Annotated in this window: 63 protein-coding genes and 1 pseudogene (2 of these 64 running past the window's edge); 42 read left to right on the plus strand and 22 right to left on the minus strand. The window is 66.8% G+C overall.

Features of this window, described 5'->3' with window-relative positions; genetic code table 11:
- From ABD104_RS03445 to ABD104_RS03570, 26 genes are all read left to right on the plus strand, one after another.
- Nucleotides 1-195, plus strand: the 3' portion of a protein-coding gene (locus ABD104_RS03445) for a hypothetical protein (protein ID WP_343927151.1). Its footprint begins 159 nt before the window's first position; 195 of the gene's 354 nt are visible here — the last part of the coding sequence; its start codon lies beyond the left edge, outside the window; its stop codon occupies nt 193-195.
- A 2-nt stretch (nt 196-197) separates the two neighbouring features.
- Nucleotides 198-578, plus strand: coding sequence for an HNH endonuclease (locus tag ABD104_RS03450; protein WP_343927152.1), 381 nt, complete (start codon nt 198-200; stop codon nt 576-578).
- Nucleotides 579-745: 167 nt separating this feature from the next.
- Nucleotides 746-1,228, plus strand: coding sequence for a phage terminase small subunit P27 family (locus ABD104_RS03455; protein ID WP_343927153.1), 483 nt, complete (start codon nt 746-748; stop codon nt 1,226-1,228).
- A gap of 6 nt (nt 1,229-1,234) precedes the next feature.
- Complete coding sequence (locus tag ABD104_RS03460) at nt 1,235-2,950, plus strand: terminase large subunit (RefSeq protein WP_343927154.1); 1,716 nt, start codon at nt 1,235-1,237, stop codon at nt 2,948-2,950.
- A 31-nt stretch (nt 2,951-2,981) separates the two neighbouring features.
- Nucleotides 2,982-4,235, plus strand: a complete 1,254-nt coding sequence (locus ABD104_RS03465; protein ID WP_343927155.1) for a phage portal protein — start codon at nt 2,982-2,984, stop codon at nt 4,233-4,235.
- Nucleotides 4,219-4,956 (plus strand): head maturation protease, ClpP-related, encoded by a 738-nt coding sequence (locus ABD104_RS03470; RefSeq protein ID WP_343927156.1) that lies wholly within the window; start codon nt 4,219-4,221, stop codon nt 4,954-4,956. Before ABD104_RS03465 ends, ABD104_RS03470 begins: the two co-directional genes overlap by 17 nt.
- Before the next feature lie 66 nt (nt 4,957-5,022).
- The gene (locus tag ABD104_RS03475) at nt 5,023-6,255 is read left to right on the plus strand and encodes a phage major capsid protein (protein ID WP_343927157.1); all 1,233 of its coding nucleotides are present in this window, start codon (nt 5,023-5,025) and stop codon (nt 6,253-6,255) included.
- A 51-nt stretch (nt 6,256-6,306) separates the two neighbouring features.
- Nucleotides 6,307-6,681, plus strand: a complete 375-nt coding sequence (locus ABD104_RS03480) for a hypothetical protein (protein WP_343927158.1) — start codon at nt 6,307-6,309, stop codon at nt 6,679-6,681.
- 2 nt (nt 6,682-6,683) lie between these two features.
- Entirely contained in the window at nt 6,684-7,238 is a 555-nt protein-coding gene (locus ABD104_RS03485; RefSeq protein ID WP_343927159.1) for a head-tail connector protein, read from the plus strand.
- Nucleotides 7,235-7,576, plus strand: coding sequence for a phage head closure protein (locus ABD104_RS03490; RefSeq protein ID WP_343927160.1), 342 nt, complete (start codon nt 7,235-7,237; stop codon nt 7,574-7,576). Before ABD104_RS03485 ends, ABD104_RS03490 begins: the two co-directional genes overlap by 4 nt.
- A 3-nt stretch (nt 7,577-7,579) precedes the next feature.
- A complete protein-coding gene (locus ABD104_RS03495; protein WP_343927161.1) occupies nt 7,580-8,050 on the plus strand; it encodes an HK97 gp10 family phage protein in 471 nt (156 codons plus the stop codon).
- A complete protein-coding gene (locus tag ABD104_RS03500) occupies nt 8,040-8,396 on the plus strand; it encodes a DUF3168 domain-containing protein (protein ID WP_343927162.1) in 357 nt (118 codons plus the stop codon). Before ABD104_RS03495 ends, ABD104_RS03500 begins: the two co-directional genes overlap by 11 nt.
- 58 nt (nt 8,397-8,454) lie before the next feature.
- Nucleotides 8,455-9,114: a phage tail protein gene (locus tag ABD104_RS03505; RefSeq protein WP_343927163.1), complete on the plus strand. Its 660-nt coding sequence runs from the start codon at nt 8,455-8,457 to the stop codon at nt 9,112-9,114.
- 15 nt (nt 9,115-9,129) lie between these two features.
- Nucleotides 9,130-9,444, plus strand: a complete 315-nt coding sequence (locus ABD104_RS03510) for a phage tail assembly chaperone (RefSeq protein WP_343927164.1) — start codon at nt 9,130-9,132, stop codon at nt 9,442-9,444.
- 29 nt (nt 9,445-9,473) lie between these two features.
- The gene (locus ABD104_RS03515; protein WP_343927165.1) at nt 9,474-9,764 is read left to right on the plus strand and encodes a DUF1799 domain-containing protein; all 291 of its coding nucleotides are present in this window, start codon (nt 9,474-9,476) and stop codon (nt 9,762-9,764) included.
- Nucleotides 9,757-12,675, plus strand: coding sequence for a phage tail tape measure protein (locus tag ABD104_RS03520; protein ID WP_343927166.1), 2,919 nt, complete (start codon nt 9,757-9,759; stop codon nt 12,673-12,675). Before ABD104_RS03515 ends, ABD104_RS03520 begins: the two co-directional genes overlap by 8 nt.
- A 7-nt stretch (nt 12,676-12,682) precedes the next feature.
- Nucleotides 12,683-13,300, plus strand: coding sequence for a hypothetical protein (locus ABD104_RS03525; RefSeq protein WP_343927167.1), 618 nt, complete (start codon nt 12,683-12,685; stop codon nt 13,298-13,300).
- Complete coding sequence (locus ABD104_RS03530) at nt 13,297-13,866, plus strand: hypothetical protein (protein ID WP_343927168.1); 570 nt, start codon at nt 13,297-13,299, stop codon at nt 13,864-13,866. The genes ABD104_RS03525 and ABD104_RS03530 overlap by 4 nt, the downstream gene beginning before the upstream one ends.
- A complete protein-coding gene (locus ABD104_RS03535) occupies nt 13,863-14,261 on the plus strand; it encodes a DUF6950 family protein (protein ID WP_343927169.1) in 399 nt (132 codons plus the stop codon). The genes ABD104_RS03530 and ABD104_RS03535 overlap by 4 nt, the downstream gene beginning before the upstream one ends.
- Nucleotides 14,262-17,867 (plus strand): phage tail tip fiber protein, encoded by a 3,606-nt coding sequence (locus ABD104_RS03540; RefSeq protein WP_343927170.1) that lies wholly within the window; start codon nt 14,262-14,264, stop codon nt 17,865-17,867.
- Nucleotides 17,864-18,472, plus strand: a complete 609-nt coding sequence (locus ABD104_RS03545) for a hypothetical protein (RefSeq protein ID WP_343927171.1) — start codon at nt 17,864-17,866, stop codon at nt 18,470-18,472. The genes ABD104_RS03540 and ABD104_RS03545 overlap by 4 nt, the downstream gene beginning before the upstream one ends.
- 51 nt (nt 18,473-18,523) lie before the next feature.
- Complete coding sequence (locus ABD104_RS03550; protein WP_343927172.1) at nt 18,524-18,763, plus strand: hypothetical protein; 240 nt, start codon at nt 18,524-18,526, stop codon at nt 18,761-18,763.
- On the plus strand, nt 18,764-20,032 hold the full coding sequence (locus ABD104_RS03555) for an SGNH/GDSL hydrolase family protein (RefSeq protein WP_343927173.1): 1,269 nt from the start codon (nt 18,764-18,766) through the stop codon (nt 20,030-20,032).
- Between the two features lie 87 nt (nt 20,033-20,119).
- Nucleotides 20,120-20,353: a holin gene (locus ABD104_RS03560; RefSeq protein WP_341434765.1), complete on the plus strand. Its 234-nt coding sequence runs from the start codon at nt 20,120-20,122 to the stop codon at nt 20,351-20,353.
- Nucleotides 20,350-20,889: a lysozyme gene (locus tag ABD104_RS03565; protein WP_343927208.1), complete on the plus strand. Its 540-nt coding sequence runs from the start codon at nt 20,350-20,352 to the stop codon at nt 20,887-20,889. Before ABD104_RS03560 ends, ABD104_RS03565 begins: the two co-directional genes overlap by 4 nt.
- Nucleotides 20,877-21,407, plus strand: coding sequence for a hypothetical protein (locus ABD104_RS03570; RefSeq protein WP_343927174.1), 531 nt, complete (start codon nt 20,877-20,879; stop codon nt 21,405-21,407). The genes ABD104_RS03565 and ABD104_RS03570 overlap by 13 nt, the downstream gene beginning before the upstream one ends.
- A gap of 157 nt (nt 21,408-21,564) precedes the next feature.
- Here the strand turns inward: ABD104_RS03570 and ABD104_RS03575 are convergent, their stop codons facing one another.
- Complete coding sequence (locus ABD104_RS03575) at nt 21,565-21,786, minus strand: hypothetical protein (protein ID WP_343927175.1); 222 nt, start codon at nt 21,784-21,786, stop codon at nt 21,565-21,567.
- A gap of 989 nt (nt 21,787-22,775) precedes the next feature.
- Between ABD104_RS03575 and ABD104_RS03580 the strand changes: the two genes are divergently transcribed.
- The 6 genes and pseudogenes from ABD104_RS03580 to ABD104_RS30300 all read left to right on the plus strand — a co-directional run bounded on the left by ABD104_RS03580 (nt 22,776) and on the right by ABD104_RS30300 (nt 27,960).
- Nucleotides 22,776-23,624: a universal stress protein gene (locus ABD104_RS03580; RefSeq protein ID WP_132979309.1), complete on the plus strand. Its 849-nt coding sequence runs from the start codon at nt 22,776-22,778 to the stop codon at nt 23,622-23,624.
- A 130-nt stretch (nt 23,625-23,754) separates the two neighbouring features.
- Nucleotides 23,755-24,504 carry an energy transducer TonB gene (locus ABD104_RS03585; RefSeq protein WP_087839566.1) on the plus strand — a complete coding sequence of 250 codons (750 nt, stop codon included), beginning with the start codon at nt 23,755-23,757 and terminating at the stop codon, nt 24,502-24,504.
- A gap of 10 nt (nt 24,505-24,514) precedes the next feature.
- Nucleotides 24,515-25,237, plus strand: a pseudogene (locus ABD104_RS03590) (MotA/TolQ/ExbB proton channel family protein); the annotation flags it as partial.
- A gap of 15 nt (nt 25,238-25,252) precedes the next feature.
- Nucleotides 25,253-25,687, plus strand: a complete 435-nt coding sequence (locus ABD104_RS03595) for an ExbD/TolR family protein (RefSeq protein ID WP_087839564.1) — start codon at nt 25,253-25,255, stop codon at nt 25,685-25,687.
- Nucleotides 25,688-25,784: 97 nt separating this feature from the next.
- Complete coding sequence (locus ABD104_RS03600) at nt 25,785-26,462, plus strand: response regulator (RefSeq protein ID WP_087839563.1); 678 nt, start codon at nt 25,785-25,787, stop codon at nt 26,460-26,462.
- Nucleotides 26,446-27,960 (plus strand): sensor histidine kinase, encoded by a 1,515-nt coding sequence (locus ABD104_RS30300; protein WP_425543307.1) that lies wholly within the window; start codon nt 26,446-26,448, stop codon nt 27,958-27,960. The genes ABD104_RS03600 and ABD104_RS30300 overlap by 17 nt, the downstream gene beginning before the upstream one ends.
- 20 nt (nt 27,961-27,980) lie before the next feature.
- On the opposite strand, the gene fliR is transcribed toward ABD104_RS30300, so the two are convergent.
- The 13 genes from fliR to fliF form a co-directional block, all read right to left on the minus strand.
- Nucleotides 27,981-28,754: a flagellar biosynthetic protein FliR gene (gene fliR, locus ABD104_RS03615; RefSeq protein WP_165963073.1), complete on the minus strand. Its 774-nt coding sequence runs from the start codon at nt 28,752-28,754 to the stop codon at nt 27,981-27,983.
- Between the two features lie 4 nt (nt 28,755-28,758).
- Nucleotides 28,759-29,031: a flagellar biosynthesis protein FliQ gene (fliQ, locus tag ABD104_RS03620; RefSeq protein WP_087839561.1), complete on the minus strand. Its 273-nt coding sequence runs from the start codon at nt 29,029-29,031 to the stop codon at nt 28,759-28,761.
- A gap of 43 nt (nt 29,032-29,074) precedes the next feature.
- Nucleotides 29,075-29,818 carry a flagellar type III secretion system pore protein FliP gene (fliP, locus tag ABD104_RS03625; protein WP_343927209.1) on the minus strand — a complete coding sequence of 248 codons (744 nt, stop codon included), beginning with the start codon at nt 29,816-29,818 and terminating at the stop codon, nt 29,075-29,077.
- Nucleotides 29,818-30,153, minus strand: coding sequence for a flagellar biosynthetic protein FliO (gene fliO, locus ABD104_RS03630; RefSeq protein ID WP_087839559.1), 336 nt, complete (start codon nt 30,151-30,153; stop codon nt 29,818-29,820). The genes fliP and fliO overlap by 1 nt, the downstream gene beginning before the upstream one ends.
- Before the next feature lie 6 nt (nt 30,154-30,159).
- Nucleotides 30,160-30,582: a flagellar motor switch protein FliN gene (gene fliN / locus ABD104_RS03635; protein WP_207958601.1), complete on the minus strand. Its 423-nt coding sequence runs from the start codon at nt 30,580-30,582 to the stop codon at nt 30,160-30,162.
- Nucleotides 30,566-31,579, minus strand: coding sequence for a flagellar motor switch protein FliM (gene fliM / locus ABD104_RS03640; RefSeq protein ID WP_087839557.1), 1,014 nt, complete (start codon nt 31,577-31,579; stop codon nt 30,566-30,568). The genes fliN and fliM overlap by 17 nt, the downstream gene beginning before the upstream one ends.
- Before the next feature lie 59 nt (nt 31,580-31,638).
- Nucleotides 31,639-32,172 carry a flagellar basal body-associated FliL family protein gene (locus ABD104_RS03645; RefSeq protein WP_176400771.1) on the minus strand — a complete coding sequence of 178 codons (534 nt, stop codon included), beginning with the start codon at nt 32,170-32,172 and terminating at the stop codon, nt 31,639-31,641.
- 135 nt (nt 32,173-32,307) lie between these two features.
- Nucleotides 32,308-33,444 (minus strand): flagellar hook-length control protein FliK, encoded by a 1,137-nt coding sequence (locus ABD104_RS03650; protein WP_343927176.1) that lies wholly within the window; start codon nt 33,442-33,444, stop codon nt 32,308-32,310.
- Nucleotides 33,441-33,896 (minus strand): flagellar export protein FliJ, encoded by a 456-nt coding sequence (gene fliJ / locus ABD104_RS03655; RefSeq protein ID WP_087841505.1) that lies wholly within the window; start codon nt 33,894-33,896, stop codon nt 33,441-33,443. Before fliJ ends, ABD104_RS03650 begins: the two co-directional genes overlap by 4 nt.
- A 20-nt stretch (nt 33,897-33,916) precedes the next feature.
- A complete protein-coding gene (gene fliI, locus ABD104_RS03660) occupies nt 33,917-35,410 on the minus strand; it encodes a flagellar protein export ATPase FliI (RefSeq protein WP_087841504.1) in 1,494 nt (497 codons plus the stop codon).
- Nucleotides 35,331-36,143 carry a flagellar assembly protein FliH gene (locus tag ABD104_RS03665; protein WP_087841503.1) on the minus strand — a complete coding sequence of 271 codons (813 nt, stop codon included), beginning with the start codon at nt 36,141-36,143 and terminating at the stop codon, nt 35,331-35,333. Before ABD104_RS03665 ends, fliI begins: the two co-directional genes overlap by 80 nt.
- The gene (fliG, locus tag ABD104_RS03670; RefSeq protein WP_425543308.1) at nt 36,136-37,158 is read right to left on the minus strand and encodes a flagellar motor switch protein FliG; all 1,023 of its coding nucleotides are present in this window, start codon (nt 37,156-37,158) and stop codon (nt 36,136-36,138) included. Before fliG ends, ABD104_RS03665 begins: the two co-directional genes overlap by 8 nt.
- Before the next feature lie 147 nt (nt 37,159-37,305).
- The gene (gene fliF / locus ABD104_RS03675) at nt 37,306-38,961 is read right to left on the minus strand and encodes a flagellar basal-body MS-ring/collar protein FliF (RefSeq protein WP_087841502.1); all 1,656 of its coding nucleotides are present in this window, start codon (nt 38,959-38,961) and stop codon (nt 37,306-37,308) included.
- A 202-nt stretch (nt 38,962-39,163) separates the two neighbouring features.
- Here fliF and fliE point away from each other — a divergent pair, with 202 nt between their 5' ends.
- On the plus strand, nt 39,164-39,517 hold the full coding sequence (gene fliE / locus ABD104_RS03680; RefSeq protein WP_087841501.1) for a flagellar hook-basal body complex protein FliE: 354 nt from the start codon (nt 39,164-39,166) through the stop codon (nt 39,515-39,517).
- Between the two features lie 22 nt (nt 39,518-39,539).
- Here fliE and ABD104_RS03685 read toward each other — a convergent pair whose 3' ends face one another.
- From ABD104_RS03685 to ABD104_RS03720, 8 genes are all read right to left on the minus strand, one after another.
- Entirely contained in the window at nt 39,540-39,881 is a 342-nt protein-coding gene (locus ABD104_RS03685; RefSeq protein WP_087841500.1) for an EscU/YscU/HrcU family type III secretion system export apparatus switch protein, read from the minus strand.
- A complete protein-coding gene (fliK, locus tag ABD104_RS03690) occupies nt 39,878-41,155 on the minus strand; it encodes a flagellar hook-length control protein FliK (protein ID WP_343927177.1) in 1,278 nt (425 codons plus the stop codon). The genes ABD104_RS03685 and fliK overlap by 4 nt, the downstream gene beginning before the upstream one ends.
- A 97-nt stretch (nt 41,156-41,252) precedes the next feature.
- Nucleotides 41,253-41,597 (minus strand): flagellar protein FliT, encoded by a 345-nt coding sequence (locus ABD104_RS03695; protein WP_343927178.1) that lies wholly within the window; start codon nt 41,595-41,597, stop codon nt 41,253-41,255.
- Entirely contained in the window at nt 41,597-42,004 is a 408-nt protein-coding gene (gene fliS, locus ABD104_RS03700; protein ID WP_243724574.1) for a flagellar export chaperone FliS, read from the minus strand. The genes ABD104_RS03695 and fliS overlap by 1 nt, the downstream gene beginning before the upstream one ends.
- 136 nt (nt 42,005-42,140) lie before the next feature.
- On the minus strand, nt 42,141-43,601 hold the full coding sequence (gene fliD / locus ABD104_RS03705) for a flagellar filament capping protein FliD (RefSeq protein WP_087841496.1): 1,461 nt from the start codon (nt 43,599-43,601) through the stop codon (nt 42,141-42,143).
- A gap of 32 nt (nt 43,602-43,633) precedes the next feature.
- Nucleotides 43,634-43,996 (minus strand): flagellar protein FlaG, encoded by a 363-nt coding sequence (locus ABD104_RS03710; RefSeq protein ID WP_087841495.1) that lies wholly within the window; start codon nt 43,994-43,996, stop codon nt 43,634-43,636.
- A gap of 273 nt (nt 43,997-44,269) precedes the next feature.
- Entirely contained in the window at nt 44,270-45,685 is a 1,416-nt protein-coding gene (locus ABD104_RS03715; protein WP_343927179.1) for a flagellin N-terminal helical domain-containing protein, read from the minus strand.
- Between the two features lie 258 nt (nt 45,686-45,943).
- Complete coding sequence (locus tag ABD104_RS03720) at nt 45,944-47,065, minus strand: sensor histidine kinase (protein WP_165963216.1); 1,122 nt, start codon at nt 47,063-47,065, stop codon at nt 45,944-45,946.
- A gap of 324 nt (nt 47,066-47,389) precedes the next feature.
- On the opposite strand from ABD104_RS03720, the gene flhD reads away from it, so the two are divergent.
- The 9 genes from flhD to flhB form a co-directional block, all read left to right on the plus strand.
- Nucleotides 47,390-47,704, plus strand: coding sequence for a flagellar transcriptional regulator FlhD (gene flhD / locus ABD104_RS03725; RefSeq protein ID WP_087841533.1), 315 nt, complete (start codon nt 47,390-47,392; stop codon nt 47,702-47,704).
- A gap of 36 nt (nt 47,705-47,740) precedes the next feature.
- Nucleotides 47,741-48,298, plus strand: coding sequence for a flagellar transcriptional regulator FlhC (gene flhC / locus ABD104_RS03730; RefSeq protein WP_087841492.1), 558 nt, complete (start codon nt 47,741-47,743; stop codon nt 48,296-48,298).
- Between the two features lie 252 nt (nt 48,299-48,550).
- On the plus strand, nt 48,551-49,411 hold the full coding sequence (gene motA, locus ABD104_RS03735) for a flagellar motor stator protein MotA (protein ID WP_087841491.1): 861 nt from the start codon (nt 48,551-48,553) through the stop codon (nt 49,409-49,411).
- Nucleotides 49,412-49,434: 23 nt separating this feature from the next.
- Nucleotides 49,435-50,343, plus strand: a complete 909-nt coding sequence (motB, locus tag ABD104_RS03740; protein ID WP_087841490.1) for a flagellar motor protein MotB — start codon at nt 49,435-49,437, stop codon at nt 50,341-50,343.
- A gap of 39 nt (nt 50,344-50,382) precedes the next feature.
- Nucleotides 50,383-51,345: a chemotaxis protein gene (locus tag ABD104_RS03745; RefSeq protein WP_087841489.1), complete on the plus strand. Its 963-nt coding sequence runs from the start codon at nt 50,383-50,385 to the stop codon at nt 51,343-51,345.
- Nucleotides 51,335-51,730, plus strand: a complete 396-nt coding sequence (gene cheY, locus ABD104_RS03750) for a chemotaxis response regulator CheY (RefSeq protein ID WP_087841488.1) — start codon at nt 51,335-51,337, stop codon at nt 51,728-51,730. Before ABD104_RS03745 ends, cheY begins: the two co-directional genes overlap by 11 nt.
- Entirely contained in the window at nt 51,730-52,482 is a 753-nt protein-coding gene (locus ABD104_RS03755) for a protein phosphatase CheZ (RefSeq protein WP_087841487.1), read from the plus strand. The genes cheY and ABD104_RS03755 overlap by 1 nt, the downstream gene beginning before the upstream one ends.
- 12 nt (nt 52,483-52,494) lie before the next feature.
- Nucleotides 52,495-54,321 (plus strand): chemotaxis protein CheA, encoded by a 1,827-nt coding sequence (locus ABD104_RS03760; protein ID WP_087841486.1) that lies wholly within the window; start codon nt 52,495-52,497, stop codon nt 54,319-54,321.
- A gap of 194 nt (nt 54,322-54,515) precedes the next feature.
- Nucleotides 54,516-55,304 carry the 5' portion of a flagellar biosynthesis protein FlhB gene (flhB, locus tag ABD104_RS03765; protein ID WP_165963217.1) on the plus strand. The gene runs 381 nt beyond the window's last position, so the window shows 789 of its 1,170 coding nt (coding positions 1-789); the start codon lies at nt 54,516-54,518; its stop codon lies beyond the right edge, outside the window.

Genomic DNA, 55,304 nt, shown 5'->3' on the forward strand with positions numbered 1-55,304 from the left:
GGCGTAGTGCCGGTGTCCCTGGGCACCATCGTGCTGACGCAGGACCAGGCGCGTGCCATCGCCCAGTCTCTGCTAGCCGCGGCAGACAGCGCCGGCAGCCCACCCGCGCCGGCGCCGGAGCCGACGGCACCTGTGCCGAGTGCGCCTACCGCGCCGCGTGCGCATGGCAAGGCGCGAGCTCGGGCCAAGGCGTAGGAATGGCCCGCCGGCCTAAGTACCCATGCCGGCATCGCGGTTGCCCGGCGCTGGTTGATGGTCCAGGCTATTGCCCCGCGCACGCCTCCGACGCAGGGTGGCGATCCGATCAGCTGCGCGGCAATCGCCACCAGCGTGGGTATGGCACCGATTGGGACAGGACGCGCAAGCGCATCCTGGCGCGCGACGGCTACCTGTGCCAATGCGAGGAATGCCAGGCCGAGGGACGGCCGCTGCTGGCTACCGAGGTCGATCACCGCATCCCGAAGGCTCGAGGCGGCACGGACGACGAGAGCAACCTGCGAGCGATCAACCGGGACTGCCACAAGCGCAAGACGCAGCGCGAGAGCCGGGATGCACGTCGACGGTCGCTCCATCGTTGATCGTGCCTCCACGGGCCTGTATCGCGGCCGGAGAGGCCGTCTCGGCGGCCCGGTCGGTCCCCGCGCAGGGGTGGGGGGTGGTCGAGACCTCGGCGGGCGCGAGCCCCGGACCACCCGTCCAGTCGAATTTTTACGCCCGCGAAAAATGAAATTTAGGAGTTGAGCCGATGCCTGGGGTTACCGGGCGCTCCGGCCGGAAGCCGAAGCCCACGGCAGCAAAGGACCTGGCCGGCAACCCCGGCAAGCGAGCGCTGAACAAATACGAGCCGAATTTCGGCGCCGTCGTCAACATTGACCCGCCGGAATGGTTGGAAGGCCCGGGCCGGGAGCTGTGGGAGCACCTGGCGCCCTTGCTTTGCGCTCAGAAGATCTTGCAAGCGACGGATATCCAGAATCTGGAGGCCTACTGCGCCGCATACGGCCGCTTTCGGGCTGGCCAGGCCGACATCGCTCGGCACGGCATTACCGTCGCCGGCGCCCAGGGCGGCGTGGTGAAGAACCCGGCCGCGACCATCATCAACGAGGCGTTGAAACAGATGGCGACCTACGGCGCCATGCTCGGGCTGGATCCGTCCAGCCGGCAGCGCCTGCAGGGTCCGAAGAAGCGCGGCGATGGCAATCCCTTTGCGGCTCTGCTAGGACCGAGGTAATCGAGCATGGCGAAAGCTGAGTATCCGCGCTGGGCCGCGGGGCTTCAGTTCGCCCGCGACGTGGTGCGGGGCAAGATCCCCGCCGGCCGGTATGTGGTGCTGGCGTGCCAGCGGCACCTGGACGACCTGGAGCGCTCGAAGACGCGCGACTTTGCGTACAAGTTCGACCCGGCCGCCGCCGAGAAGAAAATCGGCTTGATTGAGCTGCTGCCGCACACGAAAGGAGAATGGGCCTTCAAGCGGCAGCTGGTGACGCTGGAGCCCTGGCAGTTGTTCGGCATCGGCTGTACGTTCGGCTGGGTGCACAAGAAGACTGGCCTGCGCCGGTTCCGCGAATCGTACTGGGAGGTTCCGCGCAAGAACGGTAAGAGCGTGATCGCCGCCGGCGTCGGCCTGGGCATGTTCGTGGCCGATGACGAGTTCGGCGCCGAGGTGTACTCCGGCGCCACTACGGAAAAGCAGGCCTGGGAGGTGTTCCGTCCGGCGCGGCTGATGGTGAAGCGGTCGCCCATGCTGATGGAGCATTGCGGGATCGAGGTCAATGCCCAGAATCTGAACATCCCAGCGGATAACAGCCGGTTCGAGCCCATCATCGGCGACCCTGGCGACGGGGCGTCGCCGTCTTGCGCGATCGTCGACGAGTATCACGAGCACGCGTCTGCCAGCCTGTACGAGACCATGCTGACCGGCATGGGCGCCCGTCGCCAGCCGCTGATGTTCATCATCACGACGGCCGGCGCGGACATCGAGGGCCCGTGCTACGACAAGCGTCGCGAAGTTATCGAAATGCTCGACGGCACGGTGCCGGACGAAGAGCTGTTCGGCTGGATCTGGACGATCGACGAGGGCGACGACTGGACCGATCCCAAGGTGTTGGCCAAGGCCAACCCGAACATGGGCGTGTCGGTCTACCAGCCGTACCTGGAGAGCCTGCAGCAGCGTGCAATCCGCCGGGCGCGTTTCACGAACACGTTTAAGACCAAGCATCTGAACGTGTGGGTCACCGCGAAAAGCGGTTACTTCAACATGGAGCGCTGGCGCGAGCTGGCCGATCCATCGCTGACGCTGGAGCGGTTCGCCGGCCAGTCGTGCAACCTCGGGTTCGACCTGGCACGGAAGCTGGACATGAACAGCATGGCGCGGCTTTTCTGGCGCGACATTGAGGGCGTGCGGCACTACTACAGCGTGGCCCCACGGTTTTGGGTACCTGAAGAAACGGTGCGCGACACCGACAACAAGCGCATGGCCGAACGGTATCAGGCTTGGTTGAACCAGGGGTTGTTGTACGACACGCCGGGCGCCGAGGTCGATTATCGCGAGATCCTGGCCGAAGCGGTGGAGGCCAACCGCGAGACACCTGTCGAGACATCGTCGATCGACCCGCATGGCGCGACTGCGCTGGCCCACGACCTGGACGACGAGGGGCTGACGCCTATCGTCATCACCCAGAACTACAAGAACATGAGCGACCCGATGAAGGAACTCGAGGCCGCCATCATGGCCGGGCGTTTCCATCACGACGGCAACCCGATCATGACCTGGTGCGTAGGAAACGTGGTCGGCAAGTACCTTCCGGGCAATGACGATGTAGTGCGCCCCATCAAGCAGGGCGACGACAACAAGATCGACGGCGCGGTAGCGCTGATCATGGCTATCGGCCGCGCCATGCTGGGCGACGGCTCGACGACGGTTCAACAAGGGTTTGTGGTGATCGATGCTTAATATCTTCTCTCGCAAGGCTCCGCCGGAGCGCGTGGAACCGCGCTTTGCCGCGCTGACCGAGGGCGAAGTCGTCGAATCGTCTGACCGCGTCCGCATGGCCGAGATATTCGACATTCCCCTGACGGCTTCCGGCGCGCCGGTCACCGAGTCATCGTCCATGCGCGTCGCGGCGGTCTATGCGTGCGTGACGCGCATCGCCGGCGCGATCGCGCAGCTTCCCATCCACGTGTACGAGCGCGTGGATGGCGAAAGCGTGCGGGTGGAGCATCCCTACTGGTGGCTGCTGAACGAGCAGCCTTGCCCGGTGTGGAGCCGTGCAGCCTTCTGGGAATTCATCGTGGCGCAGATGCTGCTGCGTGGCGATGGCATCGCCTACATTGTGCGCAACCGTGCCGGCCAGGTCACAGGCCTTATTCCCTGGCCACGCGGCCGCGTGCAGATCGAGGTGGTCCACGGCGCTACGCCGCGCGATCCGAAGCGCCTGAAATACTTTTTTCAGGACGACGAAGGCAATTTCGGCGCCGACCAGGACGATGTGCTGCACTTCCCCGGGTTTGGCTTCAACGGCAAACAAGGCATGTCCGTCATACAGTGGGGCGCCCGCAACGGCATCGGTATCGCGATCCGCGGCGACGAGTTCGCAGGGAAGTTCTACAGCCAGGGTGCGCAGCCTCAGTTTGCGGTCAAGACGCCCGGCAAGATGGGGCCCGACCTGCAGGACCAGTTCCGTGATGCCTGGGTGAAAAAGTACAGCGGCAACGGTCCGAACGGCATCCCGCTGATCCTGACCGAAGGCCTGGATGTGAAGGAGCTGACCATGTCGGCTGTGGACGCCCAGTTGCTGGAGTCCCGGCAATGGCAGGTCCTCGACATCGCTCGCGCCTTCGGCGTGCCTGGGCCGCTGGTGGGCGAAATGGACAAGAGTTCGTCTTGGGGCAGCAGCATCGAGCAGCTGGTGCTGGGGTTCTCCAAGTTCACCATCGGCCCCCATCTGACCCGCATCAAAGACGAGCTGAACCGCAAGATGTTCCGCACCTACCGCTACTACAGCGTGCACAACCGGGACGCCATGCTGGAGCCCGACGCCAAGACGCAAAGCGAGTTCCTCGCCAAGGCCTTGGGAGGCCCAGGCACGCAGGGCTACATGGCCGTCAACGAGGCGCGCCGCAACAAAGGTTTGCCGCCCATTCCCGATCCACGATTCGATCGACCGGCCATTGCCGGTACGAAGTCGCCGCCCGGCGGCGCAGATTCCAAGGAAACCACAGATGAAACAGATTCCTAAGCTGCTGCAACTGGCGCGTGACAACGCGGCGCAGTCCCGGCCGCTCAATATCGTGACCGCGGCGGATGCCGACGAAGCGACGATCTACCTATATGGCGTGATCGGGGGCTGGTGGGGCGACATCGACGCCGAGGCGTTCTCCAAGGAAATCGCGGCCATCAAGGCGAGCATTATCCACGTGCGGATCAATTCTCCCGGCGGCGACGTGTTCGATGCCCGCGCAATGATGACCGCGGCACGCGCGCACAGCGCCAAGATCATTGCCCATATCGATGGTCTGGCCGCTTCGGCCGCCACGGCGTTTGCCATGGCGGCCGATGAGGTCGAGATATCGCAGGGCTCGCGGTTCATGATTCACCGAGCCTGGACGGTGTCCATCGGCAACCAGAACGATATGCGCGAGGCGGCCGAGCTGCTGGACGGCATCGACAACGACCTGGCGACCGACTACGCCATCCGAAGCGGCCAGGAGCGTGATCAGATCATGTCGTGGATGGATGCGGAAACCTGGATGAACGCTGATGAGGCGGTCGAACGCGGTTTCGCTGACCGCGTCGTCCAGGTGGTGAAGGAAAAGGAAGGCGCGTCCTCCGCGTCCAACGTCTGGAACCTCTCCGCCTACAAGAACGCGCCGAAGGACCTGCTGCAGCAGCGCCCCGAGGCAAACGCACACCGGGCAACCTTGGAGCGTCGCTTGGCGTTCCTTGAGCGCGCCGCGTAAGGGGTAGCTCCCCCTCCCACCAACCAGCCGCCTATGGGCGGTTTTTTCATTTCTACGGAGTCATCAATGGCTGAAACCATCCAGGCCATGCGGGAGCGCCGCAACGCGCTGGTCAAGGAAACCCGCAATCTGCTGGACAACAATCCGGGCGCGACCTGGAACGACGATCACCAGAAGCAGTACGACGAGAAGATGGCCGAGGTCGAGCGGATCGACGCGGCAATCGCACGCCACCAGAAGCAACTGGACGCCGAAGCGGACGAAGCGTTTAAGGCCATGGGCGGTCGAGAGACCGATGCCGAACCCGGCAAGCCGAAGGACAAGCTGAATGCTCTCTATGCACGCTGGCTTGCCCGCGGCGATAAAGGCCTGTCGGCCGAGGACTGGCAGACGGTTCAGGCCGCTATGAGCGCCGACCCGGATACCAGCCCCGAGAACGGCGGCTATACCGTGCCGAAGGAAACGGCCCGCACGATTCTGGAGACCCTGAAGGCCTACGGCGGTATGCGCGAGGTGGCAACCATCATCACCACCAGTGGCGGGAATCCGCTGTCGTTCCCGACTACAGACGGCACCGCCGAGGAAGGCGAACTCGTGCCCGAGAACACCGCTGCCACCGACGAAGACATCGAGTTTGGCATTACTACCCTCAAGGGCTTCAAGTTCAGCTCCAAGGTAGTGACGGTGCCGTTCGAGCTGTTGCAAGACTCGGCGATCGATGTCGAGGCGCTGGTCAATGGTCGTCTGTCTCAGCGCTTGGGTCGTATCACCAACCGCCTGTATACCACCGGGACCGGCAGCGGCCAACCCATGGGCATCGTCACGGCATCGGCCACCGGCAAAACCGGTGCCGTCAGCGCAACGCCGGTGATCACCTACGAAGATCTTGTGGACCTCGAGCACAGCGTGGACCCGGCCTACCGTACCAACGCGGGATACATGTTTCACGACCAGGTGCTCGCCATGGTGCGCAAGATCAAGGACAACGATGGTCGCCCGATCTTCGTCCCCTCGCTCGCCGACGGTTCGGTGGGGGGGGCGCCGGCCCGGCTGATGAATCGCAACATCACCATCAACCAGCACATGGCTACGCCCGCAGCCGGTGCAAAGACCGTACTGTTCGGGGATTTCAAGAAGTACACCATCCGCGACATCATGAACGTGACGCTGTTCCGCTTTACCGATTCTGCGTACACGAAGAAGGGCCAGGTCGGCTTCCTGGCGTGGATGCGTTCCGACGGAAACCTGCTGGACGTTGGCGGCGCGGTCAAGCACTTCCGCCACGGCGCTGCGGCGTAATGGGTGCCGGGCGGGCGCAACGCCCGCCCGTTCCGTACTGGAGACAATCACATGGCAAAGAAAGGATCCGCCGATGCAAACGCGGCGGAAAAGGCGCCGCCCGCGCCTGCCCCGGCCGCGCCGGCGTCCAACCAGCCCTCCGTAGATGCCTCACCGCCGGCGACGGCGGCGCAACCCAATCCCGATCCGCCGCCTCCGCCTGACCCACGATTCGAGAGCCCTCCGGAGCTGGTTGAAGTCGCGGTGCTGCGCGACTGCTGGCTGGGCAAGGTCGACGACATTCTGTCGCTACCGCGTGCGATTGCCAAAGCGGCGGCAGCCGACGGCGCCGTCGATATGCACCCGAAGGCTGTCGAGGCGATTAAGGTTGCGCGCGCAGCCGCCCGCCGGGCCGCCTCGGTCGCGGATATCGCGCTGGAGGATTAAGCATGGCCCGCACTGTGACGACGCCGCCGGTAGCCGAACCCGTGACCCTGGAGCGAGCCCGCCGGCACCTGAAGGTGGACCATACCGTCGAGGACGACGACATCAAGGATTGGATCGTCACGGCTCGCCAGCATATCGAGCGCATTACCGAGCACGCCGTGATGGCGCAGGTATGGACCGAGACGGTCGCGCAGATGCCTGCGCGTCTCGAGCTGCGTGGCGGAAATGTGCGATCGGTTCTCGCCGTCCGGTACCGTGACGAGAATGGGGAAAGTCAAACGATCCCAGCGTCCTCGTACGAAATCGATCGCAGCACGAAGCCTCCCCGCCTGGTGACAGCCGACGGCAGGCCGTGGCCGGCCGCCCGGCGCTACGAGATCGATTATGAGGTTGGCTACCCGTCGGCGGAGGAAGTGCCGCGGCCGCTGGTGTCGGCGATTCTGCTGGTGCTCGCCGACCTCTACGAGAACCGCGGCACGAAGATCGTCGGCGTATCGGTGGTCGAGAACCCCGCCGTAGACGATCTGATCTTCGACTTTCGGAGGGTGCGGCCTTGAACATTGGTGCGCTCAATCAACTGGTCACTGTTCAGAAGAGAACCCAGGTGAAAGATGCCTGGGGCCAGCTGGTGGACGACTGGGTGGACCATGCCACCGTGTGGGCCAGCTTCCGGGCGCCGACCGGGATGGGCTCGATTGCAGCGGAAATGCAGGCGGGTGGAACGACCGTATCGCGTACGCAATACTCGATACGGGTGCGGTACCGGACGGACATCACGGCCGATATGCGCGTTGCGCATGCGGGTTTGATCTACGAGATACGGCAGGTCGTTCACGATGTCGCCCGCCGCGCCTACACCGACCTGGTTTGCGCGACTGGCGCAAACGAAGGGTGAGGAATGGCAGACGCGGTTTCGATCCGCCTGGAGGGCGATATCGCGGGCCAGCTGCGCGAGTTCGCCGCCGGGGTGCGCGACCAAGTCATGCGACCGACCGTCTACGCGGCTACCAGGGTGGTCTACCTCGAGCTCAGAGCACGTGCGCCGGTGGCGGACGGCACGCTGTATGGCGCCGTCTACCACTGGCACAGCGAACGAGAATCGCAGAACGGTCAACAGGTGTACTACGTCGGCGTCAACAAGGCGAAGGCGCCGCATTGGCACCTGCTCGAGTACGGCCACTGGAGGGTGAACAAGGTGATCCAGATCGATGGAAGGTGGGTATCCACGGCGGAGCGGCTGCCAACGCCTGTATGGGTGCCCGCCCAGCCCTACATTCGGCCGGCCTATGACGCGAGCATAGACGCAGCCATGAAAGCCGCGCTCGTGCGCGCCAGCGAGCGAATCCAGGAACTACTCAATGGCCGTTGAAAAAGACATTGTCCGGATCGCCGGCGCGATCGTCGGCGATCGGATGTATGCGGACACCGCGCCCGCCAATACACCGCGGCCGTTCGGCACCTACCAGCAGGTAGGCGGCCGGCCGCTCGCGTTTCTCGAGTCGATACAGCCGGATCTGCAAAACGGCCGCTTCCAGATTTCGGTCTGGGCGGACACGCGGCAGGAGGCCTCGACGCTGATGCGGGCCATCGCCAAAGCGATGGTCGAGGCGCCCGAGCTGCGCGCCGAGGCCCTGGGCAACACCATTGCCCAGTATGACCCGGTGACCGAGCTGCGGGGCGCCATCCAGGACTTTTCCATCTGGTTCCGGGACTGACCGGGCCATCAACCTAGGCCGCCTTCGGGCGGTTTTTTCTTTCCATGAGGAATCAGACATGGGCGTGAAACTCCCCAATGGCGCGGTCGTCAGCATCGCGACTGCCTACGGCACTCCGGTGCCGATCACCGCACTCTCGAACGCCAATCCCGCCGTGGCCACTGCCGCGGCGCATGGCTTTGCCAACGGCGACATCCTGGAGCTGACCAGCGCCTGGACCAAGATCAGCGGCCGCGCCGTGCGCGTCGCCGCGTCGGCCTCCGGCAATTTCGCCTTGGAGGGCATCAACACCTCGGACACCCAGGCCTATCCGACGGGCGGCGGCGTGGGGTCCGCGCGCAAGGTCTCGACCTGGGTGCCCATCGCCCAGGTGCTCGAGGTCTCGATGAGCGGCGGCGATCAGCAGTTCTGGAACTTCGGGTTCCTCGAGGATGCTGGTGACGACAAGCAGATCCCGACCTCGCGTAATCCGATGTCGGCAACGTTCACACTCGCCGATGATCCCGACTTGCCCCACCACGATGCGCTGCTGGCCGCCGACGAGGCCCGCACGCCGCGCATCGTTCGTATCGCTCTGCCCGGAGGCAGCGCGCTGTACTGGAATGCATACGTGGGCTACAGCGGCATGCCAACGCTCACCCGCAACCAGGGCATGGCGTGCACGCTGTCGCTGTCGCTGGCGGCCCGCCCGATGCGCTACAAAGCGGCCGCGGTCTAAGGGTAAGGGGGACACATGGCACGCAAGTTTTCGCTGAACGCGTCCCCCACCTTCAAGTTGAAGGTGGACATTCCTATCCCCGGCGCGCGGCCTGAGAAGGTGGAATTCACGTTCCGGCACAAGAAGCGCGACGACTTCGTGGAGTTCCTGGCCCATCTTGCGGGGCGGCAGGATGTCGAGGTTATCCAGGAAATCGCTTGCGGCTGGGACTTGGATGAGCCTTTCGACGCCGACAACATCGAGCGGTTGACGCAGAGCTACCTGGGCGCGGCCGCGGCGATCATCGAGGCATACGTCACCGAGTTGCCGGCGCTGCGCCGGGGAAACTGAGGGCGCTGGCGCGCGCGCTGTACGAGCGAGTGGATAGCAAGACGCTCGCCATGTTCGGCTTCGAGGCCGCCGACCTCGACGAAGGCGAGCCGGTGGAGATCTGGCCCGACAACGAGCAGGCCTTCAACCTGTTCTCCAGACTGACCACCCAGTGGCGCGCCGGCGCGGGAGGCCTCTATGGCCTGGATTACGGCGTCGCATTCTCAATGATGGATCGGATGGCGCTGACGCCCGAGCAGTACGACGCCCTCGAGGCGGACATGCGCATCATGGAAGACGAGGCGCTGGCAACAATGATCGAAGGACGCGACGATGAGTGAAGGCGGCGATACGATTGCCCGCGGCGTAATCCGCATCGATGGCGACTCGAGCGGCCTGGACGCGACCGTCGAGCGCAGCGCCCGTACCATCGACAGCCTGGGACAGAAGGGCGCTGCAGCCGGCCAGACGGCTGCGGACGGCATTCGCAAGATCGGCGACGGAGCGGGCGAGTCTGCCAACAAGATCGACGCGGCGGGCAAGCGGACTATCAGCGCGCTGGAGCGCGAGGCCGCTCAGATCGGCAAGACAAGGTCCGAGTACCTGGAATGGCTGGCGGCGCGCCGGGGCGTGTCGACCGAGGCGGCGCCCTTCATCGCCAAGATCCGCGAGGCCGAGAAGGCGCTCGAGGCGCAATCCGCGAAGTTCCGCGAGGGAGGGATCTCGGCCGCGCAGTACCAGGCGGCGTTGCGCGGCACGCCGGCGCAGCTGACCGACATCATTGTGTCGCTGCAGGGCGGGCAGCGGCCGCTTACGGTCCTCCTGCAGCAAGGCGGGCAGCTCAAAGACATGTTCGGTGGTATCGTGCCCGCCGCGCGTGCCTTGGGCTCGACCGTCATGGGCATGATCAACCCGTTGACCATAGCGGCCGCCGTGCTCGGTAGCGTGGCGGTGGCGTACAACGCCGGCGCGAACGAGCAGCAGCGCTTTGCCGACGGTCTGGCGACGACACGCAACTACGCCGGCGTGACCACGGACCAGCTGCAAGACATGGCCAAGGCGATCAGCAGCACCGTCGGCACGCAAGGTCAGGCCGCGGCGGCATTGAACGAGCTGGTGCGCACAGGCACGCTCGCGAGCGATCAGTTCAAGCTGATGGGCGAAGCCGCCGTGGTGGCCCAGCGCGCGACAGGGAAGGCGGTCGAGGAAACGGCCGCCGAGTTCGCCAAGCTGCGGAAGGACCCGGTCAAGGCGATCGAGGAACTCAACGAGAAGCAGAACTTCTTGACCGCGGCCATCTACGAGCAGATCGTCGCCCTGGACCAGCAAGGCAAGCGGCAGGAAGCCGCAGCCCTGGCCATTCGCACTTATGCGCAAGCCACGATCTCAGCCGGCGAACAGGTGCGCGAGAACATGGGCACGCTGGAAAAGGCGTGGTCCAACGTCGGCAAGGCCGCCAAATGGGCATGGGACCAGATGCTCAACATCGGCCGCGAGGACACGCTGTCCGAGCGCATTGCCGACGCGGAAAAGCGGCTGATCCAGTTGCAAGATGGCGCGTACGAGCGTGGTTCCGCCCGCCGCGTGGCACAGGTCAGCGCCCTGCAGGCAGAGCTGGCCGGGCTCTATTCCCAGCGCGAAGCCGAGGAAAAGGGGGCGGCCGCTGCCGGGGAGGAGCGCAAGCGCGAAGAGGCGCGGATCGCCTGGGCAAAGCAAGGGCTGGAGTACAGGACCAAAGAGCAGAAGCTTGAGGCGGAGATCGCCGCGGCGCGGCAGGCCGGCCTCGCCGCCGGCAAGAGCGAGGCTGAGATCGCGGCACGCATCGCGCAGATCCGTGCGCAGGACAAGTACCAGGACAGGGGCGCGGCCTCGGCTGCGAGTCGGCTATCGAAGGCTGACCTGGCGCTCGACGTGTCCGCGATCCAGGCACGCTACGCGGCCGTTATCACCGCCGCCGGCAATGCCGAGAGAATGCTGGACGCCCAGCGCGCCGCCGGTCTCGTGTCCGAGCGGGACTACTACGCGCAGAAGCGACAATTCCTGCAGGACAACGCCGACATGCAGGTGCGCGCCCTCGAGGAGGAAAACGCCCGCATTCAGCGCGAGAAGGCCACCGGGGCCGACAAAATCGCCAACGATCGCAAGGTTGCTGAGAACGTGGCCAAGATGGCCCAGATCCGCGCGAAAGCCTCGACCGACCTGGCCATATCGGCCATTCAGGAGGCGGCGGCGAATAGCCGGCTCGAGCAGTCATACCTACAGCTGCAGCAGGCCGCGGACGAGTACCTGCAGGCGCAGCAGCGCCGCTACGATCGCGAGCTCGAGGGCCTGGGACGCGGCAGCGAATGGCGCGATCGCAATGCCGCGCAGAACCAGATCAACGACCGCTACCAGCAGCAGCGTGACGAGCTGCGCAACAACCGGGCGTTGCTGGAAATGGCGGGCCAGTGGACCCAGCAGGCCCAGCAGCAGTACGACCGGCGCCTGGAGATCATCAATGACGCCAACCGGCGAGCGCTGGAGCTCGATACCGATTACTGGCGTCAGAAGTTGGACCTGCAGACCGATTGGCAGGTGGGCGCCTCCGAGGCCTTGGCCAACTACATGTCGCTCAACGCGAATGTGGCCAAGCAGACCGAATCGCTGTTCTCCAACGCCTTCCGCGGCATGGAGGACGCGTTGATCAACTTCGTGGTCAACGGCAAGGGCAGCTTCAAGGATCTCGCCAACAGCATCATCGCCGATCTGTTGCGCATCCAACTCCGCGCGCAGCTCTCCGGGCTATTCCAGATGGGCCTGAGCGCCTTGGCCGGCGCGTTCGGGCCGTCGGCGCCGACGGCAACGGACCTGGCAAACGCCACGCAGGGGGTCAACGCAGGTCTGCCGCTCGCGTTCGACAGCGGCGGCTATACGGGGCCGGGCGGGAAGTATGAACCGGCGGGGATCGTGCACAAGGGTGAAGTCGTTTGGAGCCAAGAGGACGTTGCCAGGGCTGGCGGGGTGGCGAAGGTGGAAGCCATGCGCCGCGGGGTCGTGGTCCCGCTGAATCGCGGCGTGGAGGCCGTGCGCAGCAACGCCCAGCCCAGTGCTGGCAACGTCAACGTGTCGATGCATCAGAACGTCCAGATCGACGCGTCTGCCGACCGGCAGGCGATCCTAGCGGGCATGGCGCGGCTGAACCAGCAGACCGAGCAAAAGATCCTCGCAACTTTGCAGGACCGCGTGAACCGCGGCCGCATGCAATTCGCATAAGGCTGGTATGGCAATACTCGACTATCCGACCGCTGGCGTTTTCTCCGGCGCCGAACTGGACTGGGGCTTGATCTACAACACCTGGTCCTTCACCTCGCCGATCTCGAAGGCCGTGCAGACAGTGGGCATGCCCGGCGCGCGCTGGCGCGCCCGCTTGTCCTGGTCGCCCAACGGCATCCCCGCCGACATGGCGGCAGAGATCGAAGCGTTTCTGGTAACGCTCGAAGGCCGCGGCAACCGGCTGCGGTTCTGGAACCTGGCCAAGCGCGTACCGCGCGGACAGCCGCAAGGGGCGCCTGCGGTCTTCGGCGCCGCCCAGGTAGGATCGACCGTGTCGACCCAGGGCTGGACGGCGAATCGCGCTGGCCTGCTGCTGCCTGGCGACATGGTGGGCATCGGTGGCGAGTTGAAAATGGTCACGGCGCCGGTAGCCAGCGACGCTCAGGGGCGAGCGGTGATCGCTTTCAAACCGGAGCTGCGCGCCAGCCCGGTGAACGGATCTGCGATTGTCACAGACCGGCCCACGGCGCTTTTCATTGCCGATCAGGACGAGGTGTCGTGGACTTCGCTGCGGGGCCGGATCGACCGAGGCCTTGAGCTCAATCTCACCGAGGTGTTCGCATGAGCAGGCAGACCACCGCTGCGGTCGACGCCGCAATCAATGCGGGTCATGTCCAGCTGTTCTATCTGCTGGAAATGGAGTTTCGCTCGGGCACGATCTACCTCACCAATCTGGGGTTCAACGTCACGTGGAACGGCCAGGAGTACACCGGCGCTGGCGCGGTGGGGGCGGTCGAGGAAATACGCGAGAGCGCTGCGGCCGAGGCCACGGGCCTGAAATTCACACTCTCGGGCGTTCCGTCGGAAATGGTGGCCATCGCCCTGGGCGAGCACGTGCAGGGCCGGTGGGCGCGCCTCTACACGGCATTCTGGGCGAATGGTGCGATCGTTGCGGACCCGGTACTGGAATGGGCGGGGTTGGTCGACACCCTGGCAATCAGCGATGGCGCGGAGTCGGCGACCATCCAGGTCAGCGTCGAGTCACGTGTGGTTTCGTTCAAGCGCCCCAATGTCCGCCGGTACAACAACGCCGACCAGCAATCGCAGTATCCGGGCGATCGGTTTTTTGAGTACGTGGAAGAGATGGCGGAGAAGCCGCTCGTTTGGCCAAGCCGAGAATTCTGGAAATGAAGCGATACGACGACTGGGTAACCCGGTTCAACGCATTTATCAAGGGACGCTACGGCGTCCCTTTTTCATGGGGTTCGCAGGACTGCTGCGTCTTTGCCGCGGACGGGGTTCTGGCCATAACCGGCCACGACTTCGCGCAGGCATATCGCGGCTATAGCACGGCCGAGGAAGCTGCTGAGCTGCTGGTAGACGTAGGCGGCTGCCAGGCGCTGGCTACCCGCTGTCTGGGGGAGCCAATTCGGTGGTCGCTCGCGCGCCGTGGCGACGTTGTTTTGCATGTCGTGGATGGGCGCGAATCTCTCGGCCTGTGCGCTGGCGGTGTATTCGTCGCCCCGGGGCCGGAAGGGCTCGTTCAGTTCCCGATGGATCGCGCCCTAATGGCTTGGAGCGTCTAAATGCCGGCGGCAATACCACTTATTCCGGTCTTGCTCGGCCCTGCCGGGATCGCCGCGATTGGCGCCTACACGGCCGCAGCGTTGTCGATCGGGTCGGCCCTGATCGTCGGTGCGATTCAGCAGAATAGGGCGAAGAAGGCTGCGCGTAGCGCGTATGAGGCCAGTTTGCGGGATCGGACGCTTGTCGTGCGTTCGCCCATGGCGACACGGTCTCTGGTCTACGGCCGAACCCAGGTGGTCAATTGCCCGCTGGTGTGGGCGAACTCGCGCGGGAGCAAGAAGGAGTACCTGGACCTGGTCATCGCCCTGGCCGGCCACGAGATCGACGCCATCGAGCAGATCCGCTTTGACGACGAGGATATCGGCGCATTGGATGCCGCCGGCTACGTCACGGGCGGCAAATACTTCAAGACCGGCATTGACCGAACCACGCGCATTGTGCCGTTCACGGTCACCGACGTGCCTGAGCAGGTAGTCACGTTGCCCGAAGTGCCGGCGGACGGCACGGTGTGGGCCGGGTATCCCGGCGGCGGGGGTAGCGAGGACGGACCCGAGTCGCTTCGTATCCTTTCGATCGAAGGCAAGACCGTCACGGTCGAGACCAGCGAATTGTGGCTGGGCCGGCAGGTGCAGGTGTCCTATAACCGGCCGACGGCTGACGCCATCGTGCGTGTCGTGTCGCGCCTGGGTAGCCCTGACCAGCAGGCCATCCCCGAGCTGGTAGATGTCTCGGACGGAAAATGGACGGCCGAACACCGGGGCCGCGGGGTGCCGTACCTGTGGGTACAGCTTCGCTACGATGAAGATCTATTTCCCTCGGGCATTCCGAATGTCGCAGTGGTTGTACGCGGCAAGCGCTGCTACGACCCTCGGACCGGGCAGTACATCTTTACGCGTAATCCCGCCCTGCACGCGCTCGACTACCTGATGGACCCGCTCGGGTTCAACTCCCAGCTGTGGGAAATCGATATGGCGACCGTCATCGCCGCGGCCAACGTGTGCGACGAGCAGGTCGCGATCGAGGGCGGAACTCAGCCGCGATATCAAGCCGACGGTGTGTTGTCGACCGAGGCGGATCGCCTTGAAAATCTCGGCATGATCATGTCCGCGATGGCGGGCATGGCCGTGTACAGCCAGGGGACGTGGAAGCTGCACCCGGGGGCATACCGGGTCCCTGTGATCGACCTCGATGAAGATGCGCTCACCGATATCGAGCCGCTGAGCGTGCGCGCACGCGCTGAGCGCAAGGATCTATTCAACGCCGTCAAGGGCGCGTACATCGATCCGGAAAAATCCTGGCAGGCCACGGATTTCCCGATGGTCACCAATGCTGTCTACGAGGCCCAGGACAACGGCGAGCGGATCACCACCGAACTGCAACTGCCGATGACCACCGACGTAGTCATGGCGCAGCGCCTGGCGAAGATCGAGCTTGAGGACCATCGTCAGGCTGTACTGTGCGCGATGCCGTTCAACATGCGCGCCTATAGGCTCCAGCCTGGGGACACGTTCCGGCTGACGATCGGTCGCTATGGCTGGGACCGAAAGGAGTTTCGTGTCATCGATCGCACGTTCTCGATCGAGAAGGGCGTGCGGCTGACCTTCAAAGAGACGAGCGCGTCGATTTGGGACTGGAATATGGGCGAAGCTACCGTGCTCGACCCTGCCCCAGACACCAACCTGCCGGACCCGTTCTTCGTGCCCGAGATCGGCGGCCTGGTGCTCGCCTCGGGCGACGAGACCGTCCTGGTGCAGGCTGACGGCACGGCGGTGCCGCGCCTTCGCGTGACGTGGAACCCGGTGACCTACGCGCCGTTGGCCGACGGTGGCAGGATCCAGTTGCAAGCGTTCGTGCAGGACCTGGACGACCCGGTCATCGATGTCACGGTCGACGGCAGCGACACGCAGGCATACCTGGCGCCCGTGCGCACTGGCATGCCGTACCGTGTCCGCGCCCGCGGCCTGATGCGAATTGGCGTGCGCGGCCGTTGGGCATACTCCGACTGGCACCTCGTCGACGGCAAGCGGCAGCCGCCGCCGGCGATTACCGCATTGGCCACGGCTCCCCTCACGCAAGGGATCGCGCTCGCCTGGACGTTTCCCAGCGGACTGATGGACATCGGGCGCACCGAAATCTGGTATGGCCCGACTTCGAGCCGGACGGATGCGATCAAGCTGTCGGATTTCGCGTGGCCGCAGGCCAGTCATCGGCTCATGGGACTCGCGTTCGGTGTAGAGCTGTTCTTCTGGGCGCGGCTGGTCGACCGCTCGGGCAACATCGGCCCCTGGTATCCAACCGGCGAAGGTGTGCGCGGCGTCAGCCAAGCGGAGCCCACCGAGATCCTGGAGGGCATTGCCGGCAAGATCGGCCGCACCGAACTGGGCGAAGAGATCACCAAGCAGATCGATGACACGCGAGCGATTGCGGATCAGGGAACTTGGGACGCCGCCGCGGCGCGCGTGGCGATCGAAGCCGAAAAAGTGGCTCGTATCGAGGGCGACCGCGCCATCGCGCGCCAGGTGTTCGGCGTGACGGCCGGCAGTGACGACTGGAACGCCGGCAGCCGGTCGGTATTCGCTGGCGCGCGTACCGTCATGACGACGATTGCCGAGGGCGACCAGGCGGTTGCGCAACTGGTGCAGCAGGTACAGGCCCAGGTGGCCGACCAGATAGCGGGCGTCACCCGCGAGCTGTCCGCCACGGCCAACGAGCTGGGCGCGGTCGCCCGGGACGTGGGCACGCTGGCCGTGAAGGTGGGGAACACCACCGCGGCAGTTGAGGAGGTCGCGCAGGCCCAGGTGGACACCGACGGCAAGCTGGCGGCCATGTATGCGGTCAAGGTCGGCGTGACGGTTGACGGTCGGTACTACCAGGCCGGCATCGGCGTCGGAGTGGAGAACACCCCCGACGGCATGCAGACCCAGGTATATGCGCTCGCGGACCGGTGGGCGCTGCTGAACCTCACAAACGGCGTGGTTACCACGCCCTTCGTGGTGGAGAACGGCCAGACGGTCATTGCCCAGGCCCTGATCGGGGACGCGCGCATCACCAACGGCATGATTGCCAACGCCGCAATCACGCGGGCTAAGATCGAGGACGCGGCGATCGACTCGGCGAAGATCGAGGACCTGGCCGTGACCACTGCGAAGATTGCCAACCTCGCGGTGGACGAAGGCAAGATCAAGAATCTGTCCGTCAGCACCCTCAAGATCCAGGACCGCGCCGTAACGATTCCGGTCGCCTACACCTCGCCCAGCGGCACCATTGCCTCGGACCCATGGCTGGTGATCGCCAGCGCCACGCTGAACGATGTTATTGGCGTTTCCATGTGGGTCGATTTCGACGTGACCCTGCTGGTACGGGACACCATGTGGATTGAAGTGTGGTTCAACGGGACACGGGTGGACTTTTTCACCTTCAACCCTATCCCCTGGAGCGATCCGGAGTCCATCCCCAGCGACGAACAGGTTACCCGGCTGTTTTCCTACAAGCGCATTCTCACGTCCGGCTCGAACAGCGGATACATCGAGATCAAGGCGAGGACTCAGGATTTCTACTGTAACTACAAGGACCTGGCGCTGCTGGTGCTGGGGTGCAAAAAATGAGCATGCACTACTACGCGAAGATCGATGGGACCGGCGCCATCGTGGGCATCCAGAGCAGCGGCGCTCCGATTCAGGGGCTCGATGAAACCTGGGTGCCCGTCGATGCGACGGTTACGGCGCATACCCATTACGTGCGCAACGGGCGGGTGCGACGGTACAAGCCCGGCCAGGCGGAGCGCCGGCGGGCTCCGCCTCGGGCGGGCTTCGATTGGGACGCAACGACGTTTGCGTGGCGCGATCTTCGTCCACTCGCCCAAGCCCGCGCCGACAAGCTGCGCGAGATCAACGCCGCATTCGAGCAGGCCGCGGCGGCACTGACCGCCGGTTATCCCCGCACGGAAACATTGACGTGGGGCATCCAGCAGTCAGAGGCCCTGGCGTGGCTCGCAGATAGCGCGGCGCCCACCCCTTACCTGGACGGCCTAGCCGCCGCGCGTGGCCTGCCTGCTGCCGAGATGCGCACGCGGACCGCGGCGAAGGTCCGCGCCTTCATGGCCGCGTCCCAGGAACTGGTGGGCCGGCGCCAGGCGCTGGAGGCCGCAGTGCGCGCCGCAGAAACGGCCGCCGCCGTCGAGCGCGTCGCTTGGTCTTCCCCTCCCGCCTGATCGAGTTTCCACGGCCCGCACTGCGGGCCTTTTCTTTTTGCAGGGACACACATGGCGATTCAAGAAATCGACCTGAGCACGCCCCAGGTGGGCGGCGGGGTCGGCGACCCGGCGCGCGTAGCGTTCGAGAAAGTCAACGCGAATTTCTCGTTGCTCGCGGCTCAGTACGAGGCGCTGAAAGCGTTGGTGGAAGCCGGAGGCGGCGGCGCCGGTGGCGCCCTCTACTGGCAAGACGACGAAACCGGCGAACTCATTGTGGACGACGACAACACCCAAATCGAAGGACTATAGATGACCATCCAAACGAACCAGTTTCAGGTCCTGAGCGATGTACCGGCGGACTTCCAGTTCCTCGGCCGCATTCCGGCCGGCAACCGGCGGCTGCCGCTGGCGCTCGGCAAGCAGCTCATGCTGGGCGCCGTCGGCACGGCTCAGGCCTACGTCGGCTTGGCTGCGGTGGGCGACTCGATCACCCAGGAAAACCGCACGGACAAAGCCGGCTGGCTGCATCTGCTGTGCGCGCTGTCCGGCCAGCGTTACCGCTGGCGTGGCGAGTTCGCCGTGGGCGGCAAGCGTGCCGAGGAAGTGGAGGTGGAACAGATCCCGCAGATACTCGCGATGGATCCGTTGCCCAAGGCCGTGGTGCTCGCGTGCGGGAGCAACAACTACTATTCGCCGGCCGCGGTCGATACCGGCATCAACGCGATCGTCCGCATGTGCGCCACGCTGCGCGCCGTGGGCATCCTGCCGATCCTGTGGACGATCCCGCCGCGGAACGACCTGCCGGATAGCGTGCTGAACATCCACCGCTGGAACGCCCGCATCCAGGCCCTGCGCGGCCTCTATGGCTACCCGCTGCTGGATGCCTATGGTGCGCTGACCGATCCGGCCACCGGCCTGATCCGGGCCGCGTACACCTACGACGGCACCCACCCGACGAAACTCGGATGCGCGCAGATCGCCCAGCATGCGCTGGACAGCGATATGTTCGTGGGCGTGCCGGCGGACGGCGTGCCCTGGCTGGCCCAGTCCAACACCGACAGCCAGAACCTGGTGCGCAACGGCTTGTTCATGACGGACACGAACAACGACGGGCTGGGGGAATACATGGAGCGCGTCGGCGGCATGCCGGCATCGGCCGTCACCTCCCTTGTCGCCGCCGATGTCGGCCGCTGGCAGCAAGTGGCTTGGGGAACGGGAGCCGCCGCGAACGGCCAGCTTTCCACGAACCTCCTGAACATCTCGCCGGGGCGCGTGTTCGAGTTCACGGCTCGCATACGGTGGGACCTGCCCGCCGCCCAGGTGGCCGGCATGTTCACGTCGATGATGTCCATCAACTGGGTCAACGCCTCGTGGGCTCAGACCGGGTTCGAGTTCCTGGCCGCGCCGCCGGCGACCGCCACGGGGGAAATGACTGTGTGTGTTCGCGCGACGACCCCGCCCAACACGGCAAACGGGAACCTGATGTTCCTGTCCGCCAACGGGTCGAAGACCCCGACCGCGCCGGCCATCGCAGCCATCTCGCAACTGACCGTTCGAGACATCACTGCGTTGGTGTGACCTCCACCCCGTCATCGAAGCGCCCGCCGCCTGGCGGGCGTTTTTTCGTCCCAGAGGGAGGCAGCCATGCCCCAAAGGAATTCACGAATGAAACTCATAGATGACCTGGCCATCATCCTGTCGAACCGCACGACGGAGGCCGGCGCCATTACCGGCGTTGTCGGCTGGTTGGCCAGCATCAACTGGATCGGCTGGACCGGCGTGCTGATCGCGCTCGTTGGCCTGGCCTCCAACATTCATTTCCAACGCCGGCGCGACCGGCGCGAGCGGGAGCACCACCGCGCCCGCATGGCAGCCCTTCACGATCGGTGCGACGTATGAGCCGGGCCGGAAAAATCGGCGCGGCCGCGCTGATCGCATCCGGCGCCCTGTCCCTATTCAGCCCCCAGCTCCAGGACTTCCTGGGGCGCTGGGAGGGCGAGGGCCAGAATGTCGTCTACGCGGACCGCCTGGCGCGCGGGCTGCCCACCGTCTGCAAGGGCATCACGAAGCACACCAGCCCATACCCTGTCGTCGTCGGCGATTACTGGTCGCCGGAGAAATGCGCCGAGGTCGAGCGCCTGGTTGTCGAGCGTGGCCAGCTCAGCCTGGCGGACTGCATCACTGCGGAGGTGTCGCAGGGCACGTTCGACGCCTTGTCGTCGCATGCCCATAACTTCGGCGTGCCGGCGACGTGCGCCAGCCGGGCGCTGGGTCTGATCAACGCCGGCCGGCTGGCCGACGGCTGCCGCGCGCTCGCCAACGGCCCGAGCGGCCGCCCGGTCTGGTCCTATATCACCCTGGCCGACGGGTCGCAGCAGTTCGTGCCGGGCCTGTACGCGCGCCGACTGGACGAGGTGAGGCTATGTCTATCGTGATGCCTGCCTGGGTCCGCTATGGGGCCGTGGCGGCGTTTTCCGCTGCTGTCGCTGGTGCTGGCGCTTGGTTGGTCCAGGAATGGCGCCTGGGTGCCAGGAACAGTGACCAGGCTGCCGAGATCGCGCAGGAGCGCGAGGGCCACGCCAACGCGGCCCGGACGGCCGAGGCTGACCAGCGAGCAATCGAATTCAACCGGATGGAGGTCAACGCCCATGTCACCTACCAAACCCAGCAGCGTCTGGCGGCTGCGGCCGCTGCTGTGCGCGACCGCGACGCTGCTATTGTCGGCCTGCGCAACGCCCTCGCCGCCGCCGAGTCCCGTAGCGGTCAGGCCGGCGGCGATCCCGGCGCCCGCACCGGCGCTGATGACCCCACAACCCTACGAACAGTGGTCCGAGAGTGCACGGCGGAATATTCAACGATGGTCGGAAATGCTGTCGGCGCCGGTGTCGCCGCGACCGGCCTCCAAGGCTACGCCCAGGCTATCGGCGCATTTTCCGCAGCAGAACGACAATGAAGAGGGAGTGCGGGAGCAGCGCCCCGAGCGCGGTCACAGTGGTTTTCAGGGCGTCCGGGTCGATCTGGAGGAATAGAGTCATGGCGAGGAGTCCGCGGTAGTTGATCCTATTGTGCAACTCCGATGCCGACCATTCCTCTTGTGGATTTTCAGCCCTTCATGGGATCTTCCGGCCGTAGAACTCCGCCTGTTCATGTACCGCCGGCTCGGCTGCCAGCTCGATCCCGACCGCCTGATACGCGCTGGCAGCGCCACCAGCCAGGGGGGCATTCGCCAGCATCTGGTGCATGTGGTTGAATCGCAGCACGAGCCGGCGGAGGCGGGCGATCTCCCATAGGGCCTCGCGCAAGAGCGCGTCATCAGGGGCGCAGGCTTCCATCTCTTTCAGCCTGGTGCGGGAGAGGGCTGGGCGGTACTCCATGGCATCGGAATGGTTACTGTATGGATGTACAGTATAGGGCCGGAGTGTTGCCGGGTTCAGCCGCTTTTGAGCCCCAAATTACCGCAGATTGCACCAAGCAATTTTCAGGGTAAGGGAAAGGGTAGGGTAAGGGTTTTTTGTCGGGCGGATATAGTATCTACGCCACTATATTGTCGTCTTCTTGTTCCTATTGCCGGCACCATCAAAAAAAGGGGCAGCCCATCGGGCTGCCCCTTTTTCTTTGCCGTCCGGGTGGCGTTCATGGGGCGGGTTCCTCGTCGTCGTGATCGTTCATGGTCCGCAGGTCGCGGGCCAGTTGGCCCCACCTTGTCCGCGATGGCGCGCAGCTCCGCCGGCGACAGGACCATGTGGGCAGCCAGTCGAAACAGATAGAGGTGCGCGAACAGGGCGGGAATCGTCTCGTCCGTCCAACCTGGCCAGACATCCTGGAGCCTGTCGTCCTCGGTCGGATCGCCGGAGGCGGGCACCGTCCGCGCCGGGTGGGGTCTTTTTTTCATTGTCGCGCCGTGGCCATTTGTACCGGGGTCAGGCAGTGCCGGCAGGCCTGGGCGCCGGGAGATACGTAGCGCCCGCAACGCGGGCAAAGCGAGCCGCCGCGCCGCGCGATTTCCGCCAGGCGCCGCGCCCGGCGGCGATTCCTGATGACGAAAGTGACGCAAATAGCACATATCAGGACAATCAAAGCCACAAAAAGCATATCCATTTGCCCCTCAAATTCCGAATTTCCCGTGAGCGTGGATGATACCCACATTTTGTTACGATGGGTTTCATTTCGGGGTCGGATCAACTTCTTGATAGGGGAATACCCTTGTTTCGAGCCGTGCCCGTGACGCGAGGTTGATCCAGGTCAAGCCCGGCCAAACTCGGGTGGTTCGTGCGGGCCGGCTTCATGGCACGATGGGTTTCCCCAACATTGGAATGCCAGCATGGGTACCGATACTTGCAGCATCTTGCTTGCCACCGACTTGAGCGCGCGCGGCGACCGCGCACTGGACCGCGCGATCGACATCGCCCGCCAGCGGCGCTGCAAGCTGGTCGTGCTCCACGTCATCGAAGAGTCGCCGCTGGTCGAGCGGCTGATGGCGCGCGGCAACCGCGAAGCGGACATGGAAGCGGCCGAGCGCGCCCTGCGCGACATCGTGGGCGAAGTGGACGTGCCGATGGAATTGGTGCTGGAGACCGGCAATCCGGTCGAGGTGATCCAGCGTACCGCCCGCAGCCGGCAATGCGATCTGATCGTGACCGGGGTGGCGCGCGACGAGACGCTGGGCCGGCTGCTGCTGGGCTCCACGGTCGAGAAGCTGGCGCGCGAGTCGACCTTGCCCATCCTGATCGTGAAGAAGCGTCCCCATCGCCCCTACCGGCAGGTCGTCGCGGCCACGGATTTCTCCGAGGGCGCCCGGCAGGCGATGAACGCGGCGCGGGCATTCTTTCCCGACGCCCAGATGACCTTGTTCCACGCCTATCCCACGCTGAAGGCCGACCCGGACCAGGACGAGATCGAGGCGGCGAAGCGGGCGGCCGAGCGCCTGGCCGACGGCTTCATCGCGAACAATCTGCCGCAGGCGGGGCAGCCCGGCACGCGGCTGGTGCTGCAGCACGGGATGCCTGAGGGCGCGGTGCCGGATTATGTGCGCCATCATCCGGCCGACCTGCTGGTGGTGGGGACGCACGGCCTGACGGGACTGCTGCGGACCGCGATAGGCAGCGTGGCGGAAAGGCTGATCTATCTGACGCCTTGCGACGCCCTGATCGTGCGGACGATGGAGCATTGAAGACGGGGCGGTGCGTGCGGCTGGCGAGCCGGCGCACCGCTGTTGTTACTCGTTGTTGTTACCTAACTGCGAATAAGTCGCATTTGTGATATCGTAGCGACCTTCACGGTCTGCTACGCGATTCATTCGAATGAGTGCCACCTTGCATTGGAATACGCCAGCCCCCGTCGGGCTGCGCGTCGGCGCTGGCATCGCGGTGGTGCTTCTGCATGTGGCAGTGGTCGGCGCGATGCTGGTGGCCAAGGCCGAGCCGCAGGTGGCCAAGCCGGTCGAGACGGTCGAGGTGCGGTTCGTCGAGATCGCGCCCCAGGTCCAGGTGGCGGCCGCGCCGCCGGCCCCCACGCCTCCCGCTCCGAAGCCCGAGCCCAAGCCCGTTCCTCCCAAGCCCACTCCCAAGCCCGTTCCCAAACCGCCGCCCCCCAAGCCGGCGCCACCGCCGCCCGAACCGGCTCCTCCTTCCGAAACCGCCTTGTCGCAGCCTGCCCCGGAACCGGCGCCCGCACCCGCGCCGGCGCCCGCCGTGTCGCAGCCTCCCAGCGGCAAGCCCGAGCCTGCCGACCGGACGGCCGCGCCGCAGGCGCCTGTGTCCACCGAGCCCAAGCTGGTCGGCCGCATCGAATACCTCGGGGCGCCGCCCATGCCCGAGTATCCGCGCACGTCCAAACGACTGGGCGAGGAAGGCAAGGTACTGGTGCGCCTGCTGATCAATACCCGCGGACTGGTGGACAAGGCCACGCTGGAGAAATCCTCGGGATTCAACCGGCTGGACGAGGCGGCGCTGGACGCCGCCCGGCGCGGCCGCTTCAAACCGTATACCGAAAACGGCATGGCGATCGCCGCGATCGCCATCGTGCCGTTCGATTTCACTCTCAGGAACTGACATGACCGAGACCCCGAGCCTGGGCTTTGCGCACTTCGTCTCTCAGACCGACGGTCTGGGCAAGGCGCTGTTCTTCATCCTGGTACTGATGTCGCTCGCGACCTGGTACCTGATCGTCGTCAAGGCCATCGCGAACATGCGTTCGCGGCGGCAGGGCGAGACCTTCCTGCAGCATTTCTGGAATGCGACCTCGCTCGAGGCCGTGGACCGCGAAATCACCACGCACGGCGCCAACGATCCGTTCTCGCACCTGACCAGCCACGCCTTGTACGCCCGCCTGCACCACGCGAAGTTCGGCGCGGCCAAGCTGGAAGAGGCGGGCTCGCAGTCCGATTTCGTCACGCGCACCATGCGCAAGGTCATCGACGAGGAAACCGCCAAGCTCGAGAACGGCCTGACGCTGCTGGCCTCGGTGGGGTCGACGGCTCCCTTCGTCGGGCTGTTCGGCACGGTGTGGGGCGTCTACCATGCGCTGGTGTCCATCGGCCAGGGCGGCGCGGCCACCATCGACCGCATCGCCGGCCCGGTGGGCGAGGCGCTGATCATGACGGGCCTGGGCCTGGCGGTCGCCATTCCGGCGGTGCTGGCCTACAACTTCTTCACGCGCAGCAATCGCGTGCTGCTGGCGCGCCTGGACGCCTTCGCCCACGACCTGTTCGCGTTCCTGACCACCGGCCAGCAGATCGTCACGGACAACAACGTGCGCGCCCTGAAGGCCAAGGCGGGCGAATAAGACTAGGAGTCTTCGATGGCTTTCGGCAGTTTCAATGGCGGTGCGGGATCGGGCGCGCCGCAATCCGAGATCAACATGGTGCCGCTCATCGACGTGATGCTGGTGCTGCTGGTCATCTTCATCATCACGGCGCCGCTGCTGTCCCACGCGGTGCGCATCGACGTGCCGCAGGCGACTTCGGCGCCGGTCGATTCCGACCCGGCCAAGATAGACCTGGCGATCGACGCCAGCGGCAAGGTGTTCTGGAACGACGCCGAAGTGTCGCTGGAGGACCTTCCCGCCCGTTTCGCCAGCGTGTCCAAGGACACGCCGCAGCCCGAGCTGCACCTGCGCGCCGACAAGAACACCCGCTACGAGGTCCTGGCGCAGGTCATGGCCGATGCCTCCCGCTCGGGGATGAAGCGCATCGGCTTCGTCAGTACGCCCGAGCCGCCGCCGGCGGCCAAATAGGGGGCGCCGCGAACAGGCCCTAGCTTTCGGCGGCGCCTGGGTTTACCCTAGCGGCTTTCCCCTTTCTCGCTGCGCCGGTTCGCCGGCGCTTTGTCATATGCGTGTATTGGTCATCGAAGACGACGCCACCCTGGGGGGCGCCCTGGCGGAGTTCCTGGGCGACCAGGGCTACGCCGTCGATCTCGTCTCCAGCGGCGAGCGCGCCTCGGCCGCGCTTGCCAGCCAGGGCTACGACCTGGTGCTGCTGGACCTGAACCTGCCGGGTGAAGACGGCCTGACCGTGCTGCGGCGACTGCGGGCCAACGAAAATCCGGTGCCGGTCGTGATCCTGACCGCGCGGGATGCGCTGGAAGACCGGGTCGCCGGCCTGGATGCCGGCGCCGATGACTACGTCACCAAGCCTTTCGAGCTGCCCGAGCTGGCGGCGCGCGTGCGGGCCCAGATACGGCGCCGCGCCGGCCAGGTCAATCCGATCATGGAGGTCGGCGCCCTGAGCTTCGATACGATCGGGCGCGAACTGCGGGTCGGCGGCGAGCGCGTCGCGCTGTCGGTGCGCGAGTTGTCGGTGCTCGAGATGCTGATGGCGCGCGCCGGCCGCGTCGTCACCAAGCGGCAGATCGTCAATTCGCTGTCGGCCTGGGATGCCGATTTCAGCGAAAACGCCGTCGAGGTCTACGTCTATCGCCTGCGCAAGCGGCTCGAGAAAGCGGGGGTCAGCATCCAGACGGTACGCGGGTTCGGCTATCTGCTGGAGTCCGATGCCGTCGCGCAGTGACGTCCGGCCCGCTCCCGAGAACCGGGTCCTGCACCGGCGCTCGCTGGCCTGGCATCTGCTGGTGCGGCTGCTGCCCGCCGTGCTGCTGCTGGCCACGATGGACAGCGTCATCACCTATGTCCTGACGCGCAAGCTCAATACCCAGTCCCACGACCGAGCGCTGGTCGACACCACCCGCGCGCTGGCGCGCCAGGTCGTCATGACTCCCCAGGGGCCGCAGCTCGATCCGGCCTGGAACACCACGCGTTTCCTGACCACGGACCCCGACGAGCGGACCTATTTCCGCATCAGCGTCGACGGCGAGATCATCGCCGGCACGGCCGTCCTGCCTTCGCCGCCGGTGGTGGACGACCCGGACGGTGCCGACGAGGACGGCGCCGAGCCGCCCACGCTGCTCGACCGCATCAACAAGGCCGTGCCGACGATCTACGACTCGCTGGTGGAAGGCTTGCCGGTGCGCGCGGTGGCGCTGGATTTCAGCTTCGACGACTATCTGGTCGAAGTGGCGATGGCCGAGACCCTCAACACCCGCAGCCGCTTCATCGAAGAGATCCTGTCGGTACTCGTAGCGGGCCAGTTGCTGTTGATCGCGCTGCTGGGCTTCGTCATCGTCACCGCCGTGCGCTCGGGGCTGGAGTCGGTCAGCAAGCTGTCGGACGAGATCGAGAGCCGCAGCATCGACGATCTGCAGCCCATAGGCGGCGACGACGTGCCGAGCGAACTGACGCTGTTGATCGCCAAGACCAATTCCCTGCTGGGCCGGCTGGACGAGGCGGTGGCCGCGCAGCGCCGCTTCATCGGCCACGCGGCGCATCAATTGCGCACGCCGCTCAGCGGGCTCAAGCTGGAATCCGAGCTGATGCTGGCGCGTCCGGTGCCGGACGACGTGCGCCAGCGGGCCGAGCGGATCAAGGCCGCCGCCGACCGCATGATCCGGGTCGGCGAGCAATTGCTGGTGCTGGCACGCATCGATGCCAACGTGCGTCCGCGCGACACGTTCACGCGCATCGACCTGACGGAGCTGACGCGCGAATGCGGGGCACGCTGGGTGCCGGCGGCGCGCCAGGCCCATGTCGAGATCGTGCTGGTCGCGCCGGACGAACCGGTCTGGGTCGACGGCGACGAGGTGCTGCTGGACCAGTTGCTGGGCAACCTGGTGGACAATGCCATCCGCTACCACGGGGGGCCGGGGCAGATCGTGCTGCGCGTGAACGACTCGCCGCCCAGCCTGGTGGTGGAGGACGACGGGCCGGGCATCGCGCCCGAGGACAGGGCGCGGGTCTTCGATGCCTTCTACCGGGCGAAGAACTCGCAGGCCGGAGGATCCGGGCTGGGACTGGCCATCGTCAAGGAAATCGCCGAGGCGCATGGTGCGCACTGGGACTTGCGCAGCCGTCCCGAGTTCGCCGGTACCCGCATTAGCCTGGTGTTTCCCGGGCCGCGCATCGGCGCCCATCTGAGCCGGGTACGGATCGAGCCGCGGCAGCCGGACTGGTAGGCTGCGGCGGGTCGAGCGCCTCAGCGTATGACGGCGGTCTTGAAATAGGGCACGGCGATGCCCACGATGCGTTCCATGGGGCCGGCCAGCACGCCGAAGGTCAGCCACAGCAGCAGCAGGCCCGCCAGCAGCGTGACCGCGAAGCCGAGGTTGAAGATGTTGAGTTGCGGCGCGCTGCGCGAGACGAAACCCAGCGCGATGTTGATGGACAGGACCGCCGCCAGCACCGGCAGCGCGATCTGCAGGCCGCCTGCGAAGACGATGGAACCCAGGTTGGCCAGCCGCAGCCAGTCCAGGTTGTCCAGCGGATGCGGCGAAACGGGAATGATGCGGAAGCTGTCGCCCAGGGTCAGCAGCAGCGTCAGGTGGCCGTCTGTCGCCAGGAAGGCCAGCAGGGCCGACAGCATCAGGAAGTTGGCCAGCAGCGGCGAAGGCGCGCCGCGCTGCGGGTCCAGGAAGGACGCGAAGCCCAGGCCCATCTGCAATCCGACCAGGTCGCCCGCCAGTTCGAAGGCGGCGAAGACCGCGCGCAGGCCGAAACCCATGGCCGCGCCGACGATGATCTGCTGCAGGAGCAGCAGCAGGCCGGTGCCGGAGAAGGCGTCCACGGGCGCGGCCGGTATGGCGGGGGCGACCAGGAAGGAGATCAGGAGCGCCAGGCCGATCTTGACCCGCTGGGGCACGGCCCGGTGGCCGAACACCGGTGCGGTCTGCACCAGCGCCAGGGTGCGCACGAAGGGCCACAGCAGCGCCGCGATCGCGGCATGGATGTCCGCGTCGGTGAAGCTCAGCACGCGCCTAGCCCAGCATAAACGGAATGTTCTCGAACAGCCGCCGGATGTAATCGGTCATCATCGACAGCATCCAGGGACCCGCGATCAGCGCGGCGGCGAAGATGGCGACCAGCTTGGGCACGAATGACAGGGTCATTTCGTTGATCTGGGTCGCGGCTTGCAGCACGCTGATGATCAGGCCCACGACCAGCGCCGACAACAGCAGCGGAGCGGCAAGATAGATGGCGATCTGCACCGCCTCTTGCGCCAGGGTCAGGATGCCGGCGGTACTGTTCATGGGAGTCCCTTGAAGAGGCGCGCGGGATGCGGCGAGGGGAGGTTCATCGGAAGCTGGCGACCAGGCTGCCGATCAGCAGGTTCCAGCCGTCGGCCAGGACGAACAGCATGAGCTTGAAAGGCAGGGATATCAGCACCGGCGACAGCATCATCATGCCCATGGACATCAGCACGCTGGAGACGACCAGGTCGATGACCAGGAAGGGCAGGAAGACCATGAAACCGATCTGGAACGCCGTCTTCAGTTCGCTGGTCACGAAGGCCGGAACCACCACGCGCAGCGGCAACTGGGCCGCCTCGGACACCGGCGGCGAGCCGGCCAGGCGCATGAACAGCGCCAGGTCGGATTCGCGGGTCTGCCTGAGCATGAAGTCCTTCATCGGCACCTGGGCCTTGTCCACGGCCTCCCGGAAGTCGATCTGCTTGCTGTCGAAGGGCTGGTAGGCCTCGGTATAGACCTTGTCGAACGTGGGCGTCATGATGAACAGCGTCATGAACAGCGCCAGCCCGACCAGCACCATGTTGGGCGGCGACCCCTGCAGGCCCAGCGCGCTGCGCAGCAGCGAGAGCACGATGATGATGCGCGTGAAGCTGGTCATCATCAGCAGCACGGCGGGCAGGAAGCTCAGCGCCGACAGCACCAGCAGCGTCTGCAGGGACAGCGACCAGGTGGTGCCGCCACCCGGGGCCGGGCTGCTGGTCAGGGCCGGGATACCGGCTTCCTGCGCGTGGACGCCGCCGGCGGCCAGCAGCAGGAGCAGGGCTAGGGGAAACACGAGCGTACGCATCATTGCTTGCCGAAGCGGGCCAGGAGCGCACGGAAGTCGGGCAGCGGGGCGGCCGGGGCGGAGTCGGCAGGAGGCGCGTCGCCGGGGCGCGGCAGCACGGCCAGCGGCCGGACGTTGCCTGCCGAGACGCCGGCAACGATCCACTGGTCCGCGACCTCGACCAGGATCACGCGTTCGCGCGGACCGACCGTCAGCTGGCCGCGCAGCCGCAGCGGATGGTCGCCGCCGCCCTGGGGCCTCTGGACGCGCCGCAGCAGCCATGCGCAAGCCATGATCAACGCCAGGACGGCGATCAGCGCCAGCACGGTCTGCAGGGTCGAGCCGGGGGAAATCATGGGAACCTAGCGGTTGAGGCGGCGCAGCCGCTCGGACGGCGTGACGATGTCCGTCAGCCGGATGCCGAATTTGTCGTTGACCACGACCACCTCGCCCTGGGCGATCAGGCAGCCGTTGACCATCACGTCCATGGGCTCGCCGGCCAGGCCGTCGAGCTCCACCACCGACCCCTGCGCCAGTTGCAGGATCTGCTTGATGGGGATGCGGGTGCGGCCCAGCTCCACGGTCAGCGTGACCGGGATGTCCATGATGATCTCGATGTCGTTGACCGTCCTGGACGTCTCGCCGCCGGGGGTGAACTGCTCGAACAGCTCGTCGGCGGGTCGCGCCGCGGCGCTGGCTTGAGACTGCTCGGCCAGCGCCGCGGCCCAGTCGTCGTCGGCCGTGGCGCCGGGCGGCTCGGGCAGGTGTTCAGGATCCGCTTCCATTCTCATCTCCTAACTGGTTTTCCGATTGCAGGGTGGCCAGCACCTTGCCGATACGGATCGCGTACTGCCCGTTGCTGACGCCGATCTTGCAGTCGAATATGGGCACGCCGTCCACGTAGGCGGGCAGCGTGGGGGCGATGTCGATCGGGATGACGTCGCCCTTCTGCATGTTCAGCAAGTCGCGCAACACCAGTTCGCTCTGGGCCAGGTTGACCACCATCTCGACGTCGGCCAGCTGGATCTGCTTGGACAGCATGCGCAGCCAGCGCTTGTCGGGTTCCATCTGGTCGCCCTGGACGGGGCTGTACAGCGCATCGCGGATGGGCTCGACCGATGCGTACGGAAAGCAGATGTGCAAGTCGCCGCCGGACGAGCCGAATTCTATGGAGAACGTCGAGCAGACGACGATCTCGGACGGCGTGGCGATGTTGGCGAACTGCGTATGCATTTCGGCACGCTGGTATTCGAAGTGCATGGGGTGGACCGCGGCCCACGCCTTGGCGTACTCGTCCAGTACGACCGCCAGCATGCGCTGGATGATGCGCTGCTCGGTGGCGGTGAAGTCGCGCCCCTCGACGCGGGTGTGGTAGCGGCCGTCGCCGCCGAACAGGTTGTCGATGACCGAGAACACCAGCCGCGGTTCGAAGATGAACAGGGCATTGCCGCGCAAGGGTTTGAGCGAGACGATGTTCAGGTTGGTCGGGACGACGATGTTGCGCAGGAACTCGCTGTACTTGACCAGCCGCACCGGGCCGACCGAGACCTCGGGGTTGCGCCGCAGGAAGTTGAACAGTCCCACGCGCAGCAGGCGGCCGAAGCGGTCGTGGATGATCTCGAGCGACGGCATGCGGCCGCGCACGATGCGTTCCTGCTTGGCCAGGTTGTAGGGGCGTATGCCGCCGACGGGCACTTCGTCCTTGGGCTGGTCGTCGTGCTCGCCCGTGACGCCCCGCAGCAGGGCATCGACTTCGTCTTGCGACAGGAATTCACCGGCCATCGTGGGCGCTCCGGGCGGCGTCGTGGGGATGCGTCATCGGCGTCACGGCGCAACGGGACCTACTGGATCACGAAACTGGAGAAGTGCGCGGCATAGACGCTGGTGCGGAACTCCGGCGCGATGTACTTCCGGGCGATGTCGACGACCTGCGCGGCCAGCGTCTGCTTGCCTTTCAGGCTGAGCAGCTCGTCGGCGGTCTTGGAACTCAGCAGCAGCAGGATCTCGCTGCGGATGGGCGGCACGACCGCGGTCAGGGCGGCCCCCGCCTTGGCGTCGGCCACTTCGATCACGACACCCACCTGCGCGAAGCGGTCATTGTCGCGCTCGGCCAGGTTGGCGGTGAACAGGTCCAGGGCCGTGAAGACGTGCTTGCCGGAATTCGCCGGCGCGGCCGGCGTGCCCGAGGATCCCGGCTGGGCAGCGTCGTCCGACTGCTGCGATCCGGCGTAGCTGTAAGTCTCGAAGCTGGCCAGTTGCTTGTTGTGGATGAGCAGCAGGGCGGCCATGGCCGCGATCACGACCAGCAGCACGAGTCCGCCCAGCACGAAGATCCAGGTGCGGGCGCGTTTCACGGGAACAATGGCCTCGGCCATGAACAACATCTCCGGAGTCGATGGGAAAGGGCAGCGAACTGCCCCCAGGTTGCATTATCCAGAAGCGGATGGGGGACGATCCGTGGAACAGCAGGGGAAATCCTGCAGTTGGCCGGCGGGCCGCCCGGCCGCGCCTCACGCGTACAGATCGACCATGCCGTTGCCCGCCGCCCGGCCGCGCGCGACGGGGGCGGCCGGACCGTCGGCGGGGCCCGAGGCAGCGGCGCCGGCGGCCGGCGCGCGGCCGGGCTGCGCCTCGCGTTCCGCGAACTGTCGCGCGGCAAGGAAGCCGCTCTGCTGTTCGCTGCCGACCGAGGCCTGGCCCAGGCTCAGGCCGTTGGCCGCCAGCACGTCCTTGAGGCCGGCCAGCGAGCTTTCCAGCGCCTGGCGCGTCGATTCGTGATTGCTGCCGAACACCACGCTGGCGGCATCGCCGTCCAGGCGCAGATGGATGGTGATGGGACCCAGGGCCTCGGGGTCGACGCGCAGCTGCGCGGTTTGCAGGTGGCCGCCGGCCATCCAGCGCAAGGCCGTGTCGATGCGATCCTGCAAGGCGCCGGCGTGCAACGGTACCGGGGCGCCGGGCACGGACGGGACCTCGTTGCGGGCCGCGGACGCGGGCGCGTGGTGGGGCGCCGGGGTGTTGACCGGGACCGTGGCGGATGCCTGCAGCACTCCGGCCGGGCCGGTGGAGGTCTCGGGGGGCGCGGTGTCCGCGGCTGGCCGCGAGGCCGCCGGCGGCGGGGTGCGGGGTGCGGACGCCGTCCTGTCCACGCGCCGGCCGGCGGGGTCCGGAGCGGCGCCGGAGGCGGCCGTCGCGGCCGCGGGGCGCGCGGTCACGCCGGAAGCCGGGGCCGCCGCCAGGGAGACGGTTTCCTGTTCGGCCGCGGCGGGACGCGGAGCGGCGGGATCCGCCTGCGTCGCGGCGGGCGGCATCGTGGCCAGGGCATCGCCGGCGTCGGTGGCGGCGGCCGGCGTCATGGCCGGGTCCACGGGCGGCGCGGCCGCGGGAGCGAGGTAGCTCGCCCACTGCGACAGCCAGGGCAGGTCCGGCGCGATCGCCGGATCGGCATCGTCCTGGCCGCTGGCGGCATCGGCGTCCGCCGCCTCGGGCTGGGCCGGGGGTTCCGTCCGGGCGGGGGCCGGGGCCTCGGACGCCGTCGCCAGCACGTCCTCGAAGGGAAGGCCGGCGGGCGTGCCGTCGCCGGACCCCGCCGAGGCGGGGGCGGGCGCCGCGGCGGGCTGGACGAAGGAGACGGGCAGCGCGCTCACAGCGCGTATCCCGTCGCGGCGCCGAAATGCCGGCGATGGGCGAATTCGTCGATCTGCTTCTGTACGCGCCGGGCCTCGGTCGACTCCTGGCGCTGGGTTTCCCGCTGGGCCAGGATCTCCAGGGACTTGAGCTTGCGCTCTTCGTCGAAGAACGCCGCCCGGGTGGCGTTCATGTGGCCGGCGCAGCGCTCGACTTCCTGCGCCTGTTGTTCGACGGCGTCGGTCAGTTGCTGGATGAAGCGGGCGTAATTGCCGACCAGCGTGCCGTCCAGGCCTATGCCTGTCTGGTTGCGCATGCGCGATTCGTAGTCCGAGCGGTAGTTCTCGATCAGCACCAGGCGTTCCCGGGCGCGCGAATGTGCCGCGGCGGCCTGGGCGAATTCCTGGGCGGCCTTGTTCTTGCGTGCTTCCGCAAGTTCGATCAGCGTGGCGAGCGTGGTGGTGGACGTCATGGCGGGCCTCTGGAGGCGGGTCAAGTGCCGGCGCCGAAGTGTTCGGCGATGGCGGTCATCAGGGTCAGGCTGTCGGCATAGGGCGCGCGCGCCTGCATGTCCTGCTGCAGGAAATTGCCGATGGTGGCGTGCGCGGCGATGGCCTGGTCGAGTTCGGGATCGGTTCCCGGCACGTAGGCGCCCACCTGGATCAGGTCGCGCGAGCGCTGGTAGCGCGAGAACAGCTTTTTCAGGGTGCGCGCATGGCGCTGCTGCTCGGCGCCCACGATGTTGTGCATGGCCCGCGAGATCGATTGTTCGATGTCGATCGCGGGATAGTGGCCGGTGTCGGCCAGTGCCCGGTTGAGCACGATATGGCCGTCCAGGATGGCCCGGGCCGAGTCGGCGATGGGGTCCTGCTGGTCGTCGCCTTCGGTCAGCACCGTATAGAAGGCGGTGATCGAGCCGGCGCCGTGGGTGCCGTTGCCGGCGCGTTCCACCAGCGCGGGAAGCTTGGCGAATACCGATGGCGGATAGCCCTTGGTGGCGGGCGGTTCGCCGATGGCCAGCGCGATCTCCCGCTGGGCCATCGCGTAGCGGGTAAGCGAATCCATGATCAGCAGCACGTTCTTGCCCTGGTCGCGGAAATGCTCGGCCAGCACGGTGGCGTAGGCCGCGCCTTGCAGGCGCATCAGCGGCGCGGCATCGGCGGGCGCCGCGACCACGACTGACCGCGCCAGTCCTTCCGGGCCCAGGATGTGGTCGATGAATTCCTTGACTTCGCGGCCGCGTTCGCCGATCAGGCCCACCACGGTCACGTCGGCCTCGGTGTAGCGCGCCATCATGCCCAGCAGCACGCTCTTGCCGACGCCGGAGCCGGCGAACAGGCCCATGCGCTGTCCGCGTCCCACCGTCAGCATGGCGTTGATGGCGCGCACGCCGACGTCCAGCGGGCGCTCGATGGGCTGGCGTTCGATGGGATTGATGGGCCGCGCGGCCAGCGGCGCGCGCTGGGCGGAAGTGATGGGGCCCAGCCGGTCCAGGGGGCGCCCGGCGCCATCCACCACGCGCCCCAGCAATGCATCGCCCACGGGCAGGTGCTTGGTGATTTCCTCGGCCGGGAGTTCCGCGTCGGCTGCCTGGTCGGCCGGCGGGTAGGAAGGGGGCGACCGCTGCGGCTCCAGCGGCATCACCAGCGACCCCGCCGTCAGTCCATGGACTTCGCTGGATGGCATCAGGAACAGGCGCTCGCCGTTGAAGCCCACTACTTCGGCCTCGGCGGCGCGATCGTGGGCCTGCACGATCCGGCAGGTGCTGCCCACCGGCAGCTTCAGCCCCACGGCTTCCATGACCAGTCCGGCCACGCGCGTCAGGCGGCCCGATGCGGCCACGGGCGACGCGGTCCGCACGCGGGCGGTGCAGCCTTCGAGGAAACGGGCCAGGCTGGCGGGGGCGTCATGCACGTTCGTCGCTCCAGGCGCTGTCCTGTCCCAGCGTGGCCAGGGTCCGTTTCCAGCGCGTGCCCAGGGTGGCATCGATGTCGGACTGCTGGGTGGAGATCCGGCAGCCGCCGGCCTCGACGCCGGCGTCCTCGACGATCTTCCATTGGCCCAGTTCCAGTTCCTCGCCCAGGTGGGCGCGCACCAGTTGCACGTCGGACGGGTGCAGCAGCAACTGCTTGCCGGTTTCGCCGCCCATGAGCTGGTTGAAGGCGTCGCGCACGACCGCCAGGATCACATTGTTGTCCAGCGCCAGTTCGCGCTGGATGACCTGGCGCGCGATCTCGGCGGCAAGTTCCAGCAGCCGGGGAGCCAGGTCGGTCTCGAAGCGGTCGAACACACCCGAGGCGGCGTGCGCCATCGCCTGCAGTTGCTCGGCCTCGCGCCGGGCCGCGGCGCTGCCATGGTCGTAGCCCGCGGCATAGCCTTCGTCGAAGGCCGCCGTCTTGATGCGTTCGACCTCGGCCGGATCGACGGCCGGTGCCGGTGCCGGCGCCGGGGCTACGGGCGGCTGGGCCGCCTCGGCCACGGCAGGTTCCGGCGCCGTGGTTTCCTGCCGCGCGGCCTGTTCGCGCGCGCGGCGGTCGGCTTCTTGCCGGGCGGCGGCCAGCGCCGCCTCGATGGCGCGTTTTTCGTCGGGGGTCTGCGGCCGGCGCCGGGTCTCGCCCTGCATGGACGCATCGCCGAAGGTATCCAGGCGCCAGACGGGCAGGTTGCGGCCCTCGTCGGCGCGCAGGATGCGGCGGGCGCCCAGCAGCGGCTCAGACATACTGTTCCTCGCCCATGCCGTTGATGGCCAGGTCGCCGGACTCGGTCAAACGGCGCGCGATCTTCAGGATTTCCTTCTGCTGCGCCTCGACCTCGGATATCTTGACCGGGCCGCGCACGTCCAGGTCCTCGCGCAGTTGCTGCGCGGCGCGGGCCGGCATGCAGCGGAACACCTTGGCGCGCATCTCGGCGCTGGCGCCCTTGAGCGCGAGGATGAGCGAGTCGGGCGTGACCTCGCGCAGCAGGAGCTGCATGCCGCGGTCGTCGGCGTCGATGAGATTCTCGAAGGTGAACATCTCGTCGATGATGCGTTGCGCCAGCTCCGTGTCGACCTGCTTGACGATGGACAGGATCTGGTGCTCGGACGACGAACCCACGTAATTGAGGATGTCGGCGGCGGTCTTGACGCCGCCCAGCTTGCGGCGCTTGATCTGCTCGTTGCCCGACAGCATCTTCAGCAGCACGTCGTTCAGCTCGCGCAGCGCGGCCGGCTGGATGCCGTCCAGCGTCGCGATGCGCAGCAGGACGTCGCCGCGAACGCGTTCCGCCAGGTGATTGATCACCCCGGCCGACTGGTCGGCCTCCAGGTGTACCAGGATGGAGGCGATGATCTGCGGATGCTCGTGGCGGATCAGTTCGGCCACGCTGGCCGGATCCATCCACTTCAGGCTCTCGATGCCCGAGGTGTCGCCAGTGTGCAGGATGCGGTCCAGCAGGAACCCCGCCTTGTCCGCGCCCAGCGCCTTGGTCAGCACGCTGCGCAGATAGGCGTCGGCATCGGCGCCCAGGCCGGTGTGCGCGCCGATGTCTGTCTCGAAGCGCTGGATCACCTGGTCCATCGCCTCGCGCGGGATGCCTTGCATCCCGGCCATTGCCGTGCCCAGCTTCTGCACCTCGCGCGGCGACAGATACTTCAGCACCTCGGCCGCTTCTTCCTCTCCCAGCGACAACAACAGGATCGCCCCATCGGCCACCCCCTGGTCGGGTTCGGTATTGACCACGTTCATCATCGGCATATCACTTCGTTGCACCCGCCGGCAGCCAGCGACAGCACCGACGCAACAATCCAAGAAACGGGTACTAGACCCAGGATGCGGTGGATCCGGCTCCGCCGGTCCACCCGCATCGCCCCCTGGGGGGCGCGCGAAGCGCGTAGGGGGGGGCTAAACATCGTTCACCCACTGCCGGATCACCGTGGCCACGACCTGCGGGTTCTCGCGTGCGAAGCGGCGGACCTTCTCCAGCGGATCTTCCGGTTGTTCCCCGGCGGCATCGGCGGCCTGGGCTTCGGCCATCATCGTGGGACCGTCGGCCGCGAAGACGGGCTCGGGCGGCGGCGGAGGAGCGGTCATCTGCTTGATGGCCGGACGGATCACCCCGATGATCAGGTACAGCACCGCCAGCGCAAGGACCATCGCCACGCCTATGTCGCGTGCCAGGTTGACGAACTCCGGCTGCTGCCAGAATGCCGGCTCGGAAGCGGCTTCGGCGGTGGCTTCGTTGAACGGGATGCTGATGACCGATACCGAATCGCGGCGCTGCGCGTCGAAGCCGACGGCCTCGTTGACCAGGGCCTTGATCTGGGCCAGTTCGGCATCGCTCAGCGGCGTGCTGACCGTCTCGCCCTTGACCACGCTGGTGCGGTGGTTGACCACCACGGCGGCCGACAGGCGCTTGATGCGGCCCACGGGCTCGCGCACGTAGCGCACGGTCTTGTCCAGCTCGTAGTTGGTGGTGTCGGCCCGCTTCACGTTCTGCGCGGGTAGCTGGGCCTGCGCGCCGGGAGCGGGCGGATTGGTGGCCGCGCCCCCGGTCGTCGGGGCGACGGCGACGCCCGGCGGCGTGTTGCTCAACGTGCCCGGTACGCCTCCGTCCATGCCCTGCGCCGGTTCGCGCGACTCCGAGCTCTGCCGGCTGCGGATCGCGGCCTGGTCGGGCGAGGCGCCATTGGGACGGTAGATCTCGTCGGTCTGCTCGTGCCGGCTGAAGTCCAGGTCGATCGCGACCTGCGCGCGCAGGTTCTGGGCGCCGACGATGGGCGAGATCAGTTCGGAGATGCGGCGGGTGTACTGGCGCTCCAGCGTGCGCAGGTATTCCAGCTGCGTGGCGTCCAGGCCGTTCGGATCGCTATCGTTGGCCGACAGCAGGGTGCCGGTCTGGTCCACCACGCTGACCGCGCCGGGCGCGAGTTCGGGAACGGAGGACGAGACCAGGTGGACGATCCCGGCGACCTGGCCGCGTTCCAGCACGCGGCCGGGTAGCATCTGCACCAGCACCGACGCCGTGGGCCGGTTTTGCTCTCGCATGAAGATGCTGGGCTTGGGAATGGCCAGGTGGACCCGGGCGCTCTTGACGGTGCCCAGGCTCTGGATCGAACGGGCCAGTTCGCCCTCCAGCGCGCGCTGGTAGTTGACCTGCTCCTGGAACTGGGTGAGGCCCAGGCGGCTGTTGTCCATCAGCTCGAAGCCGACGTTGCCGGCGCGCGGCAGGCCCTGCGAGGCCAGGCGCAGCCGGACTTCGTGGACCTGGTCGGGCGCCACCAGGATGACGCTGCCACCGTCGGCGACCCGGTAGGGCACTTTCTGCTGTTGCAGCGCGGCGACGATGGTCCCGCCGTCCTGGTCGGACAGGCCGCTGAACAGGACGCGGTACTCCGGGTCGCGGCTCCACAGCAACGCGGCCACCACGATGGCCACGAGCAGGGGGATGCCGATCAGCAAGGCGAGCCGGTGGCGCGTGGGCAGCCTGCCGAACGACTCCAGGAGCTTGTTACCCCGTGATGCCCCGGCGGCGGGTTGGTTCTGCGTGTCGTCGGCCATGTAATGAAGCGGGGCGTTGAATGCCAGATAAGAAAGAAGGGGCGCCGGAGCGTCCCATTTCCCAGGACTTGTATTATTTGATGCAGAATGTCACAGCCAAGGAAGGAATAGACGGGTTTTGCCCCGGTACTTCCCGGTCTGGATCCTTCCCGCCGCGGCTACCATCGCAGTCTCCAAAGAATTGCCCCATGGGAAACCGCATATGGACCGCATCCAGGACGTGCTCGCATCCTCCACCGGGCAAGCCGGCTCCACCGGCATGGCGCGCGCGGCGCAGATGCTGGCGCGGCCCGATGCCCTGATGGGCGGTGGCGCGGCCGCCGGCGCGGCGCCGGCATCCTTCGCCAACGTCCTGGTCGACGCGATCCAGGGCGTGCAGCGCGCCCAGTCCGAGGCCAGCGCCGTCCAGAAGGCCTACCAGCAAGGCGATCCCGAGGTCGGCCTGGAAACCACGATGATCGCGATGAACAAGGCCAGCCTGTCGTTCCAGATGCTGGCACAGGCGCGCAACCGCGTGATCGCGGCCTACAACGAAGTCATGAACATGCAGGTCTGAGCCCGGCCCGGGCGCCCGGCCTCTACGGGACCTGGCGTCCGTCCGGGCCGGCGCCCGCGGCGGCGCCGGCTTCCTCGTCCTGCCTGTACACCCAGGCCAGCACCTCCGCCACCGCCACGTACAGCGAGGGCGGGATGCGGGCATCCAGGTCCACCTTCATCAGCAGATCGATCAGCTCGCGCGAGCTGTGCACGAACACGCCCGCTTCCTTGGCGCGGCGCAGGATTTCCTCGGCGATCGCGCCGCTGCCCTTGGCCACCACGATGGGCGTCTTGCGCTCCTTTTCATAGCGCAGCGCCACCGCCTGGATGCGCTTGGGGTCGAGCGGGTCGTCGGCGGGCGATTCGGCGGCGGGGTGGGTCATGTGCGGGCCGGCGAGCGGGACGCCGTGGCGATCTTGAGGTCGGACATGCGCAGGCCCCGGCCATCCAGCGCCTGCTGCAGGTCCAGGCCGCTGGCGGCAAGGCGGGCCTGCAGGTCGCGCAGGCGCTGGCCGCGCAGTGTACGGGTGTCGGGCTGGATGGCGATGCGGGTATCGGTGCCGTCGAGCGCGATGTCTACCTGCATCGTGCCCAGATTGCGTGTCTGGACCGAGATGCGGACGCGCCAGGCCAGCGGCAGCTCGGGGTCGGCGCCCCTGCCTTCGTCGGGCTCGATTTCCAGCGTGAAGGGTTGTTCCGCCCAGGCGCCTTGCAGGAACAGGCGGCCGCTGGCCAGCGCCGCGATCTGGTCGTGCACGACCTGGCGCACGTCGGGCGGGATGGCGGCCAGGGCCGCTTGCAGACCCTTGGCCGCGCTTTGCTCGGGCGTGGCGGGCTCGGCCGCGGGCGTGGGAGTGCCGGCCTGGGGAGCCGGGTCGCGGGCCTGCGGCGCGGGCGAGAGCGCCGCCTGCGGTTCGGCGCGCAGCGCTTCGATGGGCAGGCGCCCTTCGCGCCACTCCTGCAGGTGGGCTTCGTAGAACAGTCCGGACTGCTGCACGGCCTGCCGGATCTGGCGCGCGGCTTCGTCCGGCAGCGTGCCCGCCGGGATGCGCAGGGCGTCCAGGGGCACGCTGCGCTGCGTCCCGCCGGTCTCGTCGACCAGCGCGAGCAGCAGGCGGGCCGAGCCGCTCAGCATCACCTTGGTGTCGCCGGTCTCGAGCTTGAGTTCTGCCAGCGACGGCATGGGCACCGGCGAGACCCCGCGCACCGCGCGCGCGGCCATCTCCGGTGAAGCCGCCTCGGAGTCGGCCGTGGCGGCAGGCAGGGGGCTTTGTCCCCGGCCGCCGCCATCGCCCGGCGATCGCGGGCCGCCGATACGGCCGCCGTCCTCGCCGTGCAGGAAGGTGCGGTCGTCCAGCAGCCGCAGCACCACGGTCATGCCCGGACTCAGTGCCTGGCGTGTATTGATCAGGTAGGGCTTGCCCGCGATGTTGACCAGCGCTTCGGTATCGCTGTTGGCCTGCAGCACCGTGGCCCGGACCAGCCCGTGCGGCAGTCCCGGCGAGCCGGGAGGGCGCGTGCCGCCTGCCGCGCTGCCGCCGGACACGTTCAGCAGCCGCGCGAGCACCGCCTCGCGGGCGTCTTCGCGATAACGCTCCCAGCTCTGCGCGGGGGAGACGCCGCTGATTGGCTGCGTCTGGCGAGTGTCCGCTACCAAGCGCCGTCTCCAGATATGTCGGGGCTATGCATGTCGTTCCGTCCCATGGACGCCCGGCCTGGCGGGCTGCGGCCTGCCAGGCCGGGCGTCGGCCCGTTCAGCGGTACATATGCGCGCCGAAGGCATGACGCCGGGGCCGGAGTATCTGCTCCAGTTCCCGCATCCACGGCTCGGCGATGTTCCGGGTGGCGGCGTCGTTGGCAAGGATCTCGCGTATCAAGTGCATGCAGGTTTCGCGTTCGGCGGGCGGGCAGGTCTCGATGGGGCATCGGCGCAATTGTCCCACGAGTCCGGCACAGGCCGATTCGCTGGCCGTGACGGCATCCCAGTCGCCCCGTTGCGCCGCGGCCAGCATCGTGCGGCTGATCTCGGCCAGCTGACCGTAGAGCACCGCCAGCTGGGCGGGATCGGGCGCCATGCCGTTGTCCTTGTGCATCGTCATCAGGCGGCCGCCTGGCTGTCGGGCTGGATCGAGGCCCAGGCCTCGCGCAGGCCGTCCAGCAGGCGCACGCTTTCCAGGATGGGGGCGGGGTCGTTGTCGATGCCGGCCTGCATCGTGCGCCGAAGCATGTAGTCGTAGAGGGCGTTCAACTGCCCGGCCAGGTCGCCGCCGGCCTTGTGGTCCAGGCTCGCGCGCAGGCCTTCGTCCAGGATGCGCGTGGCGCGGCTGAGCGCCCGGGTCTTGCCGAGCGGGTCGTTGGCCTCGATGCAGCCGATGGCCTTGCGCAGCGATTCCAGCGCGCCATCGTAGAGCATCAGGATCAGCGCATGGGGACTGGAGCTGGATACCCCGGTCTCCACCCCGACGCTGGCATAGGCTCTTGCCCCGAAATTTCCGAATCCCGACACGTGCGACTCCTGCTGAACGCATAGGGGCATGCCGCGTGCGCGGCAGCCCTGACGGATTTAACGGCCTGGCGCGCCGGGCTTAAAGCGGGAATTGGCGTGGCAAAACCGCCGAGTTCCCATTGGCGCGCCCGCCACGTTACTTGTTGAGGTTCTTCAACGCCTCGATCTGCTGGGTCAGGAAGCTGCCGGTGTTGTTGAGCTGGGTCAGCAGCGAATCGAGCGCCGTGAACTGCTGGCGGTAGCGCGCCTCGATCTGTTCCAGGCGATTGCTCATCTGGTTCTGCTGGGTCTCCAGGGTCTTGATCGTGCTTTTCAGGCCGTCGGTGCGGCTGTCGATCACGCCCTTGCTGTCGGTGTAAGGCGACAGCTGGGCGGTGAAGCGCTCGACCAGGCTTTGCGAGCCTTCGCCAAAAGGCTTGGGGGTGAACAGCCTGGACACGGCGCTGGGATCCGCCGCCATGGCCTTGTTGAACTTGTCGGTGTCCAGCGTCAGCGCCCCGTCCTGGTCGAAACCCACGCCCAGCGAGGCCAGCGTCGTGTAGGGGCCGGTGGCGCCCTGCATCGGCGAGAAGACTTCATTGCGCATGCGGGCGGTCAGGTCGCGCACCAGTCCGTCGCCGGCCAGCGGCCCGGTGGTGCCGGCCTTGCCCCGGGTCTCGCTGGGCGCGTTGGCCGATAGCGCCGCCGCCACGTTCAGGAAGGAGTTGTAGGCGGTGACCAGCGATTGCAGCGCCGCCGCGCCGCCGCTGGGTGACGGATTGGTGGCGATCGTGGTGGTGCCGGACTTCTGCAGGGTGATGGTGACGCCGTCGAGCACCGATGTGACGGTGTTGGTGGCGCTTGTCACTTCCATGCCGTCCAGCTTGAATTGGGCGTCGGCGCCGGCTTGAAGCCGGCTCATGCCGGCTGGCGAGCCGCCGCTGGAATAGGACGGGGCGGTGGCCGGGTCGTAATCGAAGAAGTCCAGCGAACGGGTACCGCCCGCACCCGAGTCCGAACTGGTCACCTGGAAGGCATTGGCCGCGCCGGTGGTGGTGGACGTCAATACCAGCCGCGATCCGGAGCCGTCGGTGACCAGCGAGGCCGTGACGCCCATTTCCGCCTTGTTGATGGCATCGCGCAGGCCGGACAGGGTGTTGTTGGTGGCATCGATGACGATGGACTTGGCCTCGGCCTCGCCGGCGACGAAGCTGCCGTTCTCGACCTTGCCGAGTTTGAAGGTAAGGGTGCCCGCGTTCAATTGCGCATCGTTGGCCAGCGCGCCGCTGACGGCCTTCTCGGCCTGGGCCAGCGACGTGACGTCGAGCTTGTGGCTGATCTTGCCGGCCTTGTTGTCGGCCGTGATGAAGGCGACCGACGAGTCCGACGAGCTGCCGACCAGGCCCGTGAATTTTTCCGGCGTCAGGCCGGAGGCCGCCGTCAGCAACGAAGACAGCGAGCTCTTGAGCTGGCCCAGCGCAGAGATCTTGGTCTGGGCCGAGGTGGCCTGGGCCTGCAGCTTGGTCAGCGGCACCTTTTCGGCCGCCATCAGGTTGGTCAGGAGGGTGGACAGTTCGAGGCCGGAGCCCACGCCAAGGGCGGATCCTACGCTAGCCATGGAGTATTCCTGGTATCGGGTTGGCGGGCGGTTCAGGCCTTGCGGCTGAACAGGGCGCCCTTGATCTGGTCCAGCGAACGGCTGAGCGCCAGCGCTTCCTCGGACGGGATCTGCCGGATCACGTCCTGGGTGTCGCTGTCGATCACCTTGACCACGACCTTGCCGCTGTCGTCGTCGATGCTGAAAGTCAGGTTGTGCGCCGCCAGCGGAACGAAGCGGTTGAAGGCGTCGACCGCGGCCCGCAGTTCCCCCACGTCCGGCACTTGAGCCGTGGCCGGCAGCGACGGGTCGAGCAGGTTGGTCGAGCCCGCGGGCGCGATGGGCCTGGCGGCCGACGCGGCGGCCGTTGCCAGGCTGCGCAGGTCGGCGGCGGTATCGATGGCGTTGATGCTCATGTGGGTTCCGTGGCGTTGAGGGGCGATGCCGCCGGGGGCGACGCGATACGTTGATTAACGGGAAGGAGAAGGAAAACTTGAGGGAAGGGAGCTTGCCCGGGAGGATGGCCGCAAGCAAAAAAAAGCCCCCACGCTTGCCGCTACGCGGCGGCGCTGCCCCCCGAGGGGGCGCTTTTTTGCCTTGGGGCGGCCCGGCGGCAAAAAAATCCCCGCCCGGCGCAAGGCGGGGCGGGGACGGCCGCCGGAAGGAAACCGGCGGAGGTGCCGCAATGCTTAGCCGCGGAGCAGCGTCAGCACGTTGTTGGGCAGCGAGTTGGCCTGTGCCAGCATCGCGGTGCCGGCCTGCTGCAGGATCTGGCCGCGGGTGAGCGCAGCGGTTTCCGACGCGAAGTCGGCGTCCTGGATGCGGCTGCGCGACGAGGACAGGTTCTCCGAGGTGGTTTCCAGGCTGGAGACCACCGAGGTGAAGCGGTTCTGGATCGCACCCAGCGAGGCGCGCGCGTCGCTGACCGTGGACAGGGCAGCGTCCAGCGCGGACAGGGCATTGGAGGCGCCGGCGACGGTCGAGATGTCGATGGCGTTCAGGGCGGTGCCGGTCTGGGTGATGGTGCCGGTCAGCGCGAAGGCGCCGGTGCTGCTGATCGAGCCGGTCACGCCGGTGGGAGCCTTGTACGAGACGTTCAGCGAAGCGCCCGTGGTGCCGGCGGCATCCAGGCCGAAGTCGGCCAGCGTGGAGCCGACGGCGGTGCCCAGCGTCAGGGCGCCGATCGTGATGTTGCGGCCGTCGGCGGCTTCGAGCTTCAGGCCCGAACCGGTGTCGATGGCACGCACGCCGGTGGTGGCCGATTGCGCGTTGATCGCGGTCAGGGCGTTTTCACGGTTGGTCGCGGCGTTGGTGGTGGCGGTCAGGTTGATCGTCAGGCCGTTCAGCGTGAAGCTGGCGGTGCCGGCGGTCGTGGTCGTGACCGCCGACGTGCCGGTGGCTTCGGTGGCGTTGGCGGTGACGCTCAGGCCGGCGATGCCTTGCGTGTTCAGGGCATTGGCGATGGCCTTGGCGTCGTTGGCGATGCTGCCCAGGTCGAACGTGCCGGCCGAACCGAAGGTGACGGTCTGCGCCGCGGCGGTATCGCTGGCGGTACCGATCGACAGGTTGGTCGCGTTGAAGCCGTTGTACTGGCCCAGCGTCGAGGCCCTGGCATCGGCGATGTTGGAGATGGTGATGGTCTGGCCGGCGTTGGCGCCGACCTGGAATTTCTGGGCGGCGAACGAGCCGTCCAGCAGCTTGGTGCCGTTGAAGTCGGTGTCGCGGGCGACGCGATCGATTTCGGCGGTCAGCTCGGCCACTTCCTTCTGCAGCGAGGCGCGGTCATCGGCCGAGTTGGTCGAGTTGGCCGATTGCACGGCCAGCGTGCGGATGCGTTGCAGGTTGGTGCCGATCTGGCTCAGCGCGCCTTCGGCGGTCTGTGCCAGCGAGATGCCGTCGTTGGCGTTGCGCACGGCCTGGTTCAGGCCGTTGATCTGCGTGCTCATGCGCTCGGAAATGGCCAGGCCGGCGGCGTCGTCCTTGGCACTGTTGATGCGCAGGCCGGTCGACAGGCGCTGCAGGGCGGTGTTGACGGCGCTCTGCGAGCTGTTCAGGTTGCGCTGCGCGTTCAGCGAAGCGATGTTGGTGTTGATGACTTGTGCCATGACCTATCTCCGTGAGGGTGAGTCATATGGTGTTTCAGGGAGGGGCCCTGGGGGCCCGACGATGCATCCGCGGCTGGAGGTCCTTCCGCAATTGCGCCAGGGCCATCGCTGGCTGCATGCAATGCCGGCGTGGCCGCGTTGAGGCAATTAACGGGGCGGCGATTTGAAAACTTTAGGCGGGGAAGGGGGCGGGATGGAAAAAAATACCGCTAAAGTTTCGCCGCCGCGGTCCGATTGCGGGCGGTGCCGGAGCGGGCTTCAGGCCGGTGTTTCCAGCGTGAAGTAGAAGGTCGCGCCTTGTCCGGGCGCACTTTCGGCCCAGATCTGCCCGCCGTGGCGGTTGATGATGCGGCGGACGGTGGCCAGGCCGATGCCGGTGCCGGGAAAGTCGCAGGTGCGGTGGAAGCGCTGGAAGGCGCCGAACATGCGTTCGGCGTTCTGCGCATCGAAGCCGGCGCCGTTGTCGCGTACGAAATAGATGGTGCTGTTGCCACGCAGGAGGCTGCCGAACTGGATGTGGGCCTCGGCCCGCTTGCCGGTGAATTTCCAGGCATTGCCCAGCAGGTTGTCCAGCACGATGCGCATGAGCCCGGCATCGCACTCGGCCAGCGCCGAGGCGGGCAGTTCGTACTCGACCTGGCGGTCGGGCTGGCTGCGGCGCAGGCTGGCCAGGACCTCGCGAGCGATGGCCGCCAGGTCGACCCGGGCCTTGAGCAGGCTGCTCTGGTTGATGCGGGCGAGCTGAAGCAGGTCGCCGATCAGGTCCTCCATGCGCTGTGCGTTGTCCACGATGTGCCGCAGGTGCTTGGCGTCGGTTTCGTTGGCCTGGCCGGCCAGCCCGCGCTCGAGCAGCCCGGCGAAGCCGGCGATCTGGCGCAGCGGCGCGCGCAGGTCATGGGAGACGGAGTACGAGAAGGCTTCCAGTTCCTCGTTGATCACGCTCAGCAGGTGGGTGCGCTGGGCCACCCGCTTTTCGAGTTCGTTCTGGATGCGGCGGGCGGCTTCCTGCTGTTCCATGTGCTGCGTGATGTCCTGCGCGTAGCCGGACACGGCGATCGACTCGCCCTCGTCGTTGCACAGGCAGCTCATCTGGATCTCGAACCAGCGCGGCTCGCCCTTTACCGTCCAGATCTGCTCGAAGCGCTTGCGCGTGCGGGATTCCAGCAGTTGCCGATGGCGTAGCGCGTGGACGCGGGCGATCGAGGCAGGCATGAGCTCTTCCATGGCCTTGCCCAGGCAGTCTGCCGCCCGGGCGATGCCGAGCATGTCGGCGTAGGCCTGGGAGACGTACCGGTAGCGGCCTTCCCGGTCCACGACCCAGGTGGCGACCGGGAGCGATTCCAGCGCGGCTTCCAGCAGGGCATGGTCGTTCCCGGCCAAGCTCGCTACCTGCTGGATGGGTGGAACCGCATTTCGCATTTACGTGTTCAAATGAAACAAGTGATACAAAATCTGTAAGAAAAATTCTTACATGCGGAGTTTACCTAAGCAGACGCGAATTCCAGCGGGGTTCCAATGCCAATTTGGTAACAAGTGTCCAATAATTTACATATTGAATTGGTCCCTGCGCCGGCGGAAATAGCCGGCCAGGATACTTGTTTTTTCTTTCCCGTTTGCGGGATTACCCTGAAAGGAATCGCGATGACTCAAGTTTGCGACGTGGTCGATGTGGACGTATCGGCTCCCCAGGCCGCGACTTCCCCCATGTCCCGGCTGAGCGAAGAGATCCGCGATGCCAATCTGACCTATCTCATGCTGGCGCAGCAGATGCTGCGGGTCGATCGCAGCGAGGCGCTCTATCGCCTGGGCATCACGAGCGAGGTGGCCGATATCCTTTCTTCGCTGACCACGGCCCAGTTGCTCAAGATCGCCGGCTCCAGCATGCTGCTCGCCCGATTCCGCTTCGACGACTCGCTGGTCTGGAACCTGCTGTCCTCGCCCAAGCGCGACGATGTTTCCCCCCGTATCCATGCCGCCATTCTGATGGCCGGACGTACCGCCGCGATGGCCGCATCCTGAGCCACGCCATGTCTTGCAGCAGTATCCGGAGGCAGCATGGCTCGCGCTAAGAGCGTGCTGTCCGAGGCGCGCCAGATCGAGATCGCGTCCGAACTCATCCGCCTCGATGCCCGGTTGCAGGTGCTCGAGGCGGAGGTGCAGCTGTCGCGCGAGCGCCTGCTGCGCCTGTACCGCGAGATCCGCGGAAAATCTCCCCCCAAGGGCATGCTGCCGTTTTCCACGGACTGGTTCATGACCTGGCAGCCCAACATCCACGCTTCGCTGTTCATGAACATCCACCGCCACCAGGTGGGCCTGGACGACGCGACGGCGGTCGAGGCGCTGATCCGTGCCTATCGCCTGTACCGGGAGCAGATCGGGCAACTGGGCCTGCCCGAGGTCCTGTCGATCACGCGGGCCTGGCGCCTGACCCGGTTCTTCGACGCCGGCATGCTGGGCATGACGGCCTGCACCTGCTGCGGCGGCGAATTCGTCACCCATACCTTCGAGCTGGCCCACCAGTACGTCTGCGGGCTTTGCCACATGCCGTCCCGCGCCGGCAAGACCCGGCGCACGGCCAACGCCGCGCAGGCCGCCAAGGCGGCCCCCCGCTGATGCCGGCCACGGGAGCTTCCGCTCTCAAGTTTTGTTTTTGCCGGCCGAAAACCCGTTCATGGCTTCGCGCAATGTGCCACCGAAGCCTGATTGCCCCACGCACGTCGTTCCCCAGACTCCTGGCCCGGCAAGGCCCCGATGCTCCGCATCGAGGCCCTTTGCCCAGACCCAGGATGCGGTGGATCCGGCTCCGCCGGTCCACCCGCATCGCCCCCTGGGGGGCGCGCGAAGCGCGTAGGGCGGGACATCCACATGCTCGTCATCATCGGCTACATCATCGTTGGGGCGTCTGTGCTGGGCGGATATGCCATGCATGGCGGCTCGCTGGGCGCGCTGTTCCAGCCGTTCGAACTCGTCATCATCGCCGGCGCGGCCCTGGGCGCGTTCGTGTGCGGCAACTCCAGCAAGGTAGTGCGGGCGACGCTGAAGGCGCTGCCGACCACGCTGCACGGCTCGCGCTTCACCAAGCAGCGCTACCTCGACCTGCTGGCGCTGCTGTACGAGATCCTGAACCGGGTGCGGCGCGAAGGCCTGATGTCCATCGAGGCCGACGTCGAGGAGCCCCACAACAGTCCGTTGTTCCAGAAATACCCCGCGCTGGTGGCCGACGAGCACCTGGTCGAGTTCGTGACCGACTACCTGCGGCTGATGGTAAGCGGCAACCTGAATCCGCTGGAGCTGGAAGCCCTGATGGACCAGGAAATCGACACCCACCACCAGGAGGCCAGCGTGCCGGCGCATGCCATCCAGCGTATCGCCGACGGGCTGCCGGCCTTCGGCATCGTCGCCGCGGTCATGGGCGTGGTCAACGTGATGGGATCGGTGGGCGAGCCGCCGGCCGTGCTGGGCGCCAAGATCGGGGCGGCGCTGGTCGGCACCTTCGTCGGCATCCTGCTGGCCTACGGCATCGTCGGTCCGCTGGCCTCGGTGCTGGAGCAGAAGGTAAGCGAAAGCAGCAAGCAGCTCGAATGCATCAAGGTGGCCCTGCTGGCGAGCCTGAACGGCTATGCGCCCGCGCTGGCCGTGGAGTTCGGCCGCAAGGTGCTGTTCTCGACCGAGCGTCCCACGTTCGGCGAGCTGGAGGACACGGTGCGGGGCAAGTCCGCGGCATGACGGCACGGTAGGGAGTCGCGATCATGGCAGGCAAGGACGGCGCAGCGCCGATCATCATCAGGCGGTCCCGCAAGCGGGCCGGCAAGGCCCATGGCGCGGGCATGTGGAAGATCGCCTATGCGGACTTCGTCACCGCCATGATGGCCTTCTTCCTGCTGATGTGGCTGCTGACGACGTCGGCCCAGGCCGACCTGGAGGGCATCTCCGAATATTTCCGTACGCCCCTGCGCGTGGCGGTCACGTCCGGGAGCGTGGCGGGCGATCCGGTCAGCGTGCTGACGGGCGGCCAGCATGTGAGTCCCCGCATCACGCCCCAGCGCCGGGCCAGCGACGAAGAGCAGGAGGCCCGCGAGCGCCGCAAGCTGGAGGGCCTGAAATCCGAACTCGAGAGCCTGATCTTCACGCAGCCCACGCTGACCCAGTTCAAGGACCAGATCCTGCTGGATTTCACCGACGAGGGGCTGCGGATCCAGATCGTGGACGAGAAGAACCGGCCCATGTTCGATACCGGCAAGACCGTGCTGAAGGACTACAGCCGCGTCATCCTGGACGAGCTGGCCCGCGTGCTGAACGGCGTCGAGAACAAGATCTCGATTTCGGGCCATACCGACTCGACGCCCTATGCCGGCGGCAATGGCGGCTACAGCAATTGGGAACTCTCGGCCGACCGCGCCAATGCGGCACGGCGCGAAATGCTGACCGCCGGGATGCAGGAGGACAAGGCGTTGCGCGTGGTCGGGCTGTCCGACTCCGTGCCCTTCAACCGTGCCGACATGAAGGCGGCCGAGAACCGGCGCATCAGCATCGTGGTGCTGAACAAGCGCAGCGAGGAATTTCTCAAGAAAGGCGGCGTTTATGTCGATGTACCCGCCATTCCCGGCAGGTTGAACGACGGGACGCCGTTGCGGGTGTCCGCTCTGGAATCGCAATGATCACTGGGCCGGCTTGGGCCGGCCGGTATGGAGGATGCTATGGGTGCCGGTGACAATCGGTTGATGGAAATGGTGGACGAGAAGGCCCGGCTGGCCGGTTCCAACAAGATGGAGCTGCTGCTGTTCTCGCTGGGGGGCAGCGAGGTCTTCGGCATCAACGTGTTCAAGGTGCGCGAAGTGTGCGAGACGATTCCGATCACCCGCACGCCGAACGTGCCGCGCGGGGTGGAGGGCATCATTTCGCTGCGCGGCGCGATCCTGCCGGTCATCGATCTGGCCACCACGATCAACATGAAGGTCGACGCGCCGCGCACCAAGCTGCTGATCACCGAGTTCTCCAGCCATACGCAGGCCTTTCTCGTGGCGGACGTGGACCGCATCGTGCGCATCGACTGGGACAAGGTCAAGTCGCCGCAGTCCATGCCATCGAACAACACGTCGTTCATGACGGCGCTGACCGAGCTGGCCGATGGCAAGCTGGTTTCCATCCTGGACGTCGAGCAGATCCTGGCCTCGGTCATCGGCGAGGACAAGATCCCGTCCGAGATCCAGCAGGTCGATGCCGACATCAAGGCGAACGTGTTCTTTGCCGACGATTCCTCGCTGGCGCGCAAGAAGATCACGGAGGTGCTGGACCGGATGGGGCTGCCGCACCAGCATGCCACCAACGGCGCGGACGCCTGGGACAAGCTCAAGGGCATCGCGGCCCGGGCCGAGGCCGAGAAGCTGCCGCTCGACCTGATGCTGGGGCTGATCCTGGTCGATGCCGAGATGCCCGAGATGGACGGCTACGTGCTGACCCGCCACATCAAGTCCGATCCCCGCTTCGCGAAGATTCCCGTCGTGATGCATTCGTCGCTGTCGTCGGTCGCCAACAAGAAGCTCGGGCAGCAGGTGGGCGTCGATGCCTATGTCGCGAAATTCCACCCCTCGGAACTGGCTAGTATGATCGCCGCTCAACTCACACACATCAAGGCCAGAAAGGGAGCAAATGAAGCCTGACGATTTGAAGTTCCTTATCGTCGACGATTTTTCGACGATGCGGCGCATCGTCCGCAATCTCTTGAAGGAACTCGGCTACAACAACGCCGACGAGGCCGAGGACGGCCAGATCGCATTGAGCAAGCTGCGCAGCGGCCTGTTCAATTTCGTGGTCAGCGACATCAACATGCCGAACATGAACGGCTTCGAGCTGCTGCGCGAGATCCGCGCCGACGACCAGCTCAAGAAGCTGCCCGTGCTGCTGGTGACCGCCGAGGCCAAGAAGGAAGACATCGTGCTGGCCGCCCAGATCGGGGCGAACGGCTACATCGTCAAGCCCTTCACCAAGGCGACGCTGGAAGAGAAGCTGACCAAGATCGTGCAGAAAATGAGCGGGAGCACGTAATGGCCCATACCGGCGATACCGAAGACCTCGAAGCGTTGTTCGACCAGATTTCGTCCGAGACCCTGGCTCGGCTCGACGCCGAACCGGCGGCCGACGCGGCCCCGGCCGCGGATCCCGCCGCGAGCGCGGGCGAGGCGGCGGCCGAGCAGTCGCCGGAGTTCTACCAGCGGGTCGGCATGCTGACCCGGCAGTTGCACGACGCGTTGCGCGAGCTGGGCTACCACCAGAAGGTGGAGCAGGCCGTCCACTCGCTGCCCGACACGCGCCAGCGCCTGGACTACATCGCGCGGCTGACGGGACAGGCCGCCGAACGCGCCCTGTCCAACGTCGAGAAAGGCCAGGAGATCCAGGAGGGCGTGGAGCGGGAAGGCGCTCGCCTGAGCGGGCGGTGGCGCGAGCTGTACGAGCGCCGGCTGGGCGTCGACGACTTCAAGCAGGTGGCGGCCGACACCAGTGCCTTCTTGGACCGTACCCAGGAGGATGCCCGAGCCACCCAGGCGCTGCTGACCGACATCATGATGGCGCAGGATTTCCATGACCTGACGGGCCAGGTCATCCAGAAGGTGCTCAAGCTCGCCCAGGACTTCGAGGACGAGCTGGTCAAGCTGCTGATCGAGAGCACGCCTCCGGAGAAGCGCAATGCCGCGCACAGCGAATGGATGAACGGCCCCGTCATCGACGCCTCCAGCCGCGACGACGTGGTGACCAACCAGGCGCAGGTCGACGACCTGCTGGAAAGCCTGGGATTTTGAGCGAGTAAACGAGTGTCAGCCTTCTCCGACATGCAGGACCTGCTTGCCGATTTTCTGACCGAGGCTTCGGACCTGCTCGACGACGTCGACATCGGCCTGGTCGAGCTGGAGCAGCGTCCCGACGACGCCGGCCTGCTCAACCAGGTGTTCCGGGGTTTCCACACGGTCAAGGGCGGGGCCGGGTTCCTCGAGGCGACGCCGCTGGTGGAGTTGTGCCACCGGGGCGAGAACCTGCTGGACCTGCTGCGCGGCGGCTCGCTGCGCATCACGCCGGAAATCATGGACGTGATCCTGGCCGCGACGGGAGAAGTGCGGCGCATGTTCTCGGAAATGGAGCGCGGGGCGATGCCCGAGCCGGCGCCCGCCGGGTTGCTGCTCGCGCTCGAGGCCGCCGCCATGGGCGAGACGGTCGACACCAGCACGCTGCGGACGGATTCCCTGCCGGCCGCGGCCGCGGCCGAGGCCTCGCGCGTGCTGGCCCACGCCGCCGCGCCGGCCCCGCGGGCGGACAGCGAGCCGGACTGGCTGGGCTACTACCGCGCCGCATTCGGCGACCCCCCGGGGATGCAGGTCGAGGCCCCGGCGGCGGCCGAGGCAGGCGCGCCGGCATCGTCGCGGCCCTATCGCCCCGAGATGCTGGCCCCCGCGGGCGGCGCGCAGGCCGTGGCCAAGGACGCGACGATACGCGTGGATACGGCGCGCTTCGACCAGATCCTGAACCTGTCGGGCGAGATCGGCCTGACCAAGAACCGGCTGTCGTGCCTGCGCGACGCGCTCCTGGGCACCAGCCGCCGGGACGACGCGGCGGCCGAGACGCTGGATGCGGTCTTCAGCCAGCTGGATACGCTGGTTTCCGACCTGCAGTCGGCCGTCATGATGGCGCGCATGCAGCCGGTCGGCCGGGTGTTCCAGAAGTATTCGCGCCTGGCGCGCGACCTGGCCCGCCAGCTGGGCAAGGACGTGGAGCTGAACATCACCGGCGGCGAGACCGAGGTCGACAAGACCATCCTGGACGAGCTGAACGACCCGCTGGTGCACCTGATCCGCAACGCCGTCGATCATGGTATCGAGACCATGGTCGAGCGCCGCTCGGTCGGCAAGCCCGCGCGCGGCACGGTCCACCTGTCGGCCCGCCAGACGGGCGATTCCATCGTGATCGAGGTATCGGACGACGGCCGCGGCATGGATCCCGACGTCATCCGCCGCAAGGCCATCGAGAAAGGCGTCATCAGCGCGGAAGACGCCGCCGTGCTGGACAACGCCCATTGCCTGCAACTGATCTTCCTGCCGGGGTTCTCCACCCGCAGCGAGGTCAGCGACCTGTCGGGGCGCGGCGTCGGCATGGACGTGGTCAAGACCAACATCGAGAAGCTCAAGGGGCAGATCGACATCCAGTCCGCGCCGGGCATGGGGTCGCACATCGTGATCTCGCTGCCGCTGACGCTGGCCATCCTGCCCGTGCTGATGCTCAAGCTGGTGGACCAGCCCTACGCCATTCCGCTGTCCGTCGTGCGCGAGATCATTCCGCTGCGCCAGGAGGAAATGCACACGGTGGGCAGCAACCAGGCCTTGACCATACGCGGCGAGATCCTGCCGGTCATCGACCTGGCCGTCCTGCTCGGGCGCCAGCGCGAAGAGCCGCCGTCGCTGGCGGTCGTGCTGGCCTACGGCGAACGCCAGCTGGTCCTGGGCGTGGACGGCTTCATCGGCCAGGACGAGGTCATGATAAAGCCGCTGGAAGGCATCCACCCCAAGGGCGTGGCCGGCGCGACCCTGTCGGGCGACGGCACGCTGGTGCTGGTCCTGGAGATGAAGCAACTGCTGGAAGGGGTGTTTTGACCCCCGGGCGCCGGCAGGCCTGCCGCGGGCGCGAGTAGCGGCGCTTTCCGGGGTCTGTTTCGGGCTTTGTCCGCGCAGGCCATCGCGAATAATCCATACGCCTACATGGCTGGGGCGGCGCGCGTTCGCCTGGCTGGCGTGAGGCCGCCGGGGGCGCGGATAGCGCGCCGGCGTTCGTCGATATCCGGAATACCGTGGCAGATAACCAGGAAAGCGGCCAGGAAAAAACCCTGGCACCGTCCCAGCGGCGGCTGGACCAGGCCCGCGAGGAAGGGCGCGTCGCGCGTTCGCGCGACCTGTCGGGCGCGGTCGCGACCTTCGCCTGCGTGGCGGCGCTGGCCTTGGCGGGGGCGGGCATCGCCGATCGCGCCATGACCTGGATGAAGACTGCTTTCGCCACGGCGGCGGGAACGGCCGCCGTCACGCGCGACGATGCGATGCTGCTGAAGTCGTTGAACGAAGTGCTGGCCGATGCACTGCTGGCGATCGCCCCCATCCTGGCGGCCGGCATGGCGGCGGGTATCCTGGGTTCGATCGGGTTGGGCGGGCTGGTGCTGTCCGGCAAGGCGCTGGGCCCCGATTTCAGCCGGCTGTCGCCGCTCAAGGGCTTCGGCCGTATCTTTTCCCTGGCCGGGCTGGGCGAACTGGGCAAGTCCATCCTGAAGGTCCTGGTGCTGGGCGGCGTGGCCGGGCTGCTGGTCTGGCATGGCTCCCAGGGCTGGCTGGCACTGGTCCTGCCGTCGCCTCCGCGGGCCCTGGCCGAGCTGGGCGGGATGCTGTCGAATCATGCGCTGGTGCTGGCTGGCGCGCTGTTCGTCATCGCGGCGGCCGACGTGCCGCTGCAATGGTGGAACCACCACAAGAACCTGCGCATGACCTTCGAGGAAGCCAGGCAGGAGAACAAGGAAACCGAGGGCGACCCTCACGTGAAGGGGCGCATCCGCCAGTTGCAGCGCGATCGGGCGCGCTCGCGCATGATGCAA

This window comes from Pigmentiphaga daeguensis (genome assembly GCF_039523035.1).
GTDB classification, from domain to species: Bacteria; Pseudomonadota; Gammaproteobacteria; order Burkholderiales; family Burkholderiaceae_B; genus Pigmentiphaga; species Pigmentiphaga daeguensis.

Coding starts and splice junctions, on each gene's coding strand:
- ABD104_RS03450 (WP_343927152.1), top strand. CDS start 198: ATGGCCCGCCGGCCTAAGTACCCATGCCGGCATCGCGGTTGCCCGGCG.
- ABD104_RS03455 (WP_343927153.1), top strand. CDS start 746: ATGCCTGGGGTTACCGGGCGCTCCGGCCGGAAGCCGAAGCCCACGGCA.
- ABD104_RS03460 (WP_343927154.1), top strand. CDS start 1,235: ATGGCGAAAGCTGAGTATCCGCGCTGGGCCGCGGGGCTTCAGTTCGCC.
- ABD104_RS03470 (WP_343927156.1), top strand. CDS start 4,219: ATGAAACAGATTCCTAAGCTGCTGCAACTGGCGCGTGACAACGCGGCG.
- ABD104_RS03475 (WP_343927157.1), top strand. CDS start 5,023: ATGGCTGAAACCATCCAGGCCATGCGGGAGCGCCGCAACGCGCTGGTC.
- ABD104_RS03480 (WP_343927158.1), top strand. CDS start 6,307: ATGGCAAAGAAAGGATCCGCCGATGCAAACGCGGCGGAAAAGGCGCCG.
- ABD104_RS03485 (WP_343927159.1), top strand. CDS start 6,684: ATGGCCCGCACTGTGACGACGCCGCCGGTAGCCGAACCCGTGACCCTG.
- ABD104_RS03495 (WP_343927161.1), top strand. CDS start 7,580: ATGGCAGACGCGGTTTCGATCCGCCTGGAGGGCGATATCGCGGGCCAG.
- ABD104_RS03500 (WP_343927162.1), top strand. CDS start 8,040: ATGGCCGTTGAAAAAGACATTGTCCGGATCGCCGGCGCGATCGTCGGC.
- ABD104_RS03505 (WP_343927163.1), top strand. CDS start 8,455: ATGGGCGTGAAACTCCCCAATGGCGCGGTCGTCAGCATCGCGACTGCC.
- ABD104_RS03510 (WP_343927164.1), top strand. CDS start 9,130: ATGGCACGCAAGTTTTCGCTGAACGCGTCCCCCACCTTCAAGTTGAAG.
- ABD104_RS03520 (WP_343927166.1), top strand. CDS start 9,757: ATGAGTGAAGGCGGCGATACGATTGCCCGCGGCGTAATCCGCATCGAT.
- ABD104_RS03525 (WP_343927167.1), top strand. CDS start 12,683: ATGGCAATACTCGACTATCCGACCGCTGGCGTTTTCTCCGGCGCCGAA.
- ABD104_RS03530 (WP_343927168.1), top strand. CDS start 13,297: ATGAGCAGGCAGACCACCGCTGCGGTCGACGCCGCAATCAATGCGGGT.
- ABD104_RS03535 (WP_343927169.1), top strand. CDS start 13,863: ATGAAGCGATACGACGACTGGGTAACCCGGTTCAACGCATTTATCAAG.
- ABD104_RS03540 (WP_343927170.1), top strand. CDS start 14,262: ATGCCGGCGGCAATACCACTTATTCCGGTCTTGCTCGGCCCTGCCGGG.
- ABD104_RS03545 (WP_343927171.1), top strand. CDS start 17,864: ATGAGCATGCACTACTACGCGAAGATCGATGGGACCGGCGCCATCGTG.
- ABD104_RS03550 (WP_343927172.1), top strand. CDS start 18,524: ATGGCGATTCAAGAAATCGACCTGAGCACGCCCCAGGTGGGCGGCGGG.
- ABD104_RS03555 (WP_343927173.1), top strand. CDS start 18,764: ATGACCATCCAAACGAACCAGTTTCAGGTCCTGAGCGATGTACCGGCG.
- ABD104_RS03560 (WP_341434765.1), top strand. CDS start 20,120: ATGAAACTCATAGATGACCTGGCCATCATCCTGTCGAACCGCACGACG.
- ABD104_RS03565 (WP_343927208.1), top strand. CDS start 20,350: ATGAGCCGGGCCGGAAAAATCGGCGCGGCCGCGCTGATCGCATCCGGC.
- ABD104_RS03570 (WP_343927174.1), top strand. CDS start 20,877: ATGTCTATCGTGATGCCTGCCTGGGTCCGCTATGGGGCCGTGGCGGCG.
- ABD104_RS03575 (WP_343927175.1), bottom strand. CDS start 21,786: ATGGAAGCCTGCGCCCCTGATGACGCGCTCTTGCGCGAGGCCCTATGG.
- ABD104_RS03580 (WP_132979309.1), top strand. CDS start 22,776: ATGGGTACCGATACTTGCAGCATCTTGCTTGCCACCGACTTGAGCGCG.
- ABD104_RS03585 (WP_087839566.1), top strand. CDS start 23,755: ATGAGTGCCACCTTGCATTGGAATACGCCAGCCCCCGTCGGGCTGCGC.
- ABD104_RS03595 (WP_087839564.1), top strand. CDS start 25,253: ATGGCTTTCGGCAGTTTCAATGGCGGTGCGGGATCGGGCGCGCCGCAA.
- ABD104_RS03600 (WP_087839563.1), top strand. CDS start 25,785: ATGCGTGTATTGGTCATCGAAGACGACGCCACCCTGGGGGGCGCCCTG.
- ABD104_RS30300 (WP_425543307.1), top strand. CDS start 26,446: ATGCCGTCGCGCAGTGACGTCCGGCCCGCTCCCGAGAACCGGGTCCTG.
- fliQ (WP_087839561.1), bottom strand. CDS start 29,031: ATGAACAGTACCGCCGGCATCCTGACCCTGGCGCAAGAGGCGGTGCAG.
- fliP (WP_343927209.1), bottom strand. CDS start 29,818: ATGCGTACGCTCGTGTTTCCCCTAGCCCTGCTCCTGCTGCTGGCCGCC.
- fliO (WP_087839559.1), bottom strand. CDS start 30,153: ATGATTTCCCCCGGCTCGACCCTGCAGACCGTGCTGGCGCTGATCGCC.
- fliN (WP_207958601.1), bottom strand. CDS start 30,582: ATGGAAGCGGATCCTGAACACCTGCCCGAGCCGCCCGGCGCCACGGCC.
- fliM (WP_087839557.1), bottom strand. CDS start 31,579: ATGGCCGGTGAATTCCTGTCGCAAGACGAAGTCGATGCCCTGCTGCGG.
- ABD104_RS03645 (WP_176400771.1), bottom strand. CDS start 32,172: ATGGCCGAGGCCATTGTTCCCGTGAAACGCGCCCGCACCTGGATCTTC.
- fliJ (WP_087841505.1), bottom strand. CDS start 33,896: ATGACGTCCACCACCACGCTCGCCACGCTGATCGAACTTGCGGAAGCA.
- fliI (WP_087841504.1), bottom strand. CDS start 35,410: ATGCCACCCTGGGCACGCGCTGGAAACGGACCCTGGCCACGCTGGGAC.
- ABD104_RS03665 (WP_087841503.1), bottom strand. CDS start 36,143: ATGTCTGAGCCGCTGCTGGGCGCCCGCCGCATCCTGCGCGCCGACGAG.
- fliG (WP_425543308.1), bottom strand. CDS start 37,158: ATGCCGATGATGAACGTGGTCAATACCGAACCCGACCAGGGGGTGGCC.
- fliF (WP_087841502.1), bottom strand. CDS start 38,961: ATGGCCGACGACACGCAGAACCAACCCGCCGCCGGGGCATCACGGGGT.
- fliE (WP_087841501.1), top strand. CDS start 39,164: ATGGACCGCATCCAGGACGTGCTCGCATCCTCCACCGGGCAAGCCGGC.
- ABD104_RS03685 (WP_087841500.1), bottom strand. CDS start 39,881: ATGACCCACCCCGCCGCCGAATCGCCCGCCGACGACCCGCTCGACCCC.
- ABD104_RS03695 (WP_343927178.1), bottom strand. CDS start 41,597: ATGACGATGCACAAGGACAACGGCATGGCGCCCGATCCCGCCCAGCTG.
- fliD (WP_087841496.1), bottom strand. CDS start 43,601: ATGGCTAGCGTAGGATCCGCCCTTGGCGTGGGCTCCGGCCTCGAACTG.
- ABD104_RS03710 (WP_087841495.1), bottom strand. CDS start 43,996: ATGAGCATCAACGCCATCGATACCGCCGCCGACCTGCGCAGCCTGGCA.
- ABD104_RS03715 (WP_343927179.1), bottom strand. CDS start 45,685: ATGGCACAAGTCATCAACACCAACATCGCTTCGCTGAACGCGCAGCGC.
- flhD (WP_087841533.1), top strand. CDS start 47,390: ATGTCCCGGCTGAGCGAAGAGATCCGCGATGCCAATCTGACCTATCTC.
- flhC (WP_087841492.1), top strand. CDS start 47,741: ATGGCTCGCGCTAAGAGCGTGCTGTCCGAGGCGCGCCAGATCGAGATC.
- motA (WP_087841491.1), top strand. CDS start 48,551: ATGCTCGTCATCATCGGCTACATCATCGTTGGGGCGTCTGTGCTGGGC.
- motB (WP_087841490.1), top strand. CDS start 49,435: ATGGCAGGCAAGGACGGCGCAGCGCCGATCATCATCAGGCGGTCCCGC.
- ABD104_RS03745 (WP_087841489.1), top strand. CDS start 50,383: ATGGGTGCCGGTGACAATCGGTTGATGGAAATGGTGGACGAGAAGGCC.
- cheY (WP_087841488.1), top strand. CDS start 51,335: ATGAAGCCTGACGATTTGAAGTTCCTTATCGTCGACGATTTTTCGACG.
- ABD104_RS03755 (WP_087841487.1), top strand. CDS start 51,730: ATGGCCCATACCGGCGATACCGAAGACCTCGAAGCGTTGTTCGACCAG.